General features: G+C 66.7%; 46 protein-coding genes (1 of these 46 running past the window's edge). 27 read left to right on the forward strand and 19 right to left on the reverse strand.

Going from position 1 to position 57,671, the window contains the following annotated elements; translation table 11 throughout:
• Both ACTIMF_RS11065 and ACTIMF_RS11070 read left to right on the forward strand, forming a co-directional pair.
• On the forward strand, window positions 1-2,693 hold a 2,693-nt coding region (locus ACTIMF_RS11065; RefSeq protein ID WP_442350341.1), incomplete at its 5' end, for a pyruvate carboxylase.
• A gap of 199 nt (window positions 2,694-2,892) precedes the next feature.
• On the forward strand, window positions 2,893-3,762 hold the full coding sequence (locus ACTIMF_RS11070; RefSeq protein WP_442350342.1) for an SGNH/GDSL hydrolase family protein: 870 nt from the start codon (window positions 2,893-2,895) through the stop codon (window positions 3,760-3,762).
• Window positions 3,763-3,810: 48 nt separating this feature from the next.
• Here the strand turns inward: ACTIMF_RS11070 and ACTIMF_RS11075 are convergent, their stop codons facing one another.
• Window positions 3,811-5,196 carry an MFS transporter gene (locus tag ACTIMF_RS11075; RefSeq protein ID WP_442350343.1) on the reverse strand — a complete coding sequence of 462 codons (1,386 nt, stop codon included), beginning with the start codon at window positions 5,194-5,196 and terminating at the stop codon, window positions 3,811-3,813.
• 195 nt (window positions 5,197-5,391) lie between these two features.
• On the opposite strand from ACTIMF_RS11075, the gene ACTIMF_RS11080 reads away from it, so the two are divergent.
• A complete protein-coding gene (locus ACTIMF_RS11080; protein WP_442350344.1) occupies window positions 5,392-6,540 on the forward strand; it encodes an acyl-CoA dehydrogenase family protein in 1,149 nt (382 codons plus the stop codon).
• Between the two features lie 183 nt (window positions 6,541-6,723).
• On the opposite strand, the gene xylB is transcribed toward ACTIMF_RS11080, so the two are convergent.
• The gene (gene xylB, locus ACTIMF_RS11085; protein ID WP_442350345.1) at window positions 6,724-8,112 is read right to left on the reverse strand and encodes a xylulokinase; all 1,389 of its coding nucleotides are present in this window, start codon (window positions 8,110-8,112) and stop codon (window positions 6,724-6,726) included.
• A complete protein-coding gene (locus tag ACTIMF_RS11090) occupies window positions 8,109-9,584 on the reverse strand; it encodes a mannitol dehydrogenase family protein (RefSeq protein ID WP_442350346.1) in 1,476 nt (491 codons plus the stop codon). The genes xylB and ACTIMF_RS11090 overlap by 4 nt, the downstream gene beginning before the upstream one ends.
• Window positions 9,585-9,724: 140 nt before the next feature.
• Between ACTIMF_RS11090 and ACTIMF_RS11095 the strand changes: the two genes are divergently transcribed.
• From ACTIMF_RS11095 to ACTIMF_RS11115, 5 genes are all read left to right on the forward strand, one after another.
• Window positions 9,725-10,786 carry a sugar-binding transcriptional regulator gene (locus tag ACTIMF_RS11095; RefSeq protein ID WP_442350347.1) on the forward strand — a complete coding sequence of 354 codons (1,062 nt, stop codon included), beginning with the start codon at window positions 9,725-9,727 and terminating at the stop codon, window positions 10,784-10,786.
• A gap of 89 nt (window positions 10,787-10,875) precedes the next feature.
• A complete protein-coding gene (locus tag ACTIMF_RS11100; protein ID WP_442350401.1) occupies window positions 10,876-12,174 on the forward strand; it encodes an ABC transporter substrate-binding protein in 1,299 nt (432 codons plus the stop codon).
• Between the two features lie 32 nt (window positions 12,175-12,206).
• Window positions 12,207-13,130 (forward strand): carbohydrate ABC transporter permease, encoded by a 924-nt coding sequence (locus ACTIMF_RS11105; RefSeq protein WP_442350402.1) that lies wholly within the window; start codon window positions 12,207-12,209, stop codon window positions 13,128-13,130.
• The gene (locus ACTIMF_RS11110) at window positions 13,130-13,984 is read left to right on the forward strand and encodes a carbohydrate ABC transporter permease (protein ID WP_442350348.1); all 855 of its coding nucleotides are present in this window, start codon (window positions 13,130-13,132) and stop codon (window positions 13,982-13,984) included. The genes ACTIMF_RS11105 and ACTIMF_RS11110 overlap by 1 nt, the downstream gene beginning before the upstream one ends.
• 42 nt (window positions 13,985-14,026) lie before the next feature.
• The gene (locus tag ACTIMF_RS11115) at window positions 14,027-15,127 is read left to right on the forward strand and encodes an ABC transporter ATP-binding protein (protein ID WP_442350349.1); all 1,101 of its coding nucleotides are present in this window, start codon (window positions 14,027-14,029) and stop codon (window positions 15,125-15,127) included.
• Window positions 15,128-15,360: 233 nt separating this feature from the next.
• Here the strand turns inward: ACTIMF_RS11115 and ACTIMF_RS11120 are convergent, their stop codons facing one another.
• A complete protein-coding gene (locus ACTIMF_RS11120) occupies window positions 15,361-17,559 on the reverse strand; it encodes a CocE/NonD family hydrolase (RefSeq protein WP_442350350.1) in 2,199 nt (732 codons plus the stop codon).
• 300 nt (window positions 17,560-17,859) lie between these two features.
• On the opposite strand from ACTIMF_RS11120, the gene ACTIMF_RS11125 reads away from it, so the two are divergent.
• The gene (locus tag ACTIMF_RS11125) at window positions 17,860-18,381 is read left to right on the forward strand and encodes an LppP/LprE family lipoprotein (protein WP_442350351.1); all 522 of its coding nucleotides are present in this window, start codon (window positions 17,860-17,862) and stop codon (window positions 18,379-18,381) included.
• A 215-nt stretch (window positions 18,382-18,596) separates the two neighbouring features.
• On the opposite strand, the gene pcaD is transcribed toward ACTIMF_RS11125, so the two are convergent.
• The 4 genes from pcaD to ACTIMF_RS11145 all read right to left on the reverse strand — a co-directional run bounded on the left by pcaD (window position 18,597) and on the right by ACTIMF_RS11145 (window position 22,282).
• Window positions 18,597-19,370, reverse strand: a complete 774-nt coding sequence (gene pcaD / locus ACTIMF_RS11130) for a 3-oxoadipate enol-lactonase (protein ID WP_442350352.1) — start codon at window positions 19,368-19,370, stop codon at window positions 18,597-18,599.
• A 91-nt stretch (window positions 19,371-19,461) separates the two neighbouring features.
• Window positions 19,462-20,292, reverse strand: coding sequence for an FAS1-like dehydratase domain-containing protein (locus tag ACTIMF_RS11135; RefSeq protein ID WP_442350353.1), 831 nt, complete (start codon window positions 20,290-20,292; stop codon window positions 19,462-19,464).
• Window positions 20,289-21,107, reverse strand: a complete 819-nt coding sequence (fabG, locus tag ACTIMF_RS11140; protein ID WP_442350354.1) for a 3-oxoacyl-ACP reductase FabG — start codon at window positions 21,105-21,107, stop codon at window positions 20,289-20,291. Before fabG ends, ACTIMF_RS11135 begins: the two co-directional genes overlap by 4 nt.
• Window positions 21,107-22,282 carry an acyl-CoA dehydrogenase family protein gene (locus tag ACTIMF_RS11145; RefSeq protein WP_442350355.1) on the reverse strand — a complete coding sequence of 392 codons (1,176 nt, stop codon included), beginning with the start codon at window positions 22,280-22,282 and terminating at the stop codon, window positions 21,107-21,109. The genes fabG and ACTIMF_RS11145 overlap by 1 nt, the downstream gene beginning before the upstream one ends.
• 86 nt (window positions 22,283-22,368) lie before the next feature.
• On the opposite strand from ACTIMF_RS11145, the gene ACTIMF_RS11150 reads away from it, so the two are divergent.
• The 3 genes from ACTIMF_RS11150 to ACTIMF_RS11160 all read left to right on the forward strand — a co-directional run bounded on the left by ACTIMF_RS11150 (window position 22,369) and on the right by ACTIMF_RS11160 (window position 26,424).
• Window positions 22,369-23,589 (forward strand): CoA transferase, encoded by a 1,221-nt coding sequence (locus ACTIMF_RS11150; protein WP_442350356.1) that lies wholly within the window; start codon window positions 22,369-22,371, stop codon window positions 23,587-23,589.
• Between the two features lie 106 nt (window positions 23,590-23,695).
• Entirely contained in the window at window positions 23,696-24,415 is a 720-nt protein-coding gene (locus ACTIMF_RS11155; RefSeq protein WP_442350357.1) for an ATP-binding cassette domain-containing protein, read from the forward strand.
• Window positions 24,415-26,424 (forward strand): YhgE/Pip family protein, encoded by a 2,010-nt coding sequence (locus ACTIMF_RS11160; RefSeq protein ID WP_442350358.1) that lies wholly within the window; start codon window positions 24,415-24,417, stop codon window positions 26,422-26,424. Before ACTIMF_RS11155 ends, ACTIMF_RS11160 begins: the two co-directional genes overlap by 1 nt.
• Before the next feature lie 5 nt (window positions 26,425-26,429).
• On the opposite strand, the gene rnhA is transcribed toward ACTIMF_RS11160, so the two are convergent.
• The 4 genes from rnhA to ACTIMF_RS11180 all read right to left on the reverse strand — a co-directional run bounded on the left by rnhA (window position 26,430) and on the right by ACTIMF_RS11180 (window position 28,741).
• A complete protein-coding gene (gene rnhA / locus ACTIMF_RS11165) occupies window positions 26,430-26,894 on the reverse strand; it encodes a ribonuclease HI (RefSeq protein WP_442350359.1) in 465 nt (154 codons plus the stop codon).
• Between the two features lie 22 nt (window positions 26,895-26,916).
• Complete coding sequence (locus ACTIMF_RS11170) at window positions 26,917-27,255, reverse strand: YidH family protein (protein WP_442350360.1); 339 nt, start codon at window positions 27,253-27,255, stop codon at window positions 26,917-26,919.
• On the reverse strand, window positions 27,252-27,719 hold the full coding sequence (locus tag ACTIMF_RS11175; protein WP_442350403.1) for a DUF1697 domain-containing protein: 468 nt from the start codon (window positions 27,717-27,719) through the stop codon (window positions 27,252-27,254). The genes ACTIMF_RS11170 and ACTIMF_RS11175 overlap by 4 nt, the downstream gene beginning before the upstream one ends.
• Window positions 27,720-27,832: 113 nt before the next feature.
• Entirely contained in the window at window positions 27,833-28,741 is a 909-nt protein-coding gene (locus tag ACTIMF_RS11180; RefSeq protein ID WP_442350361.1) for a LysR family transcriptional regulator, read from the reverse strand.
• Between the two features lie 88 nt (window positions 28,742-28,829).
• On the opposite strand from ACTIMF_RS11180, the gene ACTIMF_RS11185 reads away from it, so the two are divergent.
• Window positions 28,830-29,762 (forward strand): EamA family transporter, encoded by a 933-nt coding sequence (locus ACTIMF_RS11185; protein ID WP_442350362.1) that lies wholly within the window; start codon window positions 28,830-28,832, stop codon window positions 29,760-29,762.
• Here ACTIMF_RS11185 and ACTIMF_RS11190 read toward each other — a convergent pair.
• From ACTIMF_RS11190 to ACTIMF_RS11210, 5 genes are all read right to left on the reverse strand, one after another.
• The gene (locus ACTIMF_RS11190; protein WP_442350363.1) at window positions 29,750-31,708 is read right to left on the reverse strand and encodes an ABC transporter ATP-binding protein; all 1,959 of its coding nucleotides are present in this window, start codon (window positions 31,706-31,708) and stop codon (window positions 29,750-29,752) included. The genes ACTIMF_RS11185 and ACTIMF_RS11190 overlap by 13 nt on opposite strands.
• Window positions 31,705-33,438, reverse strand: coding sequence for an ABC transporter ATP-binding protein (locus tag ACTIMF_RS11195; protein ID WP_442350364.1), 1,734 nt, complete (start codon window positions 33,436-33,438; stop codon window positions 31,705-31,707). Before ACTIMF_RS11195 ends, ACTIMF_RS11190 begins: the two co-directional genes overlap by 4 nt.
• 52 nt (window positions 33,439-33,490) lie before the next feature.
• Window positions 33,491-34,282: a family 1 encapsulin nanocompartment shell protein gene (locus ACTIMF_RS11200; RefSeq protein WP_442350365.1), complete on the reverse strand. Its 792-nt coding sequence runs from the start codon at window positions 34,280-34,282 to the stop codon at window positions 33,491-33,493.
• A 53-nt stretch (window positions 34,283-34,335) separates the two neighbouring features.
• A complete protein-coding gene (locus ACTIMF_RS11205; protein ID WP_442350366.1) occupies window positions 34,336-35,340 on the reverse strand; it encodes a Dyp-type peroxidase in 1,005 nt (334 codons plus the stop codon).
• 119 nt (window positions 35,341-35,459) lie between these two features.
• Window positions 35,460-36,425 (reverse strand): alpha/beta hydrolase, encoded by a 966-nt coding sequence (locus ACTIMF_RS11210; RefSeq protein WP_442350367.1) that lies wholly within the window; start codon window positions 36,423-36,425, stop codon window positions 35,460-35,462.
• Between the two features lie 302 nt (window positions 36,426-36,727).
• Between ACTIMF_RS11210 and ACTIMF_RS11215 the strand changes: the two genes are divergently transcribed.
• Window positions 36,728-38,392, forward strand: coding sequence for an FAD-binding dehydrogenase (locus ACTIMF_RS11215; protein WP_442350368.1), 1,665 nt, complete (start codon window positions 36,728-36,730; stop codon window positions 38,390-38,392).
• Between the two features lie 48 nt (window positions 38,393-38,440).
• On the opposite strand, the gene ACTIMF_RS11220 is transcribed toward ACTIMF_RS11215, so the two are convergent.
• On the reverse strand, window positions 38,441-39,967 hold the full coding sequence (locus ACTIMF_RS11220; RefSeq protein ID WP_442350369.1) for a porin PorA family protein: 1,527 nt from the start codon (window positions 39,965-39,967) through the stop codon (window positions 38,441-38,443).
• A gap of 48 nt (window positions 39,968-40,015) precedes the next feature.
• On the reverse strand, window positions 40,016-41,395 hold the full coding sequence (locus tag ACTIMF_RS11225; RefSeq protein ID WP_442350370.1) for an ABC1 kinase family protein: 1,380 nt from the start codon (window positions 41,393-41,395) through the stop codon (window positions 40,016-40,018).
• Window positions 41,396-41,562: 167 nt separating this feature from the next.
• On the opposite strand from ACTIMF_RS11225, the gene nadB reads away from it, so the two are divergent.
• The 13 genes from nadB to ACTIMF_RS11290 form a co-directional block, all read left to right on the forward strand.
• Window positions 41,563-43,194, forward strand: coding sequence for an L-aspartate oxidase (nadB, locus tag ACTIMF_RS11230; protein ID WP_442350371.1), 1,632 nt, complete (start codon window positions 41,563-41,565; stop codon window positions 43,192-43,194).
• A gap of 123 nt (window positions 43,195-43,317) precedes the next feature.
• Window positions 43,318-44,769 (forward strand): hypothetical protein, encoded by a 1,452-nt coding sequence (locus tag ACTIMF_RS11235; RefSeq protein ID WP_442350372.1) that lies wholly within the window; start codon window positions 43,318-43,320, stop codon window positions 44,767-44,769.
• A gap of 123 nt (window positions 44,770-44,892) precedes the next feature.
• The gene (locus ACTIMF_RS11240) at window positions 44,893-45,234 is read left to right on the forward strand and encodes a metal-sensitive transcriptional regulator (RefSeq protein ID WP_442350373.1); all 342 of its coding nucleotides are present in this window, start codon (window positions 44,893-44,895) and stop codon (window positions 45,232-45,234) included.
• Between the two features lie 27 nt (window positions 45,235-45,261).
• Window positions 45,262-45,468, forward strand: a complete 207-nt coding sequence (locus tag ACTIMF_RS11245; protein WP_442350374.1) for a heavy-metal-associated domain-containing protein — start codon at window positions 45,262-45,264, stop codon at window positions 45,466-45,468.
• On the forward strand, window positions 45,465-45,644 hold the full coding sequence (locus ACTIMF_RS11250; protein WP_442350375.1) for a hypothetical protein: 180 nt from the start codon (window positions 45,465-45,467) through the stop codon (window positions 45,642-45,644). Before ACTIMF_RS11245 ends, ACTIMF_RS11250 begins: the two co-directional genes overlap by 4 nt.
• Window positions 45,641-47,911: a heavy metal translocating P-type ATPase gene (locus ACTIMF_RS11255; RefSeq protein WP_442350376.1), complete on the forward strand. Its 2,271-nt coding sequence runs from the start codon at window positions 45,641-45,643 to the stop codon at window positions 47,909-47,911. The genes ACTIMF_RS11250 and ACTIMF_RS11255 overlap by 4 nt, the downstream gene beginning before the upstream one ends.
• Complete coding sequence (locus ACTIMF_RS11260; protein ID WP_442350377.1) at window positions 47,908-48,753, forward strand: hypothetical protein; 846 nt, start codon at window positions 47,908-47,910, stop codon at window positions 48,751-48,753. The genes ACTIMF_RS11255 and ACTIMF_RS11260 overlap by 4 nt, the downstream gene beginning before the upstream one ends.
• A gap of 129 nt (window positions 48,754-48,882) precedes the next feature.
• Window positions 48,883-50,340, forward strand: coding sequence for an FAD-binding protein (locus tag ACTIMF_RS11265; protein WP_442350378.1), 1,458 nt, complete (start codon window positions 48,883-48,885; stop codon window positions 50,338-50,340).
• A gap of 267 nt (window positions 50,341-50,607) precedes the next feature.
• Window positions 50,608-52,140, forward strand: coding sequence for a Re/Si-specific NAD(P)(+) transhydrogenase subunit alpha (locus ACTIMF_RS11270; protein ID WP_442350379.1), 1,533 nt, complete (start codon window positions 50,608-50,610; stop codon window positions 52,138-52,140).
• Window positions 52,141-52,145: 5 nt separating this feature from the next.
• Window positions 52,146-53,603, forward strand: coding sequence for a Re/Si-specific NAD(P)(+) transhydrogenase subunit beta (pntB, locus tag ACTIMF_RS11275; RefSeq protein WP_442350404.1), 1,458 nt, complete (start codon window positions 52,146-52,148; stop codon window positions 53,601-53,603).
• A 111-nt stretch (window positions 53,604-53,714) separates the two neighbouring features.
• On the forward strand, window positions 53,715-54,662 hold the full coding sequence (locus ACTIMF_RS11280) for an ERCC4 domain-containing protein (protein WP_442350380.1): 948 nt from the start codon (window positions 53,715-53,717) through the stop codon (window positions 54,660-54,662).
• 55 nt (window positions 54,663-54,717) lie between these two features.
• Entirely contained in the window at window positions 54,718-56,490 is a 1,773-nt protein-coding gene (locus tag ACTIMF_RS11285) for an HSP90 family protein (protein WP_442350381.1), read from the forward strand.
• A protein-coding gene (locus tag ACTIMF_RS11290) for a hypothetical protein (protein WP_442350382.1) crosses the window boundary here: on the forward strand, window positions 56,487-57,671 show its start. Its footprint extends 1,659 nt past the window's final position; only the first 1,185 of its 2,844 coding nucleotides appear in the window; its start codon is at window positions 56,487-56,489; its stop codon lies off the right edge, out of view. The genes ACTIMF_RS11285 and ACTIMF_RS11290 overlap by 4 nt, the downstream gene beginning before the upstream one ends.

Raw genomic sequence — 57,671 nt, forward strand, 5'->3', positions numbered from 1 at the left:
GACGCCACCAGAAGGTGGTCGAGCTGGCGCCCGCGCCGAACCTAGATCCGACGTTGCGCGAGAAGATCTGCGCCGATGCCGTCGCGTTCGCCAAACAGATCGACTACTCGTGTGCGGGCACCGTCGAGTTCCTCGTCGACGAGCGTGGCCAGCACATGTTCATCGAGATGAACCCGCGCATCCAGGTGGAGCACACGGTCACCGAAGAGATCACCGACGTCGATCTCGTCCAGTCGCAGTTGCGGGTTGCGGCCGGTGCGACTCTCGAAGAGCTCGGTCTCTCCCAGGACATGATCAGGATCCGCGGCGCGGCGCTGCAGTGCCGCATCACCACCGAGGACCCCGCCAACGGCTTCCAGCCCGACACCGGTCGGATCACCGGGTACCGGACGCCGGGCGGCGGTGGTGTGCGGCTCGATGGCGGCACCGCGCTCGGTGCCGAGGTCGGCGCGTACTTCGACTCGATGTTGGTCAAACTCACCTGCCGTGGTCGCGATTTCGAGTCGGCTGTTGCGCACGCCCGTCGCGCCGTCACCGAGTTCCGCATCCGCGGCGTCGCAACCAACATTCCGTTCCTGCAGGCATTGCTCGACGACCCCGATTTCCGCGCCGGACGGGTGACGACGTCGTTCATCGAAGAGCACCCCGAGTTGTTGACGTCGAACTCCTCGGCCGACCGTGCGTCGAAGATCCTGTCGTACCTGGCTGATGTGACGGTGAACCATCCGAACGGTGTGCGTCCGGTCCATGTCGACCTCAAAGACAAGCTGCCCGCTCTCGATCTGTCGACGACCCCGCGCGACGGGTCCCGCCAGCGCCTGCTGGAACTCGGTCCGGAGGGATTCGCGGCGAGCCTGCGCAAGCAGAAGGCGTTGGCCGTGACCGACACGACGTTCCGTGACGCGCATCAGTCGCTGTTGGCGACGCGAGTGCGGACGTCGAGCCTGACCGCCGTGGCCCCCTACGTGTCGCGGTTGATCCCGGAACTGTTGTCGATCGAGGCGTGGGGCGGTGCGACGTACGACGTCGCACTGCGATTCCTGAAGGAGGATCCGTGGGACCGGCTCGCGCAACTGCGGGAGGCCGTTCCGAACATCTGCCTGCAGATGCTGCTGCGGGGGCGGAACACCGTCGGATACACGCCTTACCCGGAGTCGGTGACCCGGGCATTCGTCGCCGAAGCGGCGTCCACCGGGATCGACATCTTCCGGATCTTCGATGCGCTGAACAACGTCGACCAGATGCGGCCCGCGATCGACGCGGTCCGTGAGACCGGCACCACGATCGCCGAGGTCGCGATGAGCTACACCGGCGACTTGTCGGACCCGAATGAGAATCTGTACACGCTGGACTACTACCTGCGATTGGCCGAGCGGATCGTGAACGCCGGCGCGCACGTACTGGCGATCAAAGACATGGCCGGGCTGCTGCGTGCACCTGCGGCGACCACCTTGGTGTCGGCACTCCGGTCGGAGTTCGACCTGCCGATCCACGTGCACACGCACGACACACCGGGCGGCCAGTTGGCCACCTACCTCGCTGCATGGCAGGCCGGTGCCGACGCGGTCGACGGCGCGAGCTCTCCGATGTCGGGGACGACGAGCCAGCCGTCCCTGTCGGCGATCGTGGCCGCTGCCGCACACAGCGAGTACGACACCGGCCTGAGCCTGGACGCAGTCTGCGAACTGGAACCGTACTGGGAGACGCTCCGCAAGGTGTACGCGCCGTTCGAGTCCGGTGTTCCGGCTCCGACCGGGCGCGTCTACACGCACGAGATCCCCGGCGGTCAGCTGTCGAACCTGCGGTCGCAGGCCACCGCACTCGGGTTGGCCGACCGGTTCGAAGAGGTCGAGGCGAAGTACGCCGCCGCCGATCGGATCCTGGGGCGTCTGGTGAAGGTGACGCCCTCGTCGAAGGTCGTCGGTGATCTTGCATTGGCTCTCGTCGGCTCCGGTGTGGACGTCGAGGAGTTTGCCGAGAACCCAGGACGCTACGACGTCCCGGACTCGGTCATCGGCTTCCTGCAGGGTGAGCTTGGAACGCCCGTCGGGGGCTGGCCTGAGCCGTTCCGGAGCCGCGCGCTCGAGGGGCGGGGCGAGCCCGAACCGCAGGCTGATCTGTCGGCCGAGGACGAGGCCGCGTTGACCGGCGACTCCGAGACGCGTCGCTCGACCCTGAACCGGCTCCTGTTCCCCGGGCCGACCAAGGAGTACCTCGAGCACGTCGAATCGTTCGGCGACACCTCGCGTCTTTCTGCGACGCAGTTCCTCTACGGACTCCGCTCGGGCATGGAGCATCGGGTCGAGCTGTCCAAGGGTGTCAACCTCCTCATTGGGCTGGAAGCGATCTCCGAGCCGGATGACCACGGCATGCGGACCGTGATGTGCATCCTCAACGGGCACCTACGACCGGTGCCCGCTCGGGACCGCTCGATCAAGGCCGACGTTGCGACGGCGGAGAAGGCCGACAAGAACAACTCCGGGCACATCCCGGCACCGTTCGCAGGCGTCGTCACGCTGTCGGTGAACGAGGGCGACCACATCGAGGCCGGTGGGCAGATCGGCACGATCGAGGCGATGAAGATGGAAGCGCCGATCACCACTCCGCATTCGGGAACGGTCACTCGCACGGCAATCGACGGGGTCGCACAGGTCGAGGCCGGCGATCTGCTCGTCGTAGTCCACGACGACTAGGACTAGGACGACGCCAGGACTAGGACGGTGCTAGGACCAGGACGACGATTAGGACGAGGGAGCGGCCCTCAGTGGTCGGGCGAACCAGATGAGGTCGCGCTCAATCGATCATGCTATTCGATAGTGAAACGTGTTCTAGTCGACTACCGTGCACTCCAACAGTGAGTCAGTTCGATCGATCAACTTGTAGGAGTGCAGAATGCGGTTCAAGGGTGCGGTGACAGCGGTGGGAGCGCTGGCGGCCACGGCGGTGATGGCGGTGGGATTCGTTCCGGGCGCAGCGCAGGCGGCGCCTGCGCCACTGAAGTACGTCAGCCTCGGCGACAGCTATTCGGCGGGGTCCGGCGTGCTGCCGCTCGCGCCCGAGGCGAGTATCGGGTGCATGCAGTCGGCGGCTAACTACGCCAAGATCGTGGCCCGGTCGAACGGATACGATCTCACCGACGTCAGTTGTGGTGGGGCCACGACGGGCGATTTCTTCAGTTCGCAGCAATCCGGTGTGAAGCCGCAACTCGACGCACTCGACGACGACGTCGACCTGGTGACGTTCTCCATCGGCGGAAACGACGAGGACCTCTTTGCGGGCACGGTGATGAACTGCGTGGTCGCAGGCATCGGAGCTGGCATGCGCGGCGCGCCATGTGAGGCGAAGTACGCGAAGTCGGCATCCAAGACGATTCGCGAGACGACCTACCCGAACCTCGTCAGGGCAATGAACGCGGTGCGATCCAAAGCGCCGAACGCGCGGGTGGCCGCGCTCAACTATCCATGGATAGCGCCCGATCGCAACGCACCGTGCAACGGGATGCCGGTGTCGGCGGGCGACGGGAAGTTCACCCACCGTGTCCAGGCTGAGCTCAACGACGCGATTGCGCGGGCCGCGAAGAAGACCGGCGTGAGAATCGCGGACGTGGCGAAGGCGTCCGTCGGTCACGACGCCTGCAAGGCTCCCGGCGTGCGATGGGTCGAGCCGGTGCTGACCACGTCGCAGCTTGTGCCGGTCCACCCGAACTCGCTGGGCGAGCGGCAGATGGCAGCGGTGACGGCAAAGGCTCTGGATGTGAAGTAGCGGTCGACGCTCGAAGTAGCCCCGTGCTCTCGCCCGGGGCTACTCAATTCAGGCGCCGTGCGCCGTCTTCCGGCCCACTCGCAACTGATTGACCACCAGTGCGACGCAAACTGCTGTCGTCGTCACCGCAGCGACGCCGAGCGAGACGGTGATGCCGTGCTCCCCGGGACTGGCGGCGAGGATCGAGCCGACGATCGCGCTGCCCACCGCGCCGCCGACGGTGCGTAGGACCTGGTTGAAGCTGACGGCACTGCCGACTTCGAACACGGCGACGTTGCGCGCGATGAGCGTCGGCATGGCGGCGTACGCCGAACCCATGCCGAGGCCGAACAGCGTCATGCCGACCAGGATCTCCCACAGGTGATCGTTGGTCAGCCAGATCATGAGGGCCGATGCGGCCATCAACGACGAACCGGCCGGCAGCATCGTCGTCATGGAGCCGGGTCCGAGACGTCGGACGACGCGGTTCCCGGCGAGGCTGCCGACCGACAACGGCAGCATCACGAAACCGGCCCAGAACAACGGGAGCTCGAGTCCGTAGCCGGTCGCCACGGGAGCCTGCGCGATGATGCTGATGGTCGACAGGCTCATGTACATCGAGGCACCGAGACTGATCGCCGTCAGGTTCGCCAGGAGGACGTCCCGCGTCTTGACGACGTACAGGTTGATCAGCGGATCTCTCGACCGCAGTTCGACGAGCGCCCAGACGACGAGGCAGGCCACGCCGATGACGATCGCGGCGATCGTCGGAATCGACAGCCACCCCCAATGCGATCCCTGACTGACGGCGATAAGCACGCTGGCGAGTCCGGCAGATAGTAGAGCTGCGCCGGGAGTGTCGAACGGCCGGGACGTGCCCTCCTCACCGTCGGTCGGCACCCATTTCCAGACGACGACGATCGCGCTCAGGACGAAGAGCGCGGCGAACCAGAAGGCAACCCGGTAGTCGAGCATGCTCGCGAGGATGCCGGTCAGTGGATAGCCCAGGCCCAACCCGGTCGCGACCGTCACCGACAACGTCGAGATGGCGGGGTCGGCGCGGCCTGCGCCTCCGAGATGTCGGCGGGCCAACACGATGGTGACCGGCACGATTCCGTAGGTCAGGCCTTGGAGCGCGCGGCCGACGAGGAAGACGCCGAACGTCGGGGCAAGCCCTGCGACGATCGACCCGACGAGGATGACGACTAGCGAGATCACCAGGAGACGCTTGGTGTTCGGTCCGTCGGACAGCCTGCCCATGATCGGGGTGGCGACGGCTCCTACCAGGAGGTTCACTGTGAGCATCCACTGCGCGGCGCTCACTGAGACATCGAGTTCGGAGGCGATCGACGGCACAAGCAGCATGCCGAGCGAACTGACGATCGACGTCGTCAGGGCGGCGTAGATGAGGCTGGGGACGAGGGACTTGCTGCTCAGCGGCTGCCCCGTGGTCATGAAGTCTCCACCCCGAGCTCGCAGGCGCAGGGGTTCAGGGTAGACATCACGCATTCCGTTCTACTCGTCGTACCCGCGGCGGGGTGAATCGGGCGTGCCCGCCGATCGGTGCGGAGGCTGTGCGTCGTTCGCCGCTGCTGGAACCGTGGAGTGCCCGCCTACGATGACTTGTGGACCCGGCGAGAGGACTCATCGATGGCTTTGACTGCAGACGAACAGGACATGGTCGCTCTGGTCGCGGACTTCACGGACAAGAGGGTGCGCGGCAACGTTCGCGAGTTCGACGAGCCGGATGTGTATCCGGAGGGGTTCATCGAAGAGATGAAAGCGCTCGGGTTCTTCGGGTTGCTGGCTCCTGCGGAGTTCGGTGGAGTCGATGTGAGCACGGCGTGTTTCGCGCAGGTCACCGAGGAACTCGCTCGCGGATGGATGAGTCTGGCGGGTGCGATCGGCGGCCATTCGGTCATCACCTTCCTGGTCAAGACGTTCGGCACCGACGGACAGAAGCGGAAGTATCTGCCGCGCATGGCCGACGGCTCGATTCGGGCGACGATGGCGCTCACCGAACCGGGCGGCGGCAGCGACTTGCAGAACATGCGGACCTTCGCCGATCCGGTCGACGGCGGCTTCTCGATCACGGGATCGAAGACCTGGATCTCGAACGCGCAGCACTCGGGTCTGATCGGATTGTTGTGCATCACTGATCGTGCAGCGGCGCCCGCGCACGGCGGGATGAGCGTGATTCTCGTTGAACCCGGCGACGGGCCGACGATTTCGCGCAAGCTGCCGAAGCTCGGGTATCGAGGCGTGGAGGCGTGCGAGTTGGTGTTCGACGGCATGTCGGTCCCGGCGGACGCGGTACTCGGGGGCGAGCCGAACAAGGGGTGGGCGCACATGATGCGCGGTCTGGAGATGGGGCGTATCCAGGTGGCGTCGCGAGCGTTGGGCGTCGGGCAGGCCGCGTTGGACGCCGCCGTCAAGTACGCGCAGGAGCGTGAATCGTTCGGCAAGCCGATCTGGAAGCACCAGAGCATCGGGAATCTTCTCGCCGATATGGGAACCAAGCAGCAGGCTGCGCGCCTGTTGACGATCGACGCCGCCGAGAAGCTCGATCGTGGTGAGCGCGCCGACATGGAGGCGGGCATGGCGAAGCTCTTCGCGTCGGAGACCGCGATGCAGATCGCGCTGGACGCCGTCCGAGTCCACGGCGGCTACGGCTACTCCAAGGAGTACGACGTCGAACGCTATTTCCGTGACGCGCCGTTGATGATCGTGGGCGAGGGGACCAACGAGATCCAGCGAAACGTCATTGCCGCGCAGATGGTGGCGCGAAACCGGGTGTGAGGTCTCGCCGGGAGGCTCGATTCAGAACAACGCTGTAGATTGCTGCCGCTATGTGGCAGTGAACTACAGCGGTCTCGACTGCGCTCGACCAGCGTCTCGGTCTCGACTGCGCTCGACCAGCGTCTCGGTCTCGACTCCGCTCGACCAGCGTGGGACTGCGCTCGACCAGCGTGGGACTCCGCTCTACGAGCGCGCGACCGCGTCGGCGACGGCCCGGTACTGCTCATACACGTCCGGCGTCGGCTCGGCCGACACCGTGTGCGAGGAGATCGTCCACTCGGGCAACTCGCCGGTTAGGGCCCAAACGGCTTGACGCGCGGCGCCGAGAGCGACGTATTCGCCGTCGACCGGCATGGCGATCGCGCCGCCGAACAACGATGCCGCGATCTGTTGTACGGCAGTCGATTTGGAACCCCCGCCGGTCAGCGTGACGCGCTGTACGTCGATGCCCTGGGACTCGATGCGCTCGCGGCAGTACACCAGGGAGCAGAGGAGGCCTTCGACGGCGGCGCGGGCGATGTTGGCGGGAGTGAAGTTCGATGTGGTGACCCCGGCGATCGATCCGGTCGCATCGGGCAGGTTCGGGGAACGCTCGCCCGCGAAGTAGGGGATCAGGGTGAGACCGTCGGCGCCGGCAGGCGCCGACAACGCGAGTCGAGCGAACTCGTCGAAGTCGACGCCGAGCATCGCCGCGGTCGACGCCAGCACGGGCGCGCCGTTGAGGGTGCACACCAACGGGAGGTGGCGGCCGGTCGCGTCGGCGAAACCGGCCACCAAGCCTGACGCGTCGCATGGCGGAACGTCGGTTACCGCGCTGACGACACCAGACGTGCCGAGGGAGACGACGGCGTCGCCCGTCTGAGCGTGCAGACCGAGCGCGGCAGCCGCGTTGTCGCCCGCGCCCGCGCCGAGCACGACGCCGGTCGGTATGACTCCGGCGCGCTCACCCGGTCCGACGATTCGAGGGACTAATGGCCGCCGCCCTCGGAAAGCCAAGTCCAACAGATCTTCTCGGTATTCCCCGGTCGCCGCGCTGAAATATCCTGTTCCCGAGGCGTCGCTCCGATCGGTCGTCAACTCGGCGAGGTCGGCACCACCGAGCAGCTTCCAGGTCAGCCAGTCGTGGGGAAGGCACACGGTGGCGGTTCGGTCGGCGTTCGCCCGCTCGTTGTCGGCTAGCCACCGCAGCTTGGTCGCGGTGATCGAGGCGATCGGGACCACGCCGACGGCCTTCGCCCATTCGTCGGGCCCGCCGAGTTCGTCGACGAGATCGGCTGCGCTGCCCGCCGAGCGGGTGTCGTTCCAGAGGATCGCGTCGCGCACCACCTCGCCGTCGGCGTCGAGACACACCATGCCGTGCTGTTGGCCGCCGATGGACAGTGCGGCGACGTCGCCGAGCCCGCCAGCCTCGTCGATCGCGGAATGCAGTGCGCTCAACCAGTGCTCGGGCGACACCGATGTGCCGTCGGGGTGTGCTGTGGTCGCCGATCGGACGATCGCGCCGGTCTCGGCATCGCAGATCAGCACCTTGCACGATTGGGTCGACGAGTCGACGCCCGCGACGAGTGTCATGCGAGGACGGCCTCCAGTGTCTTTCGGGCGCCGACGGTGCGCAGGAGGTCGAGGGCTCGCAGGTAGGGCCCAGTGAACAGCTCGTGGTCGGCGAGGTCGCCGAACAAGTCCTCGTCCCGCGCGAACGCCAGCGGCTCGGTCTGCGACTTCTGCGCCAACGGAACCAGTCGTGCGGCCAGCCCGTCGACGACCTCGATCGGTTCCCCCTGCTCGTCGATGCCCTCGGCGTACCGGGTCCAACTCGCGACGACGGCGGCGGCCAACGGAACGCCGTCGCCGGAGGCGATGCGGTCACGGATCACCGGGACCAGCCATTTCGGGATACGGTCGGACGAGTCCTGGCACAGTCGCGCGACGGTATCGGCGATCGCCGGATTCGCGAAGCGCTCCAACAGAGTGTCGATGTACTCGTCGACGTCCACCCCGGGCAGGACGGCGAGTGTCGGCTTCCCCTCCTCGGTCATGTAGCGGCGCAGCAACGTGACGATGTCCGGGTCGCTCGCCGCGTCGTGGACGTACCGGTACCCGAGCAGATATCCGAAGTAGCCGAGCGCCTGATGGCCGGAGTTCAACAGCCGCAGTTTCATGTGCTCGTACGGCGTCACGTCGTCGACCACCTGCACGCCGACCTTCGCGAATGCGGGCCGACCCATCGAGAAGTCGTCCTCGAGGACCCACTGGGTGAACGGCTCGGCGACGACCGGCCAGTTGTCGGAGACGCCCGTACGTGTAGCGACTTCCGATGCGAGTTCCGGTGGTGTGGCCGGGGTGATCCGGTCGACCATCGAGTTCGGGAACCGCGCGTTGTCGGCGATCCACGCGGCGAGTTCGGGGTCGCGCAGTTTCGCGAAGGTCAGGAACGTCGACTGCGCCATGTGACCGTTGCCCTGGATGTTGTCGCACGACATCACCGTGAACGCCGGAACGCCGCGGTCACGCCGACGGGCCAGCGCCTCGGTTACGAGTCCGAACACGGTCACCAGCGGCTTCGTGCCTGATAGGTCGGCGACCACGTCGGGATTGGCTGCGTCGAACTCGCCGGTCGAGGGCGAGAAGTTGTAGCCGCCTTCGGTGACCGTCAGGGAGACGATTCGCGTGGCCGGGTCGGCGAGCCGTTCCACGACGGCCTCCGGATCGTCCGGGGCGTACAGGTAGTCCACGATCGAGCCGATCACCGACGTCTCGACCGCTCCGTCGGGATGCTTGAGTGTCAGTGAGTACAGGCAGTCCTGTCCGAGTAGGGCGTCGCGCATCGCGGCGTCGGCCTCGCGGACGCCGACGCCGCAGATTCCCCAGGTCGATGCCTCTGGATCTACGGCGAGGAGTCGGTCGAGGTACATCGCCTGGTGTGCTCGGTGAAATCCGCCGACCCCGAAGTGGACGATGCCTACGCTGATCGTCGTGCGGTCGTAGTCGCCGACGGTGGCTCCACTGATCTGCTGCAGGTTCGCCGAACTCAACGGAATGCTCATCGAAGCCCCTCTCCGGACCGCCATGGCCGGGCGCATACCGGACATGATGCTGTTGCGTACGTCACAGTCGAATGCTACCCTACTGAGCACATTCACAATCAGTGAGCATATGTTCACCGCGATACGAGAGCAATGTACCGATGACGGCAGAGCGAACGGCTGACGAACCGGCGAAGGATCCATCCGGGCCCTCGCACCGTTCGACGTCGCCGCGAGCAGGCTCGGACTCCGGGCACGACCTGCGGCTCCTCGTCCGTGCCGCCGCGATGTACCACCTCGACGGGCTGACCCAGGCCGACATCGCACGCCGACTTGGCGTCTCCAGGCCGACGGCGGGCAGGCTTATCGCCCGCGCTCGTGCTCAGGGGCTGGTCCAGGTGACCGTCTCCGCGCCGCCGCACCTCGGGTCCTCTATCCACACCGACCTCGAGCGCGAGATGGAGCAGACGTTCGGGCTCGACGAAGTCCTCGTCATGGACGAGGTCGCGGACGGCACCGGCACCGGGACCGCGGCACTCGGCCGCGCAGGCGCCTCGATCCTGATGCGGCGGATCCAACCGGACGACACCTTCGGTTTCACGTGGGGGCCCGAGCAGATCGCAGTGGCAGACGCGATGCGCGGGTCGGCGTCGTGCTCGCGCGTCGTGCAGATGGACGGTTCAATGACCTCCGTCGACTACGCGACCGGGCTCGACCACACCCTCATGCGATTCGCCGAATGCCTCGGTGCGCAACCCGTCCGTTTGATCGCCCCGCTGTACGTGGATGCCGGGACAGTCGAAGCGCTGCAACGCGACTCGCTGATCTCCCAGTCGCTCGACGCAGCGCGCGAAGCGCAGATCGTCCTCTACGGCGTCGGCTCGGCGTCCACGTCGACGACGCTCTTCGAGGGTGCGTTCATCGACTCCGTCGTCCTCGACGAACTCCTCTCGTTGGGCGCGGTCGGTGAGATCGGCGGCCGCTTCTACGACATCCACGGCGTCGCCGTGCAGTCCAGCCTGGTGGAACGGACCGTGTCTGTCTCGCTCGAGGCATTGCGGGACTGCCCGACATCAATCCTCATCTCCGGCGGACCCCACAGGCAGGATGCCGTTCTCGGCGCTCTGCGCGGCGGGTACGCAACCATCGTCGTCACCGATTCGGCGACCGCGCGATGGCTCGTGTCACAAGAGCTCGTGTCGCAAGAGAAAGGCGAACAGTGAGGTTCCCAGGAAGAGGTTTGGCGTACCGGTGGCGTACCGCCGGGCGCCGACGAGCGCTCGCGGCGGGTGCATCTGCAGTCGCCGTTGCGATGGTCGCGACCGGGTGTTCTGGCGCGGGCGCCTTGTTCGGCGACTCCGACCGCCAGATCACCGTCGCGATGGTGTCGAACTCCCAGATGCAGGATGCCGTCGAACTCTCGAGTCAGTTCACCGAAGAGACGGGCATCGACGTCAAGTTCGTGACGCTGTCGGAGAACGAGGCGCGCGCCAAGATCACCGCGTCGGTCGCGACCGGCGGCGGTGAGTTCGACGTCGTCATGATCAGCAACTACGAGACGCCGATGTGGGGCGAGTACGGCTGGCTCGTCGACCTCACCCCGTACATGAACGACTCACCGGGGTACGACGCCGACGACTTCATCCCGACGCTCAAGACGGCACTCTCGTACGACGGGAATATGTACGCGGCGCCGTTCTACGGCGAGTCGTCGTTCCTCATGTACAACAAGAAGATGCTCGCCGACAAAGGCGTGACGTTGCCCACGGACCCGACGTGGCCGCAGGTCGCGGAGGCCGCGGCGAAACTCGACACCGACAAGGTCGCTGGCATCTGTCTGCGCGGCAAACCCGGCTGGGGCGAGGTCATCGCACCGCTGAGCACGGTCATCAACGCGTACGGCGGCCGCTGGTACGACGAGGACTGGAACGCTCAGTTCGACAGTCCTCAAGTGCGTGACGCGGTGCAGTTCTACGTCGACACCGTGCGGAAATACGGCGAGGCAGGTGCAGCGTCGTCTGGCTTCCAGGAATGCAGCAACTTGCTCGCTCAGGGGCAGACAGCGATGTGGTACGACGCGACCTCGGCCGTCTCCGTGCTGGAGAACAAGGACGAGTCGTCCATCGCAGGCGACGTCGGCTACCTGCCCGCACCGTCTATGGCCAAGGGCGGCAACGGCTGGCTGTACACCTGGTCGCTGGGGATTCCCACCAGCAGCGACAAGCACGACGACGCCTGGAAGTTCATCGAATGGATGACCAGCAAGGACTACATGAAATACGTCGTCGACAAGAAGGGGCCCGAGAGCGTGCCACCGGGCAGCCGACTCTCCACCTACGAGATTCCGGCGGTCAAGGAAGCCTCGGCGCCCTACTCGGCGCAGATGCTGTCGGCGATGAACGCCGCCGACCAGACCCGCCCGACGCTGGAGCCCGTTCCGTACGAGGGAATCCAATTCCTCTCCATCCCCGAGTTCCAGGACCTCGGTACTCGAGTGAGCCAGCAGATCTCGGCGGCGATCGCCGGTCAGATCACCGTCGACGAAGCGCTCGCTCAATCGCAGAAGTACGCCGAGGTCGTCGGTAAGTCCTATCAGGAGGAGTCGCAGTGAGCACTGTCGTATCCACCCCGACGGGCGGCACGATGTCGACCGGGAAGCCGTCGATCACGTCGAAGAAGGAACAGATCTCGCGAGCCGAGGGGTGGCGTCGGCGCGGCCCGCTGCTGCCCGCACTGATCTTCCTGCTCGTCGTCACGCAGATCCCATTCGTCTTCACGCTCTACTACTCGACGCAGTCGTGGAACCTCGTCCGCCCGGGATCTCGGCACTTCGTCGGGCTCTCGAACTACGTGGACGTCTTCGGCGACCGCCAGTTCTGGCAGGTCACGCTCAACACGGTCTTGCTGATCGTCGGCACCGTGCTGATCTCGGTGGTCCTCGGGCTGCTGTTCGCGCTGCTGCTCGACCGCAAGTTCATCGGTCGCGGCATCGTCCGCACCCTGCTGATCACCCCATTCCTGGTGACCCCGGTCGCCGCGGCGCTGCTGTGGAAGACGAGCCTGCTTTCGCCGACCAACGGTCTGGTGAATTGGGCATTGAATCCGCTCGGCATCCACGTCGACTGGCTGTCGGACTTTCCGCTGATGAGCGTGATGGCCGAGCTCGTGTGGCAGTGGACGCCGTTCATGATGCTGCTGATCCTCGCGGGTCTGCAGTCGATGCCGCGCGACGTCCAGGAAGCTGCCCGCGTCGACGGCGCCACCAGCTTCCGGTTGTTTCGCGAGCTGACTCTCCCGCACCTGCGTCGGTTCATCGAACTCGGCTCGGTTCTCGGCGCGATCTACCTGGTCAACACGTTCGACGCCGTGTACATGATGACCTCGGGCGGGCCGGGCGTCTCCAGCGCCAACCTGCCGTTCTACATCTATCAGCGCGCCTTCCTCGGCTTCGACATCGGTCAGGCCGCGGCGATGGGTGTGGTCACCGTGATCGGAACGATCGTCATCGCGACGTTCGCGCTCCGCTTGATATTCAAGTCATTCTCCGGAACAGAGGAGGCCGCGTGATGGCTACCGCGACCAGTCCCGACGTCACCACACTGCGTCGTAAGCGCGACCCCAAGGGGATCCTGCTCACCACGATCACCTGGATCCTGGCGATCGGGTTCTTCTTCCCGGTGCTGTGGATGGTGCTGCAGGCGTTCAAGAAGGAGTCCGACGCGGCGACCAGTCCGCCGACGTTCATCTTCAGCCCGACCCTCGATCAGTTCAAGAACGTGTTCGACGCGGGGATCGGCACGCCGCTGTTGAACTCGGTGTTCGCGACTGTCGTGTCGACGGTGCTCGTGCTGTTGCTCGGCGTGCCCGCGGCGTTCGCGCTGTCGCTACGCCCGGTCCGCAAGACGAAGGACGCGCTGTTCTTCTTCCTGTCTACCAAGATGCTGCCGATCGTCGCGGCGATTATCCCGCTGTACGTGATCGTCGGCCAGATCGGGATGCTCGACAACGTGTGGACGCTCATCATCCTGTACACGGCGATGAATCTCCCGATCGCCATCTGGATGATGCGGTCGTTCTTCCTCGAAGTCCCCGGCGAGCTCCTCGAAGCGGCGAGCATCGACGGCGCGAGCCTGTGGACGTCGGTCCGCGAGGTGATCCTCCCGCTGATCTCGCCCGGTATCGCGGCCACGGCGCTGATCTGCGTGATCTTCTCGTGGAACGAGTTCTTCTTCGCCGTCAACATGACGGCCGTCGACGGCCAGACGATGCCGGTGTTCCTCACCGGATTCATGTCTGGTCAGGGACTCTACTGGGCACAGCTGTCGGCCGCGTCGGTACTCGCCGCTCTACCCGTCGTCCTCGCCGGATGGGTCGCACAGAACAAGCTCGTGCGCGGTCTGTCGTTCGGCGCCATCAAATAGACCCGTCTTCACTCACGTACACACTCGTCAGGAGAAACCCTCATGGCTTCCATCACCTACGACAAGGCCTGCTGCGTCTACCCCGGTGCGGACACGCTCGCCGTCGACTCCCTCGACCTCGATGTCGAGGACGGCGAGTTCGTCGTCCTCGTCGGACCGTCCGGCTCCGGCAAGTCGACGGCGCTCCGCATGCTCGCGGGACTGGAGGAGATCGACTCCGGCGCGATCCGGATCGGCGGAACGAACATGGTCGGCGTCGCGCCCAAGGAACGCGACATCGCGATGGTCTTCCAGAACTACGCGCTGTATCCGAACAAGACGGTCGGCGAGAACATGGGCTTCGCGTTGAAGATGCGCGGCGTCCCGCTGGCCGAGCGCAAGGAAAAGGTCGCTGACGCGGCCAAACTGTTGGACCTCACCGAGTTCCTCGACCGCAAGCCTGCAAAGCTGTCGGGCGGTCAGCGGCAGCGTGTCGCGATGGGGCGCGCCATCGTCCGTGAGCCGCAGGTGTTCTGCATGGACGAGCCGTTGTCGAACCTCGACGCCAAGTTGCGCGTCCAGACTCGTACCCAGATCGCGGCGTTGCAGCGCCGACTGGGCACGACCACCGTGTACGTGACGCACGACCAGGTGGAGGCCATGACGATGGGCGACCGCGTGGCGGTGCTCAAGAACGGTGTGCTGCAGCAGTTTTCGACGCCAACCGAACTGTACGACCGGCCGGTCAACGCATTCGTCGCCGGCTTCATCGGTTCGCCGGGCATGAATCTGTTCACCGCCCCGGTGCGCGACGGCGAGATCACCATCGCGGGTGCGCCGATCTCCATCGAAGAGGAGAGCGCCGCGCTGCTGCGCTCGTCCGGCCTCGACACCGTGATCGTCGGTATCCGCCCCGAGCACCTTGCCCTTGGCGAGGGGGAAGGCATCAACGCCGACGTCGCTCTCCTCGAGGAACTCGGCAGCGAGACCTACGTGTACACGCACCTCGCCGACGACTCGATCAAGAACCTCGACGGCGATCCGGTGATGATGGTGGCACGCTCGGGCATGCGCTCGCCCGCTCGTCTGGGGGACGGCATCCGCCTGCGCCAGTCGGGCGCCGCCGTCCATCTCTTCCACCCGGAGACGGGTAACCGCCTGTAGGTCGTCCCCCGCCGCCAGTCGAGCCCCTTCTGCCGGTCGAGCCCCTCCGCTGGTCGAGCCCCTCCGTTGGTCGAGCCCCTCCGTTGGTCGAGCCCCTCCGTTGGTCGAGCCCCTCCGTTGGTCGAGCGGAGTCGAGACCGCAACGTGCGCACGGGAATCTCGACTTCGCTCGATCAGCGACGATCAGCGACGATCAGCGACGATCAGCGACGATCAGCGACGACCAGCGACGATCAGCCGCCGTTGAATGCGCGGTGGTACACGCGGCACTGCTGTCCGCGCAGGCTTCCGCACTTCGGGTGCACCGGCATGCCGGAATGAGAGACGACGGGCAGCGACACGAACGACTTCGACAGATTGATCGTGTCGACGACGCGTCCGCCGGTGCGCGGGGTCTCGAACTGCCAGGACGCGAGGTCGCCGCCCGGTGCGCTGACGAGGACGCGGATGCGCGATCCCTTGGCGAACGAGTGCATCACCGGATGGATGGGAATCGTCATCTGGTTGAAGCCCGCACCCATTGCCCGCGAGGTCGAGTAGTCCGGTGTCGTGCCGTCACCGCGGTAGCCCGATCGCAGGACGCCGGTACCGATCGCCGTCTCGTGCCCGGTCGCCGAGACCTCGGTGAGCGTCACCTGCACGTCGGTCGACGGTGCGGTGCTCTTGACGCCGAGCGTCACCGATCCGTCACCGAGCATCAGCTGGTCGGTCGCCAGCGGGGAACTGATGAATCCGAGCCCGCTGCGGCCGGGTGCCTGCTTCCATCGGTAGTCGGGCGCGGTGCCCCAGGCCGCCGCGGTGTCGCTGTCGGCGGCGGGGAGCGTGTTCAGCGGACGGTTCACCGGATCCGGTCGGAAGGCGACCTCGCCGTCGCCCGCCGACGTGCGGAGCTTTCCGTTGCGCGCCAGGTACAACCGCTCGGCTCCGGCGTCGCCGGGCCAGGACCGGAACGACTTCTGCCACGGCGATGAGAGACCGCCGGGGCCGGCCTTTCCTGCTCCATTTCCGAACAGCGCCCATACCCGCGGGGTTCCGGCTGTGAACCGTGCTTTCGCGGTCTTCACATTCACCGAATTCGAGAAGCGGACGGGCGGGATAGGTTGACCCGGCGCATTCGTGGCAGCCGGATAGACGGCGAGGCCGAGCGGCGCCATCGTCGGCGGCGTGGTCGGCACCTCGTCGGCGACGAAGATCTGCAAGAACTCCGCCCACCGCGAGAGGATCTGCGGGCCGAGCGAGTCGAAGTGGCGCCCGTTGACGATGTTGGCCCATACCTTCGGGTTGTGCTTCAGCTTGGCCAGAACGTCGACCCAATTGGGGCCGGTCTGTTCGTCCTGTGCCGCGCCGACGAGGAATACGGGCACGTCGATCTTCGACGCCCAGTCAGGCAGTGACCGTTCCTGATAGACCGGCGCCGACTCCAACGGATTCTGATCGATCAGGGCGAACGGATCCTGCGTCTGAAGGCGGAGTTTCTGGTTCGCGGCGCAGACCTTGTCGCCCGCGTCGATTCGGGCCTTGACCCACGGCTGCCCGCCTGCCGGTCCCGGTTTCGCCTCGTCGACGCGCTCCTGCAGCCACGACTTGGCGAAGCCCTTGTTGAAGATGCCGCCAGGGCGCCCGACTGAGTAGAGGTCGTCGGTGGTGCTCATCGGTGCGATCGCGGCGAGGTGCGGTGGGCGGGTGCCCGCGGTGTACATCTGCGAGATGCCCGAGAACGAGATGCCGACCATCCCGACCTTGCCGTTCTTCACCCAACCCTGACGCCCGACTGTCTCGATGGTGTCGTAGCCGTCGAATGCCATGACCTTGTCGAACAGGCCGAAGTCGCCTCCGCTGCAACCACTTCCGCGCATCTGAAGGCTGACGGTCGCGAAGCCGAGCATCTGCGGCGCCAGTGTCGAGCCGACGATCACCGAACTCGCGGGCGCCTGCGGATCCGGGACGCCGACTTTCTCGCCGATCGCCCCGACCACCAGGTCGTTCGGTGCGGCGTTCTGATAGCCGGAGTACTCCACGACGGTCGGGAACGGGCCGTCGGACAGCTTCTTGCCGTACGGTAGCCGCACCGTTGCCGCGAGGGTGACGCCGTCCCGCATTCGGATGTAGTTGAGTCCTTCGTGCAGCTTCTGGTCGTAGAGCGACGGGTTCGGGGGCGGCGACCCGGCGTCGGTCACCGTCACTCGGCGCGACGTGACGCCTGCACCCTTCCAGCTGTATGAGCCGGGCGCGAGGTGTCGGACGATCAGCGAACCGAGACGGTCGCTGACGCCGTGCCCGGCGGCGGAACCGTCGGCTGCCTCCAATGTGAGGGACGTGCCGGGGCGGGTGTCGGTGACGTAGGCTTGCGCGACACCGCCGCCGACCTTCGCGTTGTGACGGGGCGCGGCAGCTGCGGTGGGTGCGAACAGGGCGGCCGCGGTCACCGCCACAATGCCGACTGTTCCTACCCTGCCCAGAAGTCTGCCTACTCGCATGCTGTCTCTCATCCGTCGTCGCGCCCCGGCAAGAATTGATCGATCGATCAACAAGAGTGACGGTAACCACTTCTGCAGCGGGAAAGCAAGCGTGGTCATAGGCGCTGGCAGTCGTGTGAAGCTCGGCGGAGGTGTCATGCGATCGAATGACGGGAATCGAAACGAAGGTGAGCGTCGTCACGACGTACTGAGTGCGGGACTCGCGCAGTCGCGGGGTCGCATCCACACGGTCGGGGAGACTCAAGGAGTAGAACGATGCGTCATTCAGCGAAGGCCGCAGCAGTCGCACTCGCCATGGTAGTGGCCGGACTCGGAGCAGGTGCCGGGCAGGCCGACGCGGCGCCGACCTCGGCGAACAACACCCACCCTGCCGCATGCGCGGGAGTCCCGACCAGCCGGGTCGACGCCGCCGTCCGTCATCTGGCTCCACCGTTCCCCGGCCGGGACATCGCCTGGCGGGTCACCGGCCAGGGTTCGTCCATGGGCTGCTGGTTCAAGTGGGTCCAGGTCTATCCGCAAGGGGCTACCGGCAGCTCGCCGACCCACATCCTGTTCTTCGATCAGGACCGGTTCATATCGACCGCCACGCCCAGGCCGACCGCGTTCACACACGTCGTCACAAGCACATGGCCCGGCGAGCTGACCGTCTCGTTCCGGTGGCTGATCGGGAACGACCCGACCGCCCACCCGCGTGGCCACGCGAACGTGCGGTACCAGTCGGTGCCGTTCCTCCGGCCGTTCCCGTTGGATCCGATTCCGCGGCAGGCGCTTCAGTAAGCGGCGGTCTCGACTGCGCTCGACCGGCGGAGAAGGGGTCGACCGGCGGAGAAGGGGGCGGCCGGCGGAGAAGGGGTCGACCGGCGGTTGACTAGCGGTCATGTAGTTGGTTGAGCCGGTGAGGAGCGTAGCGACGAGACGTGTCGAAACCCGTTGCGTCGGAGGGGGTCTCGACTTCGCTCGACCGGCGTGGTGGTTGCGCGCGGCTCGACCGGCTAGTGATCCGCGACGTGCTCGGCGATGGCCGTGCTCACCACCGAACGCTGCTCGTACGACGCGAGGTGCGCTGCGTAGTCGAGGATTTGCAGCCGGGCGTCGGGGATGCCGTCGGCCAGCACCCGCTGGTGTTCGAGAGGGACGGCTTGGTCGTCGGCTGCTCCGATGACAAGCGTGGGCGCGTTGATCGAGCCCAGGTCGGCGCGGGAGTCGAAGCCGGCGAGCGCTTCGCAGCACGCGGCGTACCCCTCGTCGGACGTCGCGGCGACCATCGCCCGCATCCGTTCGACGAGGGCCGGATTGCGTTGTGCGAACACCGCGGTGAACCACCGTTCGACGACGGACTCCGCGATGGACGCGGTGCCGTCGACCCGGACGGTCTGCGCGCGGTCGACCCACGGTTCGGGGTCGCCGAACCGCGCCGACGTGCACAAGAGGGTCAGCGTACGGACGAGGTCGGGATGCGTGACCGCGAGTTCCTGCGCGACGGCGCCGCCGAGCGAGAGCCCCACGAGATGAGCGGAATCGACATCGAGTCGGTCGAGGAGCGCTGCGACGTCGCCGGCGATCGCGGCGACGGTGGACGTGCCGACCGACTCCGGCGACTCGCCGTGCCCGCGCAGGTCGACGGCGATGACGTCGTGCGCGTCCGACAGCCCACTGATCTGTGGGCGCCACATCGAGCGCGCCGACCCCAGTGCCCCCAGAAGCATGATGGTCGGGCCGTCGGCGAGGCCGTGTCGCTCGTAGGCGAGGTCGACTGTTGGGGGCATGCGGCACTTCCGTTCGTATCGTGACGAGTTCGCGGGTGGTGCGAGGCGGCACTAGGTGAGCAGATCGTATGACAGGAACACGACGCCGCGCTCAGCCCGTGGCAAAGGTGACCGTCGTCCTCGGACGCCCGTCCGCGCCGACCAGCGTCCTTGTCGACTCGTCGACGACGACCTCCGCATCCTGTCCGCAGAACAGGGGTACACCGTTCCGATGTTCGATCGCCGATATCGGTGAACCGTCGGACAGCCGTCGAGTCTGTGCCACCGCCAGGGACATGAGAGGTCCGTGCACCACCAGCCCGGGATATCCCTCGACTCTGGTTGCATACGGCCAGTCGTAATGAATGCGGTGTGCGTTCGCGGTGGCGGCGGAGAAGCGCATGAGCAGGGTCGGATCGGTGTGGAACGTCCAACCGTCGCCGGACTTCCTCAGTGGTGGGCCTGCCGGGGTGAGCTCCGTCGGCTCAGCGGGCTGGCCGGATGCGACCGCCGCATCCCGATAGATCAGATCCTGCCGTTCGATCACGGCCGGTCTGTCGGCGGTGTCGTGCAGAACCGTCGTCACGGTCACCAGGACGAGCCTCCCGCTGCGCCCGTTCTTCTCGGTCACCTCGTCGACTCGCGACGTGCGGCGCGTGACGTCGCCGACCCGTAGCGGCCGGACGAACTCCACCCGTCCACCGGCGAACATCCGCCTGGGCAACTCGACAGGAGGGAGGAACGAACCGCGGAACGGATGGCCGTCGATGCTGAGCTCCGAGGACGACGCCCACCGCCCGAGCGCAGCCCAATGCCACAGCGGCGGCAACTCGTCCCCGGGCGCGGGCGCCTCGAGCCAGTCGTCGAACAGTGCGGCGAGCGCGGCGAGGGGCGCCGGATCGATCAACTCATCGGTGACGACGGTGTGCGGCGCCCAGCTCACATGAACCGTCCACCGGTCACTTCGAGCACCGTCCCGGTCATGTACGACGACAAGTCTGATGCGAGAAAGGTCGCGACGCTTGCGATCTCGCTCGGTTCACCTGCGCGTCCCATCGGAATCTCGGCCATCTTCTGATCCCAGATCCGCTCGGGCATCGCCTCCGTCATTGCCGTACGGATCAGACCCGGTTGGATGCAGTTGACGCGGACACCCAGGTAGGCGACCTCCTTGGCTGCGGCCTTCGACAGGCCGACGATCCCCGCTTTGGCTGCCGAATAGTTGGTCTGGCCTGCGAGCCCGACCTTCCCGGAGATGGAGGAGAGGTTGATGATCGATCCGGTCTTGCGTTCGCGCATGTGCGCGGCTGCCGCCCGGGTACCGCGCCAGACGCCTTTGAGGTGCACGTCGATCACCTGGTCGAACTGGTCCTCGGTCATCTTGCGCATGGTTGCGTCGCGTGTGATGCCCGCGTTGTTGACCCAGACGTCGACGGCGCCGAACGCGTCGACCGCAGAGTCGATGAGTCGCCTCACGTCATCGCCGGACGTGACGTCGCATCCGATGCCGCGTGCCGCTTCGTCGCCACCGAGCGAGGCCGCGGCCTCGGCGACGCGAGTCGCATCGAGGTCGCCGAGCACGACGCGGGCGCCTTCGGCGACGAATCGCGCGGCGACGGCGAACCCGATGCCTTGCGCCGCACCGGTGACGACGGCGACCTTCCCGGCGAGGAGATGGTTGCCCCTTCCGCCGCCGAGTCCGCCGCCTTCTCCGTCTGCCGAGCCGTTTTCTCCGTTTGTCGAGCGCAGTCGAGACATCATTTCCCCTTCGCGTGCTTCTTGGCTGCGCGGACCAGGCCGCCGCCGATTATCAGTCGTTGGATCTCGCTGGTCCCCTCGTACAGGCGGAGCAGTCGGACGTCGCGGTAGATCCGTTCAACGGCGGTCTCGCGCATGTATCCGGAGCCGCCGTGCACCTGGACGGCGGTGTCGGCGACGCGGCCGACCATCTCGGTACAGAACAGTTTCGCGACCGACGGCGCGCTCCGACGGTCGTCGCCAGCCACCCATTTCGCGGCGGCGTCGCGTACCAGTGCGCGCCCGGCCATGACATCGGTCTGCATATCGGCGATATGGGCTTGGACGAGTTGAAAGTCGCCGATCGGCGTCCCGCCCTGCGTGGTCACGGCCACGTGACGCAGCGATTCGTCGAGCGCACGTTGGGCGGATCCCACGGCGAGCGCTGCGATGTGCACACGGCCGCGGGCCAACGACGTCATCGCCGCCTTGTAGCCGACGTCGACGTCACCGCCGACCAGTGCTGCCCCATCGACGCGCACGCCGTCGAAGTGCACGTCGGCGGTCCACGCGCCTTCCTGCCCCATCTTCTTGTCGCGGTCGGCCACCATGATGCCGGGAGCGTCGGCGGGGACGAGGAACACGGCGATGCCGGGGCCGTCGTCGTCGGCGGGCCGAACTCGCGCGAACGTGACGAACAGGTTTGCGGTGGGAGCGTTGGTGATGAAGCATTTGCCGCCGTCGATGACCCACGAACCGTCGGACTGTTCGGCGGCTCGGGTGCGCAATCCGGAAGGGTTCGATCCGGCACCGGGTTCGGTCAGCGCGAACGAGGCGACGACGTCGCCCGATGCGATAGGCTCCAGCCACGTCGCCTTCTGTTGCTCGGTCCCGAAGTTGACGAGGACCTGGCCCGCGATGCCGTTGTTGGTGCCGAACATCGACCGCAGGGCGAGCGCCGTGTACCCGAACTCCTGAGCCAGTTCCACGTCCTGCTGCAGGTCGAGCCCGAGCCCGCCCCACTCCTGCGGTATCGCGTAGCCGAACAATCCGATGTCTTTGGCCGCGGCGACGAGATCGTCGGGGACGGCGTCGTTCTCGGCGATCTCGCGTTCACGCGGGACCACGCGGGTACGGATGAACTCGTGCACGGCGTCCTTGATCTGGACGAAGTCGTCCGCACTGACCTGCGACATGGTCCTCCTCGTGTCGAATCGTCGATCGACCTGTCGTGAGCTTTCGGCGAAATCTGTTCTGCCTGCCGAATATACAATCCTCTCCTATGGTCGATGAGACGCAGATTACATCCGCCCCACTACCGCTCGACGGTATCCGGATCATCGAGTTCGCGAGCTTCGTCGCCGGGCCGAGCGCGGGGATGTCGTTGGCGCAGTTGGGCGCGGACGTGATCCGCGTGGACCCGATCGGCGGGAACGCTGACGTGCACCGGTGGCCGCTGTCGACGCGGACCGGCAGAAGTCTGTATTGGACGGCGCTCAATCGAGGCAAACGGTCGGTGACCCTCGACGTCCGCAGCGAAGCCGGCCGGGATCTCCTGCTCGCGCTCGCGACCGCGCCGGGCGCGGACGCGGGGATCGTCGTCGACAACGCGGTCGGCCGCGACTGGCTCGCGTACGACGCGTTGCGCGGTCGGCGTGAGGACGTGATCGCCGTCCGCGTGCAGGGGCGCGCCGACGGTGGTGCAGCCGTCGACTACACAGTGAACGGTGCGACGGGGATGGCGTCGTTGACGGGGCCGTCGTACACCGAGGATCCGGTCAACCATGTACTGCCCGCCTGGGACCTGCTGTGCGGGCAACAGGTCGTCACGTCGGTGCTCGCGGCATTGCGCCGTCGCGACCGGACAGGCCGGGGCGCGCTCGTCGAGATCGCGCTGGCCGACGTCGCTGCGGCAGCCGTCGCCGATCTCGGCGTGTACACCGAGGCGGCCGAACGCGGCGACCGCGTCCGGCACGGCAACCACATGTACGGCAGCTTCGGCGTCGATTTCGCGACCGCCGACGGCGACCGCGTCATGATTGTGGCGTTGACCCCGCGGCAGTGGTCGGCGATCGGGGCGGCTACCGGGATGACGGAGGTGTTTGCGTCGTTGGCCGAGTCACTCGGCGTCGACTTCGCGACCGACGAAGGCCGGGCGACGCACCGGCTGGTGATCGAGGCACTGCTCAAGCCGTGGTTCGCCGACCGGTCGACGACTGATGTCCATGCGGCGCTCGACGCCGCAGGTGTGCTGTGGGGGCCGTACCGCACGCCCGCTCAGGTCGCGGCCGACCCGGCGTCGCAGCCGGTACTCGCACTCCTCGACCAGCCGGGCGTCGGCGAGGTCATCTCGTCGAGTCCGCCCGCTCGTTTCGACGCGAAGTACTCCGGGACCGCGCCTGCGCCCTCCCTCGGCGACGACACCGATGCGATCCTGGCCGAAGTGCTACGGCTCGACGACGGCGAACTCGCGCGCCTGCGCGGCGGCGGCGTCATCGCCTGACACCACGTCGGTGACGCGTCGCACGCCTGCGACGTGACCGTTCGTCCGGGCACGCCGAGACGCGCCCGCTCGTGTCCGACTGCCTGCCGCATTAGGGTCAGTACCCATGACCAATGCGCAGCTGATCGCAGCAGCCGTCGCTGCTCGAGGCCTGACCAAGAACGGCCCGTCCGGTGCGGTGTACGGCCCGATCGACCTCGATGTGCCCCCGGGCGGACTGACCGTGCTCCGCGGCCCGTCGGGATCGGGCCGGACCTGCCTGCTGTTGACGCTGGCCGGTCGGATGAAGCCGAAGTCGGGCGAACTTTCGGTGTTCGGGAAGACGAACCCGAAGAGCATCTTCAAGGTCGCCTCGATCGGAGCCGTCGACGACCTCGACGCCGTCTACGACTCCGTCCGGGTGATCGACCTGGTCACCGAGAAGCTGCGGTGGGATGCGTCCTGGTACCGGCTCGTCGTCAAACGAGCGCAGTCGGTCACGGCTGTATGCGGCCCCGTCTGGGGGCCGCTTCCGCTGCCGGATCCGCGCGCATTCGTCGAAGACCTCAGTGAACTCGATGTCGCGCTGCTGCGGATCGCGCTTGCGAACACGCGTCGCACGCCGCTCCTGATAGTCGGCGGTGTCGACCGGTTGAGCAGCGTCGCCGACCAACGGACGCTGCTGCAACGGCTGGTGGAGCTGGGTTGGGAGCAGACGGTCATCACCGCGACCAGCAACCCGGTCGACGGTGACCTGGGGATCCGGACGGTCGTCGAGATGCCGAATCTAACGGGGATCTCGACTTCGCTCGATCACCGTGGAATGCACGAAGAAGGGACCAACTGATGTTGGCGGGACTGTCGCTCGGTACTGAGTTCACGCGCTACGGCAAGGGCGCGATGCCGAAGATCGCGTTGGCCACCATCATCCTGATGCCGCTCCTGTACGGCGCGATGTACCTGTGGGTCTTCTGGAATCCCTTCGACGAGGTCGACAAGGTGTCGGTCGCCGTCGTCAACGAGGATGCCGGGGCACAGTCGCAGGGCAAGCCGCTCAACGCGGGCGAACAAGTGCAGGACCAGCTGCTCAAATCCGGTCAGCTCGACTTGACGCCGACGGACCGGGCCGACGCCGCCGACGGATTGGCGCACGGCCGGTACTACTTCACCATCACCATCCCCAAGAACTTCAGCAGCGCGATCGCCTCGGCGATCAGCGACAACCCGCATAAGGCGACGATCCAGTTCAAGTACAACGACGCCAACAGCTATCTGGCCGGGATAATCGGCCAGAACGCTGCGGCGCAGGTCTTGGAAGCGGTCAACGGAGCAATCGGTGAGCAGGCGGTCAACCAGGTCCTCGTGGGACTCGTCTCGGCCGGTAAGGGGTTGACCACGGCGGCCGACGGCGCCAAACAACTCGCCGCAGGCGTGGGCACCGCGAACAGTGGCGCGCAACAGCTCTCGAACGGAGCCGACGAACTCGCCGTCAACATGGTGACCGCCCGGGACGGCTCCGCCCAACTCGCGGCGGGCGCGAAACAGCTGGCGTCCGGCGTCGACCAGGCGACGGCACCGCTCACCACCGCACTCAAGGATGTCGCGAACTCCGGACTCAAACCGACGAAGTACGCCGACGACGTCGCCCAACTGACCAAGAGGGCGTCGACGCTGCTCGACGGGATCGGCACGATCGGTGCCGGGCAGTCGCAGGCCGAGCAGGTGTTGAGCGGTGTGATCGCGCAACTGCGCGGCAGCAACGACCCGACGGCGCGGTCACTGGCGACCGCCCTTCGCCCGGTGCAGAAGTTTCTGCGGACCGAAGGCGTCGACCCGAACACCACGCAACAGGTGACGGCGTTGTCACAGCAGTCGAAGACGTTGTCGACGCAACTCGGTGACCCGAACTCTGGGCTGCGCGGCCTCCTGGGACAGTTGGAGAGCGGCGAACTGCCCGGGAAGGTGGGTGAACTCGTCGACGGCGCCAATCAGCTGTCTGCGGGTGCGGGGCAACTCAACTCGGGTCTCGTGCAGCTCACCGACGGCAGCCAGCAGTTGGCCTCCGGGGCTCATCAACTCGCCGACGGCACCCCGAAACTGTTGGACGGCGCGAACCAGTTGTCGACAGGGCTCGCCGACGGTGTCAAGCAGATTCCCGACTTCGGCGACTCCGAACAGCAGGCGAAGACCGCGGCCAATCTGTCGCAGCCCGTCGAGCTGAGTTCGGTCACCGAGAATCGGGCGCCGACCTTCGGTGCCGGTTTCGCACCGTTCTTTCTCCCGTTGGCTCTGTTCATCGGCTCGTTGATCATCTGGATGCTCATCAAACCGCTCCAGACCCGGCCGGTGCTGGACGGACTCGGCGGACTGCGCTCGGTGCTGTCGTCCTACTGGCCCGCGATCCTCGTCGCCCTCGCGCAGGTCGTCGTGATGTTCCTCGTCGCGCACTTCGCGGTCGGTCTCGATCCGGTGAACCCATTGGGTATGGCCGCGTTCATGCTGCTGATATCCGGTGCGTTCCTGGCATTGATACAGATGTTCAACGCGCTGTTCGGAGTGGCGGTGGGACGAGTCGTGTCGTTGGCGTTCCTGATGGTGCAGATCGTCGCGTCAGGCGGCATCTATCCGGTGGAGACGACGGCCAAGCTCGCCCAAGTCGTGCATCCGTACGATCCGATGAGCTATGCGGTGACCGGGTTGAGACAGCTGATCTCGGGCGGCGTCGACAGCCGAATGTGGACCTCGGTCGCGGTCCTCGGGGGTGTCATCGTCGTCGCGGTGGCCGTCAGTTCGTGGGCGGCGCGCCGGAACCGGCAGATGACGATGGACCAGCTGTATCCGCCGATCGAAGTGTGAGGGCGTCAATCCCTCAACGTCTTCGCCGCACTCGTGGCGAGCGTGTCGGCGATCTCGTTGTACTTGTCGCCCGCATGGCCCTTCACCCAGCGCCACTCGACGGAGTGCCTCTTCTCGGCCTCGATCAACTCCTGCCACAGATCGGTGTTCTTGACCGGCTGCTTGCTCGCGTTCTTCCAGCCGTTGCGCACCCAGCCGGCGACCCACTTGGTGATGCCGTTCCGGACATAGTTGGAGTCGGTGTAGAGGATCACCGTCGATGGTCTGGTCAGTGCGTTGAGCGCTTTGATCGCGGCCGTCAACTCCATCCGGTTATTGGTGGTGTCGGGCTCGGCTCCGGACAGTTCCTTCTCGACGTCGCCGTAGCGGAGGATCGCGCCCCACCCGCCGGGGCCGGGGTTCCCGAGGCATGCGCCGTCGGTGGAGATTTCTACGGTCTTGACGCCGGCGGGGTCAGGCGAGTCAGTCATGAGACTTGAGGTTACCGGGGCGTCACCGGACGAAGACGAAGGCCAGAGACAGCACGACGACGCCGCCGATCAGCACCCAGATCGCGAACGGTCCAGGCATGCGTCCGCCGTGTTCGAGAGCGTGCGTCACCTGGTACCACCGCCGTCCGCCGACGGCGGCACACACCGCGCCCAGTAGCACCAGGCCCACGCCGAGGACGGTCTGCAAGACAGGTGAGGTGAACTCGCCAATCAGGTGGAGGACGGCGACACCAGCGGCGACCAGTCCGAGCGCGGTCCGCAGCCACGCGAGCATCGTGCGTTCGGCGGCGAGCGTGAACCGCGCGTCCACGGACCCGCCCGGCTTCGGCTCCTCGCTCACGCGCCAGCCCGTTCGACGAGGGCGGCACTCGTCCGCAGATTGCGAGCGGTCCCGGTGACGCCGAGTGCACGCTCGATCAGTTTCGGGGTGAGTTTGGTTGCGCCCGCTCCGTCGCGGTAGTCGATGTGCAGGTCGCGTCCGACGACGGCGAGGCGCTCGCCGTTCCCGAAGTCGCGGGCGCAGAATGCCTCGGCCGCTTCTGCGTCCGGGGTGTCGGTCAGGAAGTAGAGGTGACCGTGCCGGGCCTCGCCGAACGCGAACGCGGACAGGGCGGCGTCGATCTCGTCTGGGGTCCTGCTGATCACTTCTCGAAAATAGCCGAACTCATCGGAGATCGCTTGTTCAAGAGCGTGATCGAATTCGGCCGGGTCGGCAGGCGGCGTGCACAGCAGATTCCCGGACGCGATGTATGTCGAGACGTCGACGGCGCCGAGTCCGCTCGCGATCTCCCGCAGCCGTGCCATCGGCAGTTTGGCTCCGCCGACGTTGATGGCGCGGATCAGGATGATGCGGGATGCGGGCACGGCGGCTCCTTTCGCGAACGGTCTGACGGACTCGCGCCTTGAACGGTAGTGCGTCACGAGTTCATGCGATGCGACTGCGCGACTTCGGCGATGGCCTCACGGAACGCCTGGACCGCGGGGTGACCGATCCGTCCGGTACGGGTCGCGGTGTAAAGCATCCGGTGCGGGTCGTCGGGCAGCGCCTCGAGTCGTGTTCCGGCGAGATGGCGAGACGCCAGCATGGACGGCATCAGTGCAACGGCGTGACCGGTCCGGACGAGGTGGGCCTGCAGCAGTGGATCGGGGGTGTCGAATCGGACGATCGGTTCGAAACCTGCCGCCCGACAGATGTCCCGCGACCACGCGCCCATCGCGGTGTCCGCCGGGTCGAGTGCCCATGGTGCATCGGACAGTTCTTTCAGTGCGGGCGGCAGACCCGCCCAGCGACCGTGCGCGGGCAGCGCCAGCATCAGCGAGTCCCGAAGCAGGTCTTCGCGGTGGACGTCGGGGCGAATCGGATGAGGGCGGCCGGGGAACTCTTCACCGAGCACGACGTCGAACTCCTGAGCCAGCATGCCGCTGGTCGCCAGGTCCTCGTCGCGTTGGACGAGCTCCACCTGGAGTAATGGGTGCCGTTCGTCGAGGAGCGTCAGGGTGGGCGGTGCGAGCTCGAGAACCACGGACTGGAACAGTGCGACGCGCAGGACACCCTGCACGGTCGGCTGCGAGGCGGCGAGGTCTGCTTCCGCCGCCTCGAGGCGGGTGAGTACCGCCTCGGTGTGCCCGACCAGGGTCAACGCGGCATCGGTCAGCCTGACGCCACGACCGACCCTCTCCAGCAACGGGACTCCGACCTCTCGTTCGAGTTGCGAGAGCTGCTGGCTCACGGCCGACGGTGTGTACACGAGCGCCTCGGCGACGGCGGCCAACGTACCGCGCAAGTGGAGTTCCCGCAGCACCCGCAGCCGCCCGACGTTCAGCACTGACTCCACCAATCATTAGCTGTTCTGATGAGTACTCGCCATAAAGGTTCGCTGGACTGACTCTACGCGAGGTCGGAGGATTGACGACGTGATAGAGGTGAACGGCGGCGGGCGCCCGGGTACCGCGGTGGCGATGATCGTCGGATCGTGCACCTCGCTCCAATTCGGAGCCGCACTCGCCGTCGGCCTGATCGACGAGCTCGGGTCATGGGGCGTCACATTCCTTCGCCTGGCGATCGCCGCTGTCGTGCTCATGATCGTCGTCCGGCCGCGGATCGGTCGCTGGGGTCGCGGCGAATGGACGGCGGTCGTCGCTTTCGGTCTGGTAACGGCCGCGATGAACGGTTGCTTCTACGCTGCGATCGGCCGCATCCCGCTGGGGACGACGGTGGCGATCGAGTTCCTCGGCCCACTGGTTCTTGCCGCCGTCCTCTCTCGGCGTCGCGCCGACCTGCTGTGGGTCGGTCTGGCCTTCGTCGGGATGGCGCTTCTCGGCGTCGACAGCATCCTCGGGGCGTCGTCGCTGGATCCCGTCGGAATCGTGTGCGCCCTGCTCGCCGGACTGTTCTGGGCCGGCTACATTCTGGCGGGCGCACGGGTCAGTAAGGCCGTTCCGGGAACCGGCGGCCTCGCTGCCGCCCTGACGGTCTCCGCGGTCGCGATGCTTCCTCTCGGCGCGCACCAGGCGATGCCCGCCCTGCACGACTGGCGAATCCTCGCGCTCGGTGTGGCAACGGCGCTCCTCGGCTCGGTGATTCCGTACAGCCTGGAACTCTCCGCCCTTCGCCGGGTGCCGGAACGAGTGTTCGGCGTCCTGCTCAGCCTCGAGCCCGTGGTCGCTGTCCTCGTCGGGCTGCTCGTGCTGCACCAGCGGATCGGTCTGCTGCCCGCCCTTGCCGTCGGCGCCGTGATCGCCGCATCGGCCGGGACCACGTCGGGTACGTCGCGCAGTGAGGGGCGCGAAGCGCGGGTCGACGTGCCAGGGCAGACGCGCGTGCTGGCGCCGAGTCAGCCGAGCTGAGTCGGCGCAGGAGCTCCGTGTTTGGGCTCGTCGTCGAGCGTCTCCGACGGGCCGGTGAACTGCGCGTTGTACAAGCGGTGGTACGCACCGCGCGCCTTCAGCAGAGCGTCGTGGTCGCCCTGTTCGACGATGTGTCCATCCTCCATGACGACGATCGTGTCGGCGTCGCGGATCGTGGACAGTCGGTGAGCGATCACGAAGCTGGTGCGGTCGGCACGCAGATTGGCCATCGCCTTGCCGATGAGCAGCTCGGTGCGGGTGTCGACGGAGCTCGTCGCCTCGTCGAGGATGAGGATCGACGGCTTGGCCAGGAACGCGCGAGCGATGGTGATGAGCTGGCGTTCGCCCGCACTGACCCCGCCGCCCTCGTCGTCGAGCACGGTCTCGTATCCGTCGGGCAGGGTGCGTACGAAGTGGTCGACGTGGCTGACTCGGGCGGCCGCGACGACTTCCTCGCGGGAGGCGGTCGGGTCGCCGTATGCGATGTTGTCGTAGATGGTGCCGCCGAACAGCCACGAGTCCTGCAACACCATGCCGGTCCGTTCGCGCAGATCGTCGCGCGTCATCGTCGACGCGTCCACACCGTCGACCCAGATGACGCCGGCGTCGAGCTCGTAGAACCGCATGATGAGGTTCACGAGCGTCGTCTTGCCCGCGCCGGTCGGCCCAACGATCGCGATGGTGTCGCCGGACTCCGCGGTCAGCGACAGGTTCTCGATGAGCGGGCGGTCGTCGACGTAACGGAATGAGACGTCGTCGAAGACGATGCGGCCGGCATCGGACGTCGGTGACTGCGCGTCGACGGAATCGGGATCCTCCTCGTCCTCGTCGAGGACAGCGAAGATGCGTTCGGCCGACGCGACGCCGCTCTGCATCAGATTGAACATCGACCCGATCTGGGTGAGTGGCTGCGTGAACTGGCGCGAGTACTGGATGAAGGCCTGCACCTCGCCAAGGCTCAACTGGCCGGAGGCGACGCGGAGTCCGCCGACGACGGCGACCGCAACATAATTGAGGTTTCCGAGGAACATGATGGTCGGCATGATGATCCCGGAGATGAACTGGGCACGCCACGACGACTGGTAGAGCTTCTCGTTGCGGTCGTCGAATGCCGCCTCGACGGCTTCGCGGCGGCCGAACGCCTTGACCAATTCGTGCCCGGTGAAGGCCTCTTCGATCTGCGCGTTCAACGCACCGGTCGACGACCACTGGCCGACGAAGTGCGGTTTGGAGCGTTTCGCGATCACCCCTGTCGCGACTGCGGCCAAAGGGACGGTCGCGATCGCGATCACCGACAGGAGCGGCGAGATCGAGAACATCATGATCAGGATGGCGATCACCATCAGTACCGAGTTCATGAACTGGCTGATGGTCTGCTGCAACGACTGCGAGAGGTTGTCGAGGTCGTTGGTGACTCGAGAGAGAAGGTCGCCGCGCGCCGACGTGTCGTAGTACTTCAGCGGCAGCCGATGGACCTTCTCCTCGATGCGGCCGCGGAGTCGTGTGACGGTGGCGACGACGACCCTGTTGAGCAGATAGGCGCCGAACCAGCCGAGCAATGCGGACGCAACGTAGAGGATGAGCACGAACGCGAGGATGCGACCGACCGCGTCGAAGTCGATGCCCTGTCCGGGGACGACGTCCATCGACGACACCATGTCGGCGAACGTGCCGTGGCCGGAGTCGCGCAGGCCATCCACGGCCTGCTCTTTGGAGACGCCGGACGGGAGTTGCGAGCCGATCACACCGTCGAACAGCTCGTTCGTGGCGTCACCGAGGACACGCGGCGTGTACGCGTTGAGTGCGACTGAGCCGACGATCGAGAGGATGATCGCGGTCATCGCGGCTCGGTGCGCACCGAGCTGCCGGATCAGCCGCTTCAACGACGGACCGAAGGAGTGCGGCTTCTCCAGGGACGGTGCGCCGGGCGCACCCGGGCGGCTCACTGCGCTGCTCCGATCGCGAGTTGGGACTCGGCGATCTCCGCGTAGGTCGCGCACGACGTGAGGAGCTGTTCGTGCGTTCCGATGCCGACCACCGAGCCTTGTTCGAGGACGACGATCTGATCGGCGGACGTGATCGTCGAGATACGTTGGGCGATCACGATCATCGCGGCGTCGCGTGTGGCGGGTGCGAGGGCGGCGCGCAGACGGGCGTCGGTCTGCAGGTCGAGTGCGGAGAACGAGTCGTCGAACACGTAAACCGACGGTCTGCGGACGAGGGCGCGGGCTATCGCCAGCCGCTGACGTTGACCCCCGGACACCGTGGTGCCTCCTTGCGCGATCGCGGTGTCGAGTCCGTCGGGCATAGCGCGGACGAAGCCCGCCGCCTGCGCGATCTCCAACGCCTCCCACAACTCATCGTCGGTGGCGTCGGACTTTCCGTGTCGAAGGTTCGTGGCGACCGTCCCGGAGAACAGGTACGGCCGCTGCGGGACTAGCCCGATGCCCGCGCGCATGAGGTCAGGATCCTGATCGCGGACGTCGACGCCGCCGATCCGCAGCGTGCCCGCCGTCGCGTCGATCAGACGCGGGATGAGGTTGACCAGCGTCGTCTTGCCGGATCCGGTGGACCCGACGATCGCCGTCGTCGTCCCCGGACCCGTGGTGAACGTGACGTCGGACAGGACGGCTTCGTCGGCGCCAGGGTAACGGAACTCGACGGCGTCGAACTCGACGACGGCGGGATCGTCGATCATCGCGACGGGTTCGGCCGGGGTGTGCACCGACGACTCGGTATCGAGGACCTCGCAGATGCGGTCGGCGCAGACACCTGCACGCGGCGCCATGATCGCCAGGAACGAGGCCATCATCACCGACATCATGATCTGCATGACATAACTGATCATCGCGGTGAGCGAGCCGATCTCGACGCCGCCGTCGCCGACCGCGTGGCCGCCGAACCACAGGACCGCGATCAAGGTCAGGTTGGTGATGAGCATGACGGCGGGGAACATCAGCGCCATCATCGCGCCGACGCGCAGGGATGCGTCGGCGAGCAGGTTGTTGGCAGTGCCGAAGCGGTCGATCTCATAGCGTTCGCGCACGAACGCACGAACCACGCGGATACCGGTGATCTGCTCGCGCATCACCCGGTTCACTCCGTCGATCCGTTCCTGCATGGAGCGGAACGCGGGGATCATCCGGCCGATTATCAGACCCATCGTCAGTCCGAGGATGGGGACGGCGACGGCGAGCAGCCACGAGATCGGCAGCGCCTCGTACATGCCCATGATGATGCCGCCGATCCCCATGATCGGGGCGGTCACCAGGATCGATATCGACATGACGGCGAGCATCTGCACTTGCTGGACGTCGTTGGTGGTGCGCGTGATCAGCGATGGCGCACCGAAATGCCCGACCTCGCGTGCCGAGAAGTCGTTGACCCGGTGCACGAGGTCGTGCCGGATGTCGCGGCCGGCGCCGAGCGAGGCCTGTGCTCCGGCATACATGGCGACCACCGAACAGACGATCTGGACGAGCGAGACGACCAGCATGGTGCCGCCCGTCCGCAGGATGTAGCCGGTGTCGCCCGTCGCGACGCCGTCGTTGATGATGGCGGCATTGAGCGTCGGTAGATACAGCATCGCCGCCGTCGCGATGAGCTGGAGCGCGACGACGACGATGATCAGTCGTTTGTATCGTGCGAGGTACGTGCGGAGCAGGCGGATGAGCACTCCGTCGACTCTATACGTCCGTCCTTCGATCAGACGATGGGTTTTCCTCGTCTCAGCGCAGTGCGACGGCAGCCTCGGGCGTGTAGGTGAGGTACGTGAACGACTCGGTGAAGTACAGGTTCACCACGTCGGCGTCATGGGAGTCGTAGCCGATCGACACGTCCTGGCCGATGGTGAGTTCGAAGTCGCCACCGCGCGTGGAGACCAGGTAGGCGCCGTCGATCGCGGGTGCCCAGACGATCTCGCCGTCGGTGAGGATGCGGCGCAGGTGCTCGCGCACCGGGTATCCGTGGTTCGACGTCTCGTTGACCTGTGCGTACAGGTCGGCCGACAGGGCGAGCGAGTACGGCCCGTCGACGGAGGCCAGCCGCAGCTTGTTCATGGCCTGGCTGATCGCGTCCGTGGCTTCGCGGACGTCGTCGGGCAACGCGATGTTGGCGGCGCCGTCGCCGAGCCCGGTGATGTTGGCTGCGGCGTATCCGCTGAAGATCGCGCGGTCCTCGGCGAGCGCGAGCTCGCGCGCGGCCTTGACGACGGGGTCCCAGTCGGAGTCGGCGGCGCCGCGCTCCACGTCGTCGATCGCCTCGCGGGTGACGGTGAACGGAACCTTGAGTTCGACGAGGGGCTGCGCGTTCCGCAGGTAGGCCGAGATGCCGTCGGCGGGCGAGTCGATCTTCGTGCGGTGGCCGATGGTCACCGAATCAGTGTCGAGACCGAGCGGGCCCTTCACGTCCACCAGTCGCCGGCCGGCGACGTTGCGCTTGAACGAACGGCTCGCCTCCTCTTCGATCTCGGCCCATGCGGCGCTGGAGATCGGAGCCAATTCGCGGTGCAGATTGCTCATCGGGTGTTCCCTTCTACGTTCGTTAGTCGTGGTGGTCGTGATGGTTGCGGGAGTCAGCGGAGCGAGCCGATGCCGAGCGATCCGTCGGATGGGGCGGGGCCGTCGGCCAATTCCTCGTCGTCGGGGACGGGCGCCGGCGGCGGGTCCTCGAGGAACTCCATGGTCGGCGCGAAGTACTGGCTCCCGGTGACCGCGGTCGTGAAGTCGAGCAAACGGTCGTGGTTGCCTTCCGGGTCGCCGATGAACATGTTGCGAAGCATCTGCTCGGTGATGTCGGGAGTCCTCGAATAGGCGATGAAGAGGGTGCCGCTCTCCCCGGCGCCGCCGAATTTGCCGTAGGGCATGTTGTCGCGCACGATGTCGAGCTCGTTGCCATCCTCGTCTTCGATCACATTCAGTGCGATATGGGAGTTCGTCGGTTTCACGTCGTCATCGAACTCGACGTTGGCCAGTTTAGTGCGGCCGATCGCGGCTTCCTGGTCGGCCACCGATAGCGCATTCCATTCGGCGAGTTCGGTCACATACCGCTGGACCGCGACGTAGGTGCCGCCTGCGAAGTCGGGATCCTCGTCGCCGACGACGATCGCATCGACCGCGTCGTCGCCGGTCGGGTTCTCGGTTCCGTCGACGAAACCGATGAGGTCGCGCATGTCGAAGTACCGGAAGCCGTGGACCTCGTCGATCACCGTGACGGCGTCGCCGATCGAGTCCGTCCACAGGCGGCCGACCTCGAATGCGAGGTCCATGCGGTCGGACTTGATGTGCAGCAGCAGATCGCCGGGTGTCGACGGAGCTGTGTGCACGTCGCCGGTCAACTCGATGAACGGGTGCAGCAGTGCCGGTCGCGGACCGCTGAACAGTCGGTCCCACGCGTCCGAGCCGACCGCGATGACCGCCGACAGCGTCGCTTCCGGAGCCCGAGACGACACCGTCGTGACCAGGTCTGCCAGCCCGCTGATGCTCTCACGCACCGCGTCTTCGCCGTCGTCGGCGATCGTCATGACCAGAAACATCGCCGATGGAGTCTTACGAGTCAGAATGTGCTGTCCGGTTCCCACGCTCTCAACACTAGCGACAACATACGACTTCGGCCGACGTCCCCGTCAGGAGACGCCGGCCGAAGTCGGTTTACCGCTGCTCGTCGAGCCTTACGGCTGGTCGAGCGGAGTCGAGACCCTCAGAAGAACGCCGGGCGGAACGTGGTGTTCCAGGACTGCTTGAAGCGAGCCTCCCAGTAGTCCCACCAGTGCGCGCCGTCGGGCGTGATGTTGGTCGTCAGCTTGACGCCCGGAACAGTCGCCAGACGTCCGATGTACAGCCGCGAGCTGGTCGACGCGGCGACCTCGAGCGGAACCATCTGCGCGAACTTGGTCGGGTTGAAGTTGCCGCTTCCCGGGGTGAGCGAGGAGTCGTACTTGGAGCCCACTCCGGTGCCTGCAGAGACGTAGACGCGCTTGCCTGCAAGGTTGCCTGCAGTCAGGAACGGGTCGTTGGCCCCCCACTCGCCTGCGGGCCAGATGCCCCACATGTTCGTCGGGTTGCCGCCCATCTCAGCGACCGAGGCCTGGATGCCCTGGCCGAAGCCCGGCATGGTGACGGTCGGGTATCCGCTGTAGGACGCGACTGCCTTGTAGAAGTTCGGGTGACGCGACGCCAGGTTCAGCGCGGCGGTGCCGGACATCGACAGACCCGCGATGCCGTTACGACGGTTGTCGCTGCGGTGCTTGGCCTTCATGTAGGCGGGCAGTTCCTTCGTCAGGAACGTCTCCCACTTGTTGAGGCCGAGCTTGGGGTCGCGGCGCTCCCAGTTCGTGTAGAAGCTGCCTGCTCCACCGAACGGAATGGCGACGTTGGTGCCCTTGCCGGCCATATAGTTGTCGACGTTGGTGTTCTGCAGCCAGCCGCTGGTGTTGTTCGGTGCGCGAAGTCCGTCGAGGAGGTAGAGCGTCGGCTTGGAACCGCCGCCGTTGCCCTGAACGATCTTTACCGGCACGTTGCGGTGCATCGCCTTCGAGTAGACCTGTTCGACGGTACCTGCGGCCGCGGCCTGCGGTGCGGGAGCGACGGCGACGAGCGTGCCTGCGGTGGCGGCAGCGGCCGTCAGTACAAGGGCCGTCAAGCGCTTGCGGGCGCTAGCGAGCATGCGTAAGTCCTTCTGTCGGTGGCCACGCACGCGCGGCCGAGGTAGAAAAATGTCTGAGCCGTACGGCCCTGACCCCCGTTCGCTGGTGAGCGTAATCGAACTGTGACCGTCTGTCCAAAGCTGAGAACAGGTTGAAATCAGGTTGTGACGTATGGGGCGGGTGTGACTGACCTGCAGTGGTCGAACCGCTGCAGTCGATCGACGGTGATGCTCGCCGCCTTCGTCGGATTCGCGATGCCGGAGAAACGGTAGAGTCGCGATGTGATGTGCGCGATGGTCAGCGCGCGAAGACAGGGGAACACGTGAACACTTCCGATGATGCCGACGCCGTAGTCGTCGGAGCCGGGCTGGCGGGACTGGTCGCCACCTACGAACTGACGAAGGCGGGCAAACGCGTCACCGTCGTCGACCAGGAGAATCGGGCGAACCTCGGCGGTCAGGCCTTCTGGTCGTTGGGCGGTATCTTCCTGGTCGACAGTCCTGAGCAGCGTCGTCTCGGCATCAAGGACTCTCCCGAGCTCGCCCTCCAGGACTGGATGGGATCGGCGGGGTTCGACCGCGACGACGAGGACTACTGGCCGCGACAGTGGGCGCGCGCCTACGTCGACTTCGCGTCGACCGTCAAACGTCAGTATCTGCACGACCTGGGACTGCGGTTCACCCCGGTCGTCGGCTGGGCCGAGCGCGGTGGCGGTTTCGCCGACGGGCACGGAAACTCGGTGCCGCGTTTCCACCTGACCTGGGGAACCGGCCCCGAGGTGGTGCGTGTCTTCCTCGAACCGGTCCTCGAGGCCGAGAAACGAGGGCTGGTCAACTTCGCGTTCCGTCGCCGCGTCGACGAATTGATCGTGGCCGACGGTGCGACGGTCGGGGTGCGCGGCCGGGTGCTCGAACCCAGCAGCACGGAGCGAGGCGTCCCGTCGTCGCGCGTGGAGATCGACGACTTCGAGATCCGTGGCGGCGCGGTGATCGTCACGTCGGGCGGCATCGGCCACAACCACGACCTCATCCGACGCAATTGGCCGGTCGACCGACTCGGTCCGGCTCCCGAGTTCATGATCTCGGGAGTGCCCGACTACGTCGACGGCCGGATGCTGGCGATCACCGAGACCGCGGGCGGCAACATCGTGAACCGCGACCGCATGTGGCATTACACCGAGGGCATCCAGAACTGGGATCCCGTCTGGTCCGATCACGCGATCCGCATCATCCCCGGCCCCTCGTCGTTGTGGCTCGACGCGAACGGGAACCGCCTCGAGGCACCCAACTTTCCCGGCTTCGACACGAATTCGACGATGAAGGCGATCCTGTCCACCGGCTACGACTATTCGTGGTTCGTGCTCAGCAGTTCGATCATCGAGAAGGAGTTCGCGCTCTCGGGCTCCGAGCAGAACCCCGACATCACCGAGAAGTCGTTGAAGGTCGCCGCGAAGAGTCGCCTCGCCAAGGGGATGCCGGGGCCGGTTGAGGCGTTCACCCAGCACGGTGTCGACTTCGTCGTCCGGGACACGTTGCCCGAGCTCGTGAACGGTATGAACGAGATCGGTCGTGGCGGACACATCGACCTGCAGGAGCTCGAACGCACCATCTCCTCGCGCGATGCGCAGATGGAGAACGGGTACAGCAAGGACGCTCAGGTGATGGCCATTCACAACGCCCGGAACTACCTGGGCGACAAGGTGGTCCGCGTCGCGAAACCGCACCGCCTGCTCGACCCCGCGCACGGGCCGCTGATTGCCGTCCGACTCAACATCCTCACGCGCAAGACGCTCGGCGGTCTCGAGACCAACCTCGAGTCACAGGTGATGCGCCCCGACGGCTCCGCGTTCGACGGCCTGTACGCAGCGGGCGAGGTCGCGGGCTTCGGCGGCGGCGGCGTGCACGGCTATAACGCACTCGAGGGCACCTTCCTCGGCGGCTGCATCTTCTCCGGCCGTGCGGCCGGCCGGTCCGTCGCCCGACGCTGACGGCTCTTCTGCCCCCGAATTCTTGGGCAGGAGAGCGGCCTCGGCCCCCTACTCCGGTCGCTGGTACCCGTCGTAGTCGGGCATCGGGCGGGTGGGATCAGCGATCGGGCGGAAGGAGCCGGTGTCCGTCTCGTCCGCGGGGCTCGGGGCCACGTGATTGTGGTCCGTCTGGCCCTGCTCGGGTTGGCTCCAGGCCGAGGTCGCCGTCTCGTCGGCCGGCGGCTGCGACCAATACGGGTCCTGTGCGGTGTCCTGTGCAGGCATCACTGTGGTGTCGTCGGTGGATGAGACGGCCGGGATGGCCGTCGTCGCCTCGTGTGACCCCGAGTACGCATACGAGGCGTTCGGATCCGTCGGGTAGTCGCCATCGGGTCCGTCACCGTTGGGTCCGTCGCCGTCAGGCCCATTGCCGTCCGGTCCCTGCCCGTCGGCCTTTCCGTCGGCCGTGCGGCCACGCCAGACGAGGATCGCCCAGCCGACGATGAGCAGGACGCCGAGGACACCGAGTGCGATCGGCACGTATTTGCCACCCCAGTCGAGGAGTCGCAGGTAGTGCTTGGCGCGGTCGGCCTGCGCCTGGACGGTCTCATCCGACCACTTGAAGGAGGCGTTCAACGCGTCCATCTCGAAGTCGCGGATCGGTGCGGGAGACTCCTCGCTCTGATCCGGCGACTTGAAGTACTGGTGCTGGTCTTCGTAGCCGTAGACGATCGTGCCGGTGGTCGGCTCGACGTAGACGTGGCGAGTGGCCTTCGCGTAGCGGTGCATCTCCACCGGGTCGCGACTCTTGACACCCTTGCCCGAGATGCCCCACCACCGTGCGGGCATGTTCAAGATCGTGCCGAGAGCGGCGTCGCCTTCGGCATTGGGGAGGTCGGAAAGGTCTTTCTCCGGGACGTCGGCGACGAAGTGGTACGTCTGGACGCCGTCGATCTTGCGTTCCTCGACGAACTTCGCGATCGAGTCCTGGCGACTGTTCGAGTCGTAGTAGTAATAGTCGCGTTTGCCGACATCGAAACCGAACTTGTACTGAAAACCCTTACGGTTCTCCAGTTTCACCGATGCATCCTCGACGTTTCCGCCCTCGGGGACGGCTTCGAGCTGCAGCGAACTCACTGCGCCGTTGGGCACGGACGTCTTACGGTCCACCGACACACGGTCGACGGTCGCCGTCAGGAGCGCGTCGTCGCAGGGGAGCTCGCCGCCGGTCGCCATCGACAACTCGCGTTCTTTGCCGTCCTTGTCGCGGACCCGATCGATGCGCACGGTCTGAGCCGACTGCAGGGTGGCCTGCTTCTCGTCGGATGGGTCGACGATCACCGAGCGACGCTGCTGCGTCAGGTGCGCGTCGTACACGGCGGCGCGGCGCTCGGAGACTGAGCATCGGTCGAAGATGCGCGCCGGGTACCGGTCGCCGGTCTCGCCGTCGGGCGCCACGGTCTCGGCGACCGACGTGATGTCGAGGTCGAGCGGGACCACTTTGAGCTTCGGGACGAGATACGTCGGCAACGCGATCGCCGCCGCGATGCACGCGACGCCGAGGAATGCCATCAGTGCGGTTAGGACGCGCTTCACGTGGTTCGGCTCCTCATCGAGAGTGCAGGGTCGGGGGTGTCGACGAGGTCAGGCATGGCGCGCCCGCCGGTCGCGTTCGGCTTCCTTCAGGATTCCGGCCATGTATCCGTAGATCTCACGGTCGCTGATCGCCTTCCAACGCGGTGCGAGCAGCTTCATGTACTTCTCGACGTATAGCAGTTGCTTGCCGACGAGCACGAGTTCACGCGGCAGACGAGCGTCGTGTGCCTTCGCGACCGCTGCCATCTGCCTCCCGAGATCGGTGTAGCTCATCGAGCCGAGTTCGGCGGTCGACAACGGTGTGGTGACGGTCCGCAGATCGTCGGCGCCCTTCTGTGTGGAACCCGGCTTGTGGACGGCTCCGAGTAGGAAGATCGCACGCCCCGCGGAGTCGTAGTCCTGCTTCACGATCAGGTCGACGACGAGTTGCCGCAGGATCCGCCGCGTCCGGGCGTCGAACCGTCCGACGATTCCGAAGTCGAGGAGGACGAGCTTGCCGTCGTCGTCGACGAGGACATTGCCCGCGTGCAGGTCGCCGTGGAAGAGGCCGCCGTGGAACGCCGAGTCCAGCAGGGAGAGGAGAAGGTTGCGGCACAGCGCTTCACCGTCGTGGCCTGCGGCGCGGACTGCGGCTACATCGTCGATGCGGGTGGCGTAGATCCGTTCCATCGTCATCACGCGACGCGTCGTCAGATCGTCGTAGACGTGGGGGACGCGCACTCGGTCGCCGAACGGACCCGGCTGTAGGCACTCGAACCACTGGCCCATCGTGGCGGCCTCGTTACGGAAGTCGAGTTCGGCGTCCAGTCCGTCCGCGAAGTCCTCGACCACGTGCCTGGCTGAGAGCATCCGGCCGTACTCGGAGATCTCCAACAGGCCGGCGAGTCGTTCGAGGATTGCGACGTCGGGCGCCAGGCGGTCGGCGATCCCCGGTCGTTGGATCTTGACGACCACGTCTTCGCCGGTGCGCAGCGTCGCGGCGTGGACCTGGGCGATGGACGCCGACGCCATCGGCGTCTCGTCGAACGTCGCGAAGATTTCGTCCGGCGTGGCGCCCAGGTCTTCGACGAAGACGCGGCGCAGGTCCGCGTAGTCGGCGGGCCGAACTTTGTCGAGCAAGGTCTCGAACTCACCTGCCATGGTCGGCCCGAATACTCCGGGGCTCGAGGCGATGAGCTGGCCGAGTTTCACGTAGGTGGGGCCCAAGTGCTCGAAGGTGCGGCGGACTTCGTGGGCGACGTCCTTGGCGGCGGGGGCGTGTCCGCGCAGCAGGCCGCCGATCCCTCCGGCGAGGAAGCGTCCGACGCCGAAGACGGTGTGCCCGGCGGTGGAGGTGAAGCGCCCCGCCTCGGCGACTGCTGAGACCGAGGGCAGCTGACCGCGCACGGCCTCCGCGTCCTCGTTCCCCACGTCTTCTTTCATGGTCATCACCATTGTGGAGTGTAGTTGACTCGCGCCCGACACCGGCTCTCCCCGATGCGGGCGTGGGACGCAACCGGCCCGCGGCGGTTGGGCGTTGCCTCGGCGCGGGGCAGCGGACTAGCGTCGAGACTAGTTTTCGACCATCAGTCGAAAATTGGATGCGAAGGATCGAGATGACCCGAACCCAGCAGCGCGCCGACCTCGTCGTGATCGGTGCGGGCATCGCCGGACTGACGGCGGCGTTGTCGGCGGCCGAACACGGACTCGATGTCGTGGTCCTCAATAAAGGGTCCCAGTCGAGTGCGGCACAGGGGAGCGCGGCACAGGGGGACAGGTCACGCGAGCACTCGACGTCGACGTTCTATGCGCAGGGCGGGATCGCTGTGGTCGACCCGGCAGTCGCCGAGGACTCGATCGGGCTTCACGTGGCCGACACCCTGGGTGCGGGCGCCGGTCTGACCGACCCTGTCGCCACCGAGCCGATTCTCGCCGACGGCTGGCCCGCGGTGACTCAGCTCGTCCATCGGGGTGCGGACTTCGATTCATCGGGCGGTCAGTTCCTGCGCACCAGGGAAGGCGGACACAGCGTCCGGCGGATCATTCATGTCGGCGGCGATGCGACGGGCGCCCGAGTCCAGACCGCCCTCGGCGTCGCGGTCGGCCGCTCGCCGATCACCGTGCTCGACGACTGTTGGGCGTCCGACGTACTGACCGCCGACGGCGCCGTGTCCGGAGCGGCCTACGTGCACGACGGGGTCCGCTCGGTTCTGTGGGCTCCGACGGTCCTGATCGCGACAGGCGGTATCGGACACGTCTACGCCGCCACGACTAATCCGTCGGGGGCGACAGGGGACGGGATCGCGCTCGCATTGCGCGCCGGAGCCCGCGTCGCAGACCTCGAGTTCGTGCAGTTTCACCCGACGATGCTGTTCATTCCGGGTGCACGGGGGCGCCGCACGTTGGTCAGCGAGGCGGTCCGCGGGGAAGGCGGTCGACTCGTCGACGCCGACGGTCGGTCGGTGACCGACGGCGTCCACCGCCTCGGCGATCTCGCGCCGCGCGATGTCGTGGCCCGCGCCGTGCGTGCTGCGATGGCGCGCACGGGCGCCGACAGCGTCTACCTGGACATCACCGGGGTCGACGGCTTCGAAGAACGCTTCCCGACGGTGACCGCGGGTGTCCGTGCGTCGGGTCTGGACATCGGCGGAGGTCTGCTGCCGGTGGTACCCGGTGCGCACTACCTGTGCGGCGGCGTCGTCACGGACGTCGACGGCCGCACCGGGGTGCGGGGACTGCTCGCGGCCGGGGAGACCGCGCGCACCGGTTTACACGGTGCCAATCGGCTCGCCTCCAACAGTCTCCTCGAAGGCCTCGTGATAGGACGCAAAGCAGCTGCGCAGGCCGTCGAGCGTGCGGTGCTGCCGATTCGTGAGATCGGCGTACCGGATCTGGGCGTAGCCCCGATCATGGACCGGGCGAGCTTGCAGGACGCGATGTCCGGCAAGGTGGCGCTCGATCGTGACGCGCGGGGGTTGGCCGAGGTCGCGTCACTGCTGCACGGTGCCGCGCAGCGGCGGCGAGACGACCTTCGTGCGGCCGAAGACGCCGCGCTGCTGCTTACGGCGAAGGCGATCGTCGCCGCAGCGCGAGCTCGTGAGGAGTCGCGCGGCTGCCACGCGCGCACCGACTTTCCAGAACGCTCACCGGTCGGCGTGTCACGGAGTTTCGCCCTCGTCGAGGGCGAGATCATGCCGGCCGCCGAGGTCGACGTGCCGCACGAGATCGGTGTGCCGGCCGGGTACTAGGCCCAGACACCGAACACCAGGCACCGGCCACTGGACATCGGGCGCCGCATCTGGCCGAGGTCCTAGTGTCGCGTCGGTAAGCTCCGTAGACTGCATGGAGTCCGTGATGATAGGGGTGTGTCCATGAGTGGTGGCCGGTGCTGGTCGTCGATCGTCGCCACCCATGATGAGCGGGCAGCCCTCGGCCTCGGCGCGGACAGCGAATGGCTCGTCGGGTGTGTTCTGCGCGAAGGGCATCCCGGAGCGCACGCGTCCGATGGCGCCCAGGCGCACCACGGGCGGCGTCGTTGGCTCGTGTGGGGCGACTTCGCCCGAGGCGCACAGATGCTTCGCGACGAGGATCCGTGCCCGATCGTCGAACTCGACGGGACGCCGTGCCTCTACTACTTGGGACACAGTGGGCCGCACCGCTATCCAGGAATCCCCGAGATCACAGTCGGCGGCGCCCCGTCGCCGCTGGACCGTCGGCCCCCGCAGGGCACTCCCGCACCGCCGCAGCCTGCACAGTTCGCACCCGCGCCGACGGACCCGGTGGCGTCAGGCCCGGCTATGGGGCCCGGGAGCCGTGGCTTCCCGCCCACCCAACCGTGGTCCGCACCGTCCGCGTTCGACCTCGACCCCGAGCCGACGACGGACCGTTTCCCGGCGCTGCCCACACCGGCCGGATGGCCGAACCACGCACCCGAGACGCCGACCGAAAGCGCCAAATGGTCGTCAGATGCCGGCGTGTCCGCGATGGACCGACTGTTCGCCGAACTCCCGTCTCTCGCGCCCCAGGACGCACCGGTCGTGGCTCCGAACAGCGGCGGGTGGACGGTCCCCGACGCTCAGACCAGCATCGACGTCGGGTCGTCGGACTCTCATGTCCCGTGCGTTCCCGGCCCGCAGACTCCGGTTCCACAGACTCCGGTTCCAGAGGCGCCGGTTCTGGACGTCGACGCTGAGGAGGTCGAGTTCGCTGAGCTCGGTGCGTTCGACGCATCCGACGGGTCTGCTCCCGCCGCTGAAGTCCCGATCGTCGAACCCCCCGTCGTCGAGGGATTCGTGGCCTCGCACGACGCGCCGACGATCGAGGACGTGGACGTCGCGCCGGTCGCGAGTGGGCCGACACGATTCGAACCCGCCGATATCGGCGAGGACTCCGACGGCGCGCCTCGGCAGCACCAGCCGGTCAAGGTCGTCAACGAGTACGAGCCGTCGCTGGGCGAGGACACGCCCGGCGGCGCGACGACTGTGGTCTATCGTGATGACCCGGACGCGTCGAGCATGGAGGTCAGGCCGACCTCGAATGATGTGCTGACCACGTCGATTCTGCAGGTCATCGCATCGAACGGTGATCCGGTCCGGATCGGAGTGCCGACCACGCTGCGACCGATCTCCGGCCCTGCCCGCAGCGCCGTCCCGGCGAACGAGCACGTGTCCGGCGAGGACGTGAAGGCGATGACCGAAGCCGTCCGCGACGCCGCAGATCGGTTGCGCGCCAACCCTGGAGCGGACGACACGCACGCGATCAGCGAGGCGTTGCGCGATATGGCGTCGTCGTTGGGCCGGCTGGCCGACCGCTTCGGGAAATAGCGCGAGCGCGTCTGCGCCTTCGGGGTGGAACGCCCACTTCGGTATACCCCCATGGGGTAGACAGATTTCCGTTTCCGGAGTATGTCTAGATACCACCAGGGGGTATCGGAGAGGTTGGTGACCATGCCAGAGAACAACGAAGCGGACACCAGTTGTCATGAGCAGGCGGCCGGCAGCAGCGGCCACCACGGTTACATCGGCAATCAGGCCGGCTACCTTCGACGGCTCAAACTCATCGAAGGGCAGGCGCGCGGTCTGCAACGGATGGTCGAAGAAGAGGTCTACTGCATCGACATCCTGACCCAGGTGTCGGCGATGACGAAGGCTCTCGAGTCCGTCAGCCTCGCCCTCCTCTCCGATCACATGAGTCACTGCGTCGTCTCCGCTGCTCGCGAAGGCGACGAGGCCGCCGACGAGAAGGTCGCCGAGGCCATGAAAGCCATCACCCGCCTGGTCAAGTCCTGACCCGTACCGACAACAAAAGGAGACACCATGAGTGAGACCACCACCATCGCCGTCGACGGAATGACCTGCGGACACTGTGCCGCGTCCGTGCGCGAGGAGATCAGCGAGATCGCCGGTGTCACCGACGTCGCCGTCGACGTCGAGTCCGGACGCGTCGACATCACGAGCGAATCGGCCTTGGATCCGTCCGAGGTCGGCGCCGCGGTGACCGAAGCCGGTTACACAGTCCGATGAACGCGCTGTCGCGTCCCGGCGTGCGGATCGCCGCGTTCGTCGTCGGGCTTGCGGTCGCTTTCGGTCTCGCGTTCGGAGTCGGTCGCGCCGTCGGCCCGTGGGACACCGATCCCGCACCGAACCACGCGCCCACGATGAATCACGGTGCGGCGCACCACCAGGAGGTCTGGTCATGACGAACGCCGTCGACACGGGCCTCGAAGTCGATCTCGAGTTGATCGGCATGACGTGTGCGTCGTGCGCCAACCGAATCGAACGCAAGCTCAACAAACTCGACGGAGTGAGCGCCACCGTCAACTACGCGACCGAGCAGGCGCACGTCGCGCACGACGAATCGGTGAGCCCCGACGACCTGATCGAGACCGTCCGCGCAGCCGGATACGACGCGACACGCGTGATGCCCGCCGGGTCCGATCCCGGCGGCGAGCCGGAGCCGTCCCGCGCCGAACGCGAGGTCGCGGCCCTGCGTCAGAGGCTCATCGTGTCGGCGATCCTGACCGTCCCGGTGATCGTGCTGGCGATGGTGCCTGCCTGGCAGTTCACCAACTGGCAGTGGCTGTCGTTGACGTTGGCCGCACCCGTCGTCGTCTGGGGAGCGCTGCCGTTCCACCGCGCGGCGTTCGCCGGGCTGCGACACGGCACCACCACGATGGACACGCTGATCTCGGTCGGCACGATCGCCGCGTTCGGATGGTCCCTCTACGCGCTGTTCTGGGGCGACGCCGGTGTCCCCGGCATGCGGCACGGATTCGATCTGATCGCTTCGCGCGGCGACGGAGCGTCGAACATCTATTTGGAAGCCGCTGCAGGCGTCACAACGTTCCTGCTGGCCGGCCGGTACTTCGAGAAGCGTTCCAAGCTCCGGGCGGGCGACGCGCTGCGCGCGCTCGCCGAGGTCGGAGCGAAGGACGTGACCGTCGTCCGTGACGGACGCGAGCAGTCGGTCCCGATCGATCAACTGGCGACCGGAATGCGTTTCGTCGTCCGACCTGGCGAGAAGATCGCGACCGACGGTGTCGTGGTCTCCGGTGCGTCCGCAGTCGACCAGTCGATGCTGACGGGGGAGTCGGTTCCGGTCGAGGTCGCAGTCGGCGACGCTGTGGTCGGTGGGACCGTCAACGCGCACGGCCGACTGGAAGTGGACGCCACGGCGGTCGGATCGGACACGGCCCTGGCCAACATGGCGAAGATGGTCGCTGACGCACAGGCGGGTAAAGCCCAGGTCCAACGACTGGCGGACCGGGTGTCGGCGTACTTCGTTCCGACTGTCATCGCGATCGCGGCGGCGGTCCTCGGATTCTGGTTCGGCGTCGGTGCAGGTGCAGCTCTGGCCTTCACCGCGGCCGTCTCTGTCCTGGTCATCGCATGTCCGTGTGCTCTCGGTCTGGCCACGCCGACGGCCCTCATGGTCGGCACGGGACGAGGCGCGCAACTCGGGATTCTGTTGAAGGGTCCCGAGGTGCTCGAGTCCACCCGACGGATCGACACAGTCGTCCTCGACAAGACGGGAACCGTCACGACCGGCGAGATGGCTGTCGTCGACGTGATCGCGGCCGACGGCGTCGACGCCGACGAGATGCTCGCGTGGGCCGCCGCCGTTGAGTCAGGGTCCGAGCATCCGATCGGTCGAGCCGTCGTGCGCCACGCGGAAGGAACCCTCGCCGAAGGACTCGATCTGCCCGAGGCGACCGAGTTCGCGAACCTCGCAGGCGCGGGTGTCACCGCGGTGATCGACGGTCGCGAGGTATCGGTGACCGGGCCGCGCGATGTGCGCGGGGCGCTGGACGAGGGTCTGCGGGCGCCGATCGACGACGCATCGGCGCGGGGTGGCACGCCCGTGGTCGTGAGTCGCGCAGGCGAGGCCGTCGGAGTCATCGTCGTCGCCGACACGGTGAAACCGAGGTCGGCGGCCGCGATCGCCGAACTCAAGCGGATGGGACTGCGACCGGTCCTGCTGACCGGCGACAACGAAGGAGCGGCGAAGCATGTGGCCGCACAGGTCGGGATCGACGCCGACGCCGTGATCGCCGACGTGCGACCGGAGGGCAAGGTCGACGCGGTCGCTCGCCTGCAAGCCGACGGTCGCGTGGTCGCGATGGTCGGCGACGGCGTCAACGACGCCGCGGCCCTGGCGTCGGCCGACCTGGGCCTGGCGATGGGCACCGGTACCGATGTCGCGATCGAAGCCAGCGACCTGACGCTGGTCAGCGGAGACCTGTGGGCGGTAGTCGACGCGATCGCCTTGGCGCGCAAGACTCTCGGAACCATCAAGGGCAACCTGTTCTGGGCGTTCGCGTACAACGTCGCGGCCATCCCGCTCGCTGCCGCTGCCTTGCTCAACCCGATGATGGCGGGTCTGGCGATGGCGCTGTCCTCGGTGTTCGTCGTCGCGAACAGTCTGCGCCTGCGTGGCTTCTCGTCGCGTCGTACCCTGACTCCATGAGCACCCCGACGTGGCCCGAACTGGCAGGCCGAAATGCAGCCGCGGCCATGATCTCGTTCTCGGGGAGGCTCACTTCGACCTCGCCGGACGGCGTCGACATCCTCGACTTCTGGCACGCGGGCGGCGGACGGTGGCGCATCGAACGCGACGGCGAAGTGCAGCACATCAGTGACGGCGAGACGGCGTACTACCGAGGGCGCGACGGTCGGATGGTGCAGGCCGTCAAAGGGCGCCGACTCGCCATGAATTGGGTGACCGGCGGGTTCGGTCCGATGGATCTCATCGGACCCGACGGGATGCTGCACAAGATGACTCGGGAGATCGGCGCCCTCACCGACCCGGTCGAGACGACCCTGGACGGTCGGGCGTCATGGACGGTCGGCCTGGGCCGACCCGGTGCGGGGCCCGATGCGCAGCTCACCGTGGCGATCGACGCGCAGACCGGAGTGGTCGTCGGGCTCGCCTCGGCGAACGAGGCGTCCGTCGCCGTCGCCGGACTGTCTTCGGGCGCCATCGACGAGGAACTCTTCGGATGGCCGACGGGCGGCGAACCGGTGCCGCAGCCGGACCCGGAGCAGACGCGCGCCGTGTTCGCCGAACGGTTGGAGATCCTATCCGCGATCGAGGCCGGACTCGACCGGCGCGCCGAGGTCCTCGCCGTGGTGGAAGCCTCGGAGACCGTTGACGATGCGCGGACCGCCGTCGCAGATCTTCTCGGCCTGCCCCGCGCGGGAGCCGAGGCGGTCCTGGCGCTGCAGGTTCGTCGATTTACCGTGACCGAGCGGGCGAAGATCCGCGACGAGGCCGCCGATGTACGCGCCCGCCTCGCCGACCTCGCGTGAGTGGTACCGGTCGGGAGGTAGGCCGGGTCATCCAGGCTCGCACTGTCTGAGCGGTACCACTCGCGCGATCGTGACTGGAGAGAAAAGAAAACTAGAACTTGTTCTAGACGGTCGTCTAGGGTGAACCCCATGAGTGGTCTGGACATCCCTGAGTCAATCAACGCGAGCGACGTCACCGAGTGGAGCGACGAGGTCGACGTCCTCGTCCTCGGCGCGGGGATCGGCGGATGCTGTGCCGCGCTCGAGGCGGCGACGAACGGCGCGAACGTCCTCGTCTTAGAGCGGTCGGCCGCCGCGGGCGGCACGACGTGCATGGCCGGTGGGCACTTCTACCTCGGCGGCGGCACCGCGGTGCAGAAGGCGACCGGGCATGCCGACAGCGCCGAGGAGATGGCCAAGTACATCACCGCGGTCTCTCGTGAGCCCGAGTACGACAAGATCCGCGCCTACTGCGAGGACAGCGTCGACCATTTCGACTGGCTCGAGAACCTCGGCTTCGAATTCGAACGCAGCTACTACCCGGAGAAGGCAGTCATCCAGCCGCAGACTCAGGGCCTGATGTTCACGGGCAACGAGAAGGTGTGGCCGTTCAACGAGAAGGCGGTGCCCGCTCCGCGCGGGCACAAGGTTCCCGTCGAAGGCGACACCGGCGGCGCGGGAATGGTGATCGAACTCCTCGTCAAACGACTCGGCGAGACGGGCGTGCCGATCCGTTACGAAGTCGGCGGTCGCCGTCTAGTCGTCGACGACTCGACCGCCGTCGTCGGCGTCCAGTACAAGGACGGGCAGAACGAGGGATTCATCCGTGCCAAGGCGGTGATCATCGCGGCGGGCGGGTTCGTGATGAACCCCGACATGGTGGCCGCGCACGTGCCGCAGCTCGCAGAGAAGCCGTTCACCCTCGGCAGCACCTACGACGACGGGCTCGGCATCCGCATGGGCGTGTCCGTCGGAGCCGAGCTCAAGCACATGGACCAGGCGTTCATCACCGCACCCGTCTACCCGCCGTCGATCCTGTTGACCGGCATAGTCGTCAACAAGGAGGGCAAGCGCTTCGTCGCCGAAGACTCCTACCATTCGCGGACCTCCGGATTCGTGATGGACCAGACCGATCGTGCCGCCTATCTGATCGTGGACGAGTCGCATATGCAGCGTCCGGAGTTCCCGTTGGCGCCGTTCATCGACGGGTGGGAGAGCGTCGAGGAGATGGCCGACGGTCTCGGGCTCGATCGCGAAGCTCTCGTTTCGACTCTGGACCGTTACAACGCATATGCTGCCAAGGGCGAGGACCCCGATTTCCACAAGAGCCCGGAGTTCCTTGCACCGCAGGATCGCGGGCCCTGGGCGGCCTTCGACATGAGCCTCGGCAAGGCGCTGTACGCCGGCTTCACCATCGGCGGCATGGCGACGACTGTCGACGGTGCGGTCCTGAATGAGAGTGGTTCGGTAATCCCGGGCCTGTACGCCGCCGGAGCCTGCGCCGCGAACCTCGCGCAGGACGGGAAGGGCTACGCATCGGGCACTCAGCTTGGTGAAGGGTCGTACTTCGGGCGGCGTGCCGGCGCATCGGCTGCAGCACACACCTGAGCAGCACCTGTGACACAAATTACAGCGGCATGTGGGTTTCGGCCATCATGCTAAGTTCGTCGCACGTTTTTCATAAGCGGGATCGGCCACGTGTCACCCGCGCGCATCGAGCGAGTTCGACGCAGCACTGGCCGATGGATGCAGACCGCCCCTAATCGGGCGGCCTCTTTTCTGCTATCCGTCTCACGCACGTGTCGCATCGAGTCCGACTCGATGCGACATCAGATGAAGTGAGAACAGGAATATGAGTGTGGGAGAGGCAGTGACATGCTGATCGGCATCCCCAGGGAGACAAAGGCAGGCGAGACGCTCGTTGCGGCCACCGCGAAGACGGTGGGCCAACTGCAGCAGCTCGGCTACGAGGTCGTCGTCGAATCCACGTCCGGAGTGCTCGCAGAGCAGCCCGACGAGGTGTTCGCGGACGCGGGCGCCCGCGTCGGATCGGCAGACGACGTATGGGCGGCCGACGTGGTCGTCAAGGTCAACGCACCGACCGACGACGAGATCGCACGGATGCGCCGCGGCGCGGTGCTGATTTCGATGATGGCTCCGGGACGCAACCCGGAACTGGTCGAGAAGCTCACGAGCGCAGGCGTCACGGCACTCGCGATGGACGCGGTTCCGCGCATCTCGCGTGCACAGTCGATGGACGTCCTGTCGTCGATGGCGAATGTGGCCGGCTACCGCGCCGTCGTCGAAGCGGCGCACGAGTTCGGCCGGATGTTCACCGGCCAGGTGACAGCCGCAGGCAAGATCCCGCCCGCCCGTGTGTTCGTCGTCGGCGCCGGCGTCGCGGGCCTCGCCGCGATCGGTGCCGCATCGGCCATGGGCGCCGTGGTGCGCGCGTTCGACGTGCGCCCCGAAGTGGCCGAGCAGGTCGAGTCGATGGGCGCCGAGTTCGTCAAGGTCGACTTCGAGGCGGAGAAGTCCGAAGACGGCTACGCCAAGGAGATGACCGCCGAGCAGGAGGCGGCGACCGCATCGATGTACGACGAGGAGGCCCGTCTGGCCGACATCGTCATCACCACCGCGCAGATCCCCGGCCGCCCGGCTCCGAAGCTGATCAGCGCCGAGACCGTCGCGGCGATGAAGCACGGTTCAGTCATCGTCGACATGGCCGCGTCCAGTGGCGGCAACGCTGCGGGCGCGGTCGCCGACGAGAAGGTCGTCACCGACAGCGGCGTCACGATTCTCGGCTACACCGACCTGGCAGGCCGTCTGGCCGCTCAGACCTCGCAGCTGTACGGCACCAACATCGTCAACCTTCTCAAGCTCATCACGCCGGAGAAGGACGGTGAGCTGACGCTCGATATGGACGACGTCGTCCAGCGCGGTATCACCGTGACGCGCGACGGCGAAGGGATGTGGCCGCCGCCGCCGGTGCAGGTGTCCGCGGCCCCGAAGGCCGCTGCTGCCGAGCAGGCTCCGGAACAGGAGTCGAAGAAGCCGATGTCGGCCGGTGCGAAGGTCGGTGTTGTTCTGGTCGGGGCCGTGCTGTTCTTCCTGGTCAACGCGTTCGCGCCGGACCCGATCCCGCAGCACTTCACGGTGCTCATGCTGGCGATCGTGATCGGCTACTACGTCATCGGCAAGGTGGCGCACGCGCTGCATACGCCGCTGATGTCGGTCACCAACGCTATCTCGGGTGTCGTGGTCGTCGGCGCGCTCCTGCAGATCGCCACCGGCAACACCACGATCTTGGTGCTGTCGACGATCGCGATCCTGCTCGCCTCCATCAACATCTTCGGTGGCTTCGCGGTCACCCGTCGCATGCTCAGCATGTTCAGTAAGGGGGCATGACCGTCATGGACATCAACTCCATCTCCATCGCGGCGTACATCGTCGCATCGCTGCTGTTCATCCTGTCGCTGGCAGGACTGTCGAAGCACGAGTCAGCCAAGAGTGGCCTGACCTATGGCATGGTCGGCATGGTCATCGCGCTGGCGGCGACCATCGCCGTGGCCGTCAGTGACCTGAACGATCTCGACTTAGCCGGGGTGTCGTTCAACAAGTGGCTGCCGATCGGTCTGCTCATCGCGGCCGTCGTCGTGGGTGGCCTCATCGGCCTGTGGCGCGCCAAGATCGTCGAGATGACCGGCATGCCCGAGCTCATCGCGCTGTTGCACTCGTTCGTCGGTCTTGCCGCTGTCCTTATCGGTTGGAACGGCGCGATCCAGGGCGCTCATCTGGGCGACGTCGCCCAGGACGATCAGGGCGCCATCATCGGCATCCACGCCGCCGAAGTCGCGATCGGCATCTTCATCGGTGCGGTCACCTTCACCGGTTCGATCATCGCGAACCTGAAGCTGTCGGCCAAGATGAAGTCGGCGCCGCTCATGCTGCCCGGCAAGAACTTCATCAACGTCGGATCGATCGTCGTCTTCGCGGTCCTCACCGGCGTCTACGTCGCACGCGACTCGCACAGCGACACCACCGGTTACATCCTGCTCGCAGTCATCACCGTGGTCGCGTTGCTGCTGGGTCTGCACCTGGTGGCATCGATCGGCGGCGGCGACATGCCCGTGGTCGTGTCGATGCTGAACTCGTACTCCGGTTGGGCCGCCGCGGCCTCGGGCTTCCTGCTCAACAACGACCTGCTCATCGTGACCGGTGCACTCGTCGGTTCCTCGGGTGCGTACCTGAGTTACATCATGTGCAAGGCGATGAACCGTTCGTTCGTCTCCGTCATCGCCGGTGGTTTCGGCATCGAGGCCGGACCGGCCGACGACACCGACTACGGCGAGCACCGTGAGATCCAAGCCGACGCGGCCGCGGAGCTGCTGGCGAACGCGAAGTCGGTCGTCATCACCCCCGGCTACGGAATGGCTGTCGCGCAGGCGCAGTACCCGGTGGCCGACATGACCGCCAAGCTGCGGGCCAAGGGCGTCGACGTCCGCTTCGGCATCCACCCCGTCGCCGGTCGTCTCCCGGGCCACATGAACGTGCTGCTCGCCGAGGCCAAGGTGCCCTACGACATCGTCCTGGAAATGGACGAGATCAACGACGACTTCCCGGAGACAGACGTCGTCCTGGTCATCGGAGCCAACGACACAGTCAACCCGGCCGCAGCGGAGGACCCGAGTTCGCCGATCGCAGGCATGCCCGTTCTCGAGGTGTGGAACGCCAAGGACGTCATCGTGTTCAAGCGGTCAATGGCCGCGGGCTACGCAGGCGTCCAGAACCCGCTGTTCTTCCGCGACAACACGCAGATGCTGTTCGGTGACGCGAAGGACCGCGTGGAAGCCATCATCTCCACGCTGTAACTGCCGCAGACGAAGGGCCCCGGAGCGCAACCTGCGTTCCGGGGCCCTTCGCGCTGTCCACGTCGCGTTTCGGCCGGACAGTTCAGTGTCGAGGCCGTTAACCTGGATCCGATGCCAGACGACTTCCTCATCGCCCGGAACCCCGAAGAGGGTTCGGCGCTGCCCTATCTGGTCCGCGTTCCACTCGGGCCACGCGGTGTGGTCCTCAAGACGAAGGACACGTGGCCGGGCGCTACCAAGTTGTACTGTCATCGCGCCGACGGCTGGCCGGACGACCCCGACATCGTCCAGGCGCTTCCCGTCCGGTCGGTGAGCAAGCGAGGTGCGGCCATCGACCTCGTTCTCGAGCGCGGCCGACAAGGCCGGTCCCAGTTCGTCGTCACCTGGGCGCGCGGCCGGGAGATGATCTTCTGGCAGTCGCGCCAGACTGCCAAACAGGCGCGCCCGAACGTCGCGCTGCCGACTGCTCGAGCGCATGGCGTCACCCTGGACATCGTCGTCGACTCCGGTGAGAAGTATGCGTGGAAGTTCAGCCACCAGCAGGCGAGCATCGACAAACGGCGACTCCCGATAGGCGACTACGCCGTCTTCGACAATGAGCAGTTGATCGCCGTCGTGGAGCGCAAGTCGGTCGCCGACCTTACGAGCAGCCTGATGAACGGCAAGCTGAACTATGCGTTCGCGGGGATGGCGCAGGAGTTCCGTGCGGCCGTCGTCGTCGAAGCGCCCTACAGCGCGGTGTTCAAGCACGAGCACGCGCGAGGGGCGACCGTGGCTGAGGCCGTCGCCGAAGCGCAGGTCCGCTTTCCGTCGGTGCCGATCGTGTTCTGTGACAACCGGCAACTCGCACAGGAATGGACCTACCGATGGCTGGGTGCGGCACTGCACGAACACCGGCAGCGCGCAGCGACCGATGTCGTCGTCGACGCTCTTCCGGCCGGTCCGGCCGCGTCGCCGAAGCAGATTCGTGAATGGGCTGTTATGCGCGGACTGGACGTGTCGCCCAAGGGTCGGATCCCGAAAGTCGTGCGGGAAGCGTGGGACGCGCGCAACGGGTGATCGGATCCCTCACGTGAATGATCTTTGGTCCTGGCCCGTCCGTACCATCTAATCCATGGATGACGCCCCTACGTTCGACGTCGACCTGCGCGCTCTGATCGAGGTCCTCGGTACTAATCTCTACACCGGTCCCGGGGTCTACGTGCGGGAACTGCTGCAGAACGCGATCGATGCGCAGAGCGCAGCGCGGCGTCACGACGAGCCGATCGAGATCACCGCAGACGGAGGCACATTCGAGCTCGTCGACCACGGCACCGGGATGAGCGCCGACACCATCGCCGACCTTCTCGGCACCATCGGAGCGAGCTCGAAACGCGACCAGTTCGGGTTCGGTTCCAGCACCCAGATCGGCCAGTTCGGGGTCGGGATGCTCAGCGGATTCCTGGTCGGCGACCGGATCGAGGTCTCGTCTCGGGCCGCCGATTCCGAACCCGTCGTGTGGGCGGGATCGTCGGACGGCCACGTCGAGATGCGGGCAGGCGACCGCGCCGAGACCGGCACGACAGTCCGCATCGACGGCCGCGGCGACACGAAGATGTGGCTCGCACCCGACCGGGTCCGTGCGCTGGCGGCCGACTACACCGCGATGCACCCAACGCCGATCGTCGTGAACGGCGAACGCGTCAACCCCGGCGTCGGACTGTTCGGCGACCCCTCCGGCGGACGAGACGCGGCCCGCGTCGCCTTTTGCCAGGACGAGTTCGGATTCACACCGCTGGAGATGTTCGACGTGAACGTCCCCGAGGCCGGTCTGCACGGTGTCGCCTTTGTGCAGCCGAGCGGCGGCGACCTCGTCGCTCGTGCCGTGCACCGCGCCTACGTCAAGGGGCTTCTCATCGGCGACGTCCCCGGACTGGTTCCGGAGTGGGCGTACTTCGTGCGCATCGTCGTCGACGCGACCGGACTCAAACCGACGGCTTCGCGCGAAGGACTCGTCCGCGACGACCTGTTCGACGCGGTCGCCGCGTCGTTGGGCCACCAGGTCCAGACGTGGCTCACCGGGCTCGGGAATCGCCCGGCGCTCCGCGAGCGATTCCTCTCCGTCCACGAGCAGGGCGTGAAGGCGCTCGCCGCGCATCGACCGGAACTGCTCGGCTTCGTCGACAAGCACTGTGTCTTCGAGACCAATGTCGGTCCGATGCCGCTCGCCACGTTCCGCGCACGTTTCGGCACCATCCGGTATGCGGGCACCATCGACGACTATCGGGTGCTCGCCGATGTCCTCGCCGGCCGCGGTATCGGGCTGGTCAACGCGGGCCACGCCTTCGAGACCGCCGCGATCAGAGCGATCGTCGCCGCCGACCCGTCGATGCGGTGCGAGCCGATCGGACAGCAGTTCCTCCTGTCGGCGTTGTCGATGCCGTCGCCGGAGACCCGGGACGAGTTCGACGCCGCGGTACGCATCGCACGTCGCGCCGTTACGCCGTTCCAATGCGAGGTGACGCTGCGTGCGTTCGAGCCGGACTCGGTCTCGGCGCTGCTCCTCACCGACGACACCGCACAGATCGCGCAGGACCGTTCTGCGATGCTGTCGCAGACGGCGGGCGAACCGGACGCGTGGCTCGCGGCGTTATCGGCGATCGACGACGGCGACACGGCGCCGACCCGACCGACCCTGGTGTTGAATGCGACGAATCCGCTGATCCAGCGGCTGCCCGCACTCGCCGACGACGTCGTCGCCGGTGCCCTCGTGCGCGTCGTCTACAGCCAGGCGATGCTGCGCGCCCGCCGGTCGGTGCGGATCGCGGCAGCCTCCGAACTTGATTCGGCGATCACCCTCCTCGCCGATCTGGCAACCCGTGACCGGCTCGAAGGGAGCCCCGAATGACGAGCGCAGAGCCGATGGACCACGCTGTCTCCGAACTGCTCGACGACCTGTGGATGGCACGGCACGGTGACCCCCGCTTCGGCCACGAGGACTTCGGACCGTTCCCGTCGCTGATAGCGAGGGCCGATGAACTCGACGACCTCGACCTGCGATTCCTCACCCGGCTGGAAGGGGCGTACGCCGCCCTGTGGGCCGGTCGGACCACCGACGTGTTGACCCTCATCGCCTGGTTGTTGCAGACGATGGACGCTCACGTCGCTGAACTCGAGGTACAGGACTGGCAGGTCGAGCAGTTCGAGACGACCTTCGTCGACCTGCTCGACTCGCTCCTCGGGGTCCCGGAACTCTCCCTCGACCAGGTAGAGGCACTCGTCGCCGATTGGGCAGGCCGGGTCCGCGGCACCGCCTACTACGCGCCTGCCGTCGAGACCGCTGTGCATGCGGCGGTCGCCGTCCACCGGGGCGATCGCGCGGCAGCGATCCGGATCCTTGATGCCTGCACCGACTTCACGCCCCCGTCCGGAACGTGCGGACCGGGCACGCGGGCAACGCTTGCCGCCGTCTACAACGCGGCAGGTGGATACGCTCAGGCAAGGGAACTGTCGATGCCCGACCTCGACGGTGATCCGAGTGAGCGCTGCGGCTTCTACCCGGCGGAGACCTACGCGGCGCTGATCGAGGGTTGGGGGCGGGAAGGTCGCCGCGATGAGGTCGTGCGTGCAGCGGCGGCGATCGACGCGACATACAGCCCGGTCGGTCTCTACAACCACATCGCGGACGCGCTCGTGGCGTTGATCCGGGTCGATGCGCTCGACGAGGCGTTGCCGATGGCACTCAAGCACCTCGATGCCGTCGACAAGTGCAGCAACGTATACGAGCAGGCGTGCCTGTCGGCGGCGCTGTCGGCGACGTTCGCCTCGGCGGCGGCGGCCGACCCCGATACCGCCGTTCCGCGACGCGACGACGACGGTGCACCAGTGCTGGCTTCGGCGTCTCAGCTCGCGGAGGAACTGGCCGATCGGGTCCGACTGGCAGCCGCCCGATTCGACGTGCGGAACGCGTCGACAGCGGTGTCGTCGGCGTTCGAGGAGACTCTTGCGCTGCGGACCGCGCGATCGCACCGCAATGCGGGCGGCCGGGTGAAAGCCGTGGTCGACCGGTCGGCCGAGGAATTGGTCAGC

It is taken from the genome of Gordonia sp. (in: high G+C Gram-positive bacteria) (genome assembly GCF_052106715.1).
In the GTDB taxonomy this organism is placed as follows: Bacteria; Actinomycetota; Actinomycetes; order Mycobacteriales; family Mycobacteriaceae; genus Gordonia.

Coding starts and splice junctions, on each gene's coding strand:
- ACTIMF_RS11070 (WP_442350342.1), top strand. CDS start 2,893: ATGCGGTTCAAGGGTGCGGTGACAGCGGTGGGAGCGCTGGCGGCCACG.
- ACTIMF_RS11075 (WP_442350343.1), bottom strand. CDS start 5,196: ATGACCACGGGGCAGCCGCTGAGCAGCAAGTCCCTCGTCCCCAGCCTC.
- ACTIMF_RS11080 (WP_442350344.1), top strand. CDS start 5,392: ATGGCTTTGACTGCAGACGAACAGGACATGGTCGCTCTGGTCGCGGAC.
- xylB (WP_442350345.1), bottom strand. CDS start 8,112: ATGACACTCGTCGCGGGCGTCGACTCGTCGACCCAATCGTGCAAGGTG.
- ACTIMF_RS11090 (WP_442350346.1), bottom strand. CDS start 9,584: ATGAGCATTCCGTTGAGTTCGGCGAACCTGCAGCAGATCAGTGGAGCC.
- ACTIMF_RS11095 (WP_442350347.1), top strand. CDS start 9,725: ATGACGGCAGAGCGAACGGCTGACGAACCGGCGAAGGATCCATCCGGG.
- ACTIMF_RS11100 (WP_442350401.1), top strand. CDS start 10,876: ATGGTCGCGACCGGGTGTTCTGGCGCGGGCGCCTTGTTCGGCGACTCC.
- ACTIMF_RS11105 (WP_442350402.1), top strand. CDS start 12,207: ATGTCGACCGGGAAGCCGTCGATCACGTCGAAGAAGGAACAGATCTCG.
- ACTIMF_RS11110 (WP_442350348.1), top strand. CDS start 13,130: ATGGCTACCGCGACCAGTCCCGACGTCACCACACTGCGTCGTAAGCGC.
- ACTIMF_RS11115 (WP_442350349.1), top strand. CDS start 14,027: ATGGCTTCCATCACCTACGACAAGGCCTGCTGCGTCTACCCCGGTGCG.
- ACTIMF_RS11125 (WP_442350351.1), top strand. CDS start 17,860: ATGCGTCATTCAGCGAAGGCCGCAGCAGTCGCACTCGCCATGGTAGTG.
- pcaD (WP_442350352.1), bottom strand. CDS start 19,370: ATGCCCCCAACAGTCGACCTCGCCTACGAGCGACACGGCCTCGCCGAC.
- fabG (WP_442350354.1), bottom strand. CDS start 21,107: ATGTCTCGACTGCGCTCGACAAACGGAGAAAACGGCTCGGCAGACGGA.
- ACTIMF_RS11145 (WP_442350355.1), bottom strand. CDS start 22,282: ATGTCGCAGGTCAGTGCGGACGACTTCGTCCAGATCAAGGACGCCGTG.
- ACTIMF_RS11150 (WP_442350356.1), top strand. CDS start 22,369: ATGGTCGATGAGACGCAGATTACATCCGCCCCACTACCGCTCGACGGT.
- ACTIMF_RS11155 (WP_442350357.1), top strand. CDS start 23,696: ATGACCAATGCGCAGCTGATCGCAGCAGCCGTCGCTGCTCGAGGCCTG.
- ACTIMF_RS11160 (WP_442350358.1), top strand. CDS start 24,415: ATGTTGGCGGGACTGTCGCTCGGTACTGAGTTCACGCGCTACGGCAAG.
- rnhA (WP_442350359.1), bottom strand. CDS start 26,894: ATGACTGACTCGCCTGACCCCGCCGGCGTCAAGACCGTAGAAATCTCC.
- ACTIMF_RS11175 (WP_442350403.1), bottom strand. CDS start 27,719: ATGGCACGGCTGCGGGAGATCGCGAGCGGACTCGGCGCCGTCGACGTC.
- ACTIMF_RS11200 (WP_442350365.1), bottom strand. CDS start 34,282: ATGAGCAATCTGCACCGCGAATTGGCTCCGATCTCCAGCGCCGCATGG.
- ACTIMF_RS11210 (WP_442350367.1), bottom strand. CDS start 36,425: ATGCTCGCTAGCGCCCGCAAGCGCTTGACGGCCCTTGTACTGACGGCC.
- ACTIMF_RS11225 (WP_442350370.1), bottom strand. CDS start 41,395: ATGACCATGAAAGAAGACGTGGGGAACGAGGACGCGGAGGCCGTGCGC.
- nadB (WP_442350371.1), top strand. CDS start 41,563: ATGACCCGAACCCAGCAGCGCGCCGACCTCGTCGTGATCGGTGCGGGC.
- ACTIMF_RS11235 (WP_442350372.1), top strand. CDS start 43,318: ATGAGTGGTGGCCGGTGCTGGTCGTCGATCGTCGCCACCCATGATGAG.
- ACTIMF_RS11240 (WP_442350373.1), top strand. CDS start 44,893: ATGCCAGAGAACAACGAAGCGGACACCAGTTGTCATGAGCAGGCGGCC.
- ACTIMF_RS11245 (WP_442350374.1), top strand. CDS start 45,262: ATGAGTGAGACCACCACCATCGCCGTCGACGGAATGACCTGCGGACAC.
- ACTIMF_RS11250 (WP_442350375.1), top strand. CDS start 45,465: ATGAACGCGCTGTCGCGTCCCGGCGTGCGGATCGCCGCGTTCGTCGTC.
- ACTIMF_RS11255 (WP_442350376.1), top strand. CDS start 45,641: ATGACGAACGCCGTCGACACGGGCCTCGAAGTCGATCTCGAGTTGATC.
- ACTIMF_RS11260 (WP_442350377.1), top strand. CDS start 47,908: ATGAGCACCCCGACGTGGCCCGAACTGGCAGGCCGAAATGCAGCCGCG.
- ACTIMF_RS11265 (WP_442350378.1), top strand. CDS start 48,883: ATGAGTGGTCTGGACATCCCTGAGTCAATCAACGCGAGCGACGTCACC.
- ACTIMF_RS11270 (WP_442350379.1), top strand. CDS start 50,608: ATGCTGATCGGCATCCCCAGGGAGACAAAGGCAGGCGAGACGCTCGTT.
- pntB (WP_442350404.1), top strand. CDS start 52,146: ATGGACATCAACTCCATCTCCATCGCGGCGTACATCGTCGCATCGCTG.
- ACTIMF_RS11280 (WP_442350380.1), top strand. CDS start 53,715: ATGCCAGACGACTTCCTCATCGCCCGGAACCCCGAAGAGGGTTCGGCG.
- ACTIMF_RS11285 (WP_442350381.1), top strand. CDS start 54,718: ATGGATGACGCCCCTACGTTCGACGTCGACCTGCGCGCTCTGATCGAG.